Annotated in this window: 50 protein-coding genes and 1 pseudogene (1 of these 51 cut by a window edge); 27 read left to right on the top strand and 24 right to left on the bottom strand. The window is 66.5% G+C overall.

The features are described 5' to 3' along the window. Window positions 1-732: the 5' portion of a TIGR04063 family PEP-CTERM/XrtA system glycosyltransferase gene (locus C7I55_RS15745; RefSeq protein WP_106513973.1), read on the bottom strand. The gene continues 471 nt to the left of window position 1, outside the view; 732 of the gene's 1,203 nt are visible here — the first part of the coding sequence; its start codon is at window positions 730-732; its stop codon lies off the left edge, out of view. 82 nt (window positions 733-814) lie between these two features. Here C7I55_RS15745 and C7I55_RS15740 point away from each other — a divergent pair, with 82 nt between their 5' ends. Next, window positions 815-1,759: a right-handed parallel beta-helix repeat-containing protein gene (locus tag C7I55_RS15740; protein WP_106513972.1), complete on the top strand. Its 945-nt coding sequence runs from the start codon at window positions 815-817 to the stop codon at window positions 1,757-1,759. A gap of 76 nt (window positions 1,760-1,835) precedes the next feature. Here C7I55_RS15740 and C7I55_RS15735 read toward each other — a convergent pair whose 3' ends face one another. Beyond that, a complete protein-coding gene (locus C7I55_RS15735; RefSeq protein ID WP_106513971.1) occupies window positions 1,836-3,584 on the bottom strand; it encodes an asparagine synthase (glutamine-hydrolyzing) in 1,749 nt (582 codons plus the stop codon). 211 nt (window positions 3,585-3,795) lie between these two features. On the opposite strand from C7I55_RS15735, the gene C7I55_RS28520 reads away from it, so the two are divergent. The 5 genes from C7I55_RS28520 to C7I55_RS15715 all read left to right on the top strand — a co-directional run bounded on the left by C7I55_RS28520 (window position 3,796) and on the right by C7I55_RS15715 (window position 9,106). Beyond that, on the top strand, window positions 3,796-3,969 hold the full coding sequence (locus C7I55_RS28520; protein ID WP_199192849.1) for a hypothetical protein: 174 nt from the start codon (window positions 3,796-3,798) through the stop codon (window positions 3,967-3,969). Beyond that, the gene (locus C7I55_RS15730; protein ID WP_106513970.1) at window positions 3,962-5,335 is read left to right on the top strand and encodes a DUF5935 domain-containing protein; all 1,374 of its coding nucleotides are present in this window, start codon (window positions 3,962-3,964) and stop codon (window positions 5,333-5,335) included. The genes C7I55_RS28520 and C7I55_RS15730 overlap by 8 nt, the downstream gene beginning before the upstream one ends. Next, a complete protein-coding gene (locus C7I55_RS15725) occupies window positions 5,332-6,432 on the top strand; it encodes an acyltransferase family protein (protein WP_106513969.1) in 1,101 nt (366 codons plus the stop codon). The genes C7I55_RS15730 and C7I55_RS15725 overlap by 4 nt, the downstream gene beginning before the upstream one ends. Window positions 6,433-6,561: 129 nt before the next feature. After that, the gene (locus tag C7I55_RS15720; RefSeq protein WP_106513968.1) at window positions 6,562-7,662 is read left to right on the top strand and encodes a DNA topoisomerase IB; all 1,101 of its coding nucleotides are present in this window, start codon (window positions 6,562-6,564) and stop codon (window positions 7,660-7,662) included. 226 nt (window positions 7,663-7,888) lie between these two features. Further along, window positions 7,889-9,106, top strand: a complete 1,218-nt coding sequence (locus C7I55_RS15715; protein WP_106513967.1) for a mechanosensitive ion channel family protein — start codon at window positions 7,889-7,891, stop codon at window positions 9,104-9,106. 86 nt (window positions 9,107-9,192) lie between these two features. On the opposite strand, the gene C7I55_RS15710 is transcribed toward C7I55_RS15715, so the two are convergent. Then, window positions 9,193-10,206, bottom strand: coding sequence for an adenosine deaminase (locus C7I55_RS15710; RefSeq protein ID WP_106513966.1), 1,014 nt, complete (start codon window positions 10,204-10,206; stop codon window positions 9,193-9,195). 182 nt (window positions 10,207-10,388) lie between these two features. Here C7I55_RS15710 and C7I55_RS15705 point away from each other — a divergent pair, with 182 nt between their 5' ends. The 4 genes from C7I55_RS15705 to C7I55_RS28195 all read left to right on the top strand — a co-directional run bounded on the left by C7I55_RS15705 (window position 10,389) and on the right by C7I55_RS28195 (window position 15,089). After that, a complete protein-coding gene (locus C7I55_RS15705) occupies window positions 10,389-12,770 on the top strand; it encodes a glycoside hydrolase family 2 TIM barrel-domain containing protein (RefSeq protein ID WP_106513965.1) in 2,382 nt (793 codons plus the stop codon). 244 nt (window positions 12,771-13,014) lie between these two features. Continuing rightward, window positions 13,015-13,464, top strand: coding sequence for a DUF2231 domain-containing protein (locus tag C7I55_RS15700; protein ID WP_106513964.1), 450 nt, complete (start codon window positions 13,015-13,017; stop codon window positions 13,462-13,464). Between the two features lie 11 nt (window positions 13,465-13,475). Continuing rightward, a complete protein-coding gene (locus C7I55_RS15695) occupies window positions 13,476-14,774 on the top strand; it encodes a PQQ-dependent sugar dehydrogenase (RefSeq protein WP_106514300.1) in 1,299 nt (432 codons plus the stop codon). Window positions 14,775-14,921: 147 nt separating this feature from the next. Then, a complete protein-coding gene (locus tag C7I55_RS28195) occupies window positions 14,922-15,089 on the top strand; it encodes a hypothetical protein (RefSeq protein WP_158266445.1) in 168 nt (55 codons plus the stop codon). Between the two features lie 76 nt (window positions 15,090-15,165). On the opposite strand, the gene C7I55_RS15690 is transcribed toward C7I55_RS28195, so the two are convergent. Together C7I55_RS15690 and C7I55_RS15685 are read right to left on the bottom strand one after the other, a co-directional pair. After that, a complete protein-coding gene (locus C7I55_RS15690; RefSeq protein ID WP_106513963.1) occupies window positions 15,166-16,179 on the bottom strand; it encodes a glycosyltransferase family 4 protein in 1,014 nt (337 codons plus the stop codon). Continuing rightward, the gene (locus C7I55_RS15685) at window positions 16,179-17,063 is read right to left on the bottom strand and encodes a UDP-2,3-diacylglucosamine diphosphatase (RefSeq protein WP_106513962.1); all 885 of its coding nucleotides are present in this window, start codon (window positions 17,061-17,063) and stop codon (window positions 16,179-16,181) included. The genes C7I55_RS15690 and C7I55_RS15685 overlap by 1 nt, the downstream gene beginning before the upstream one ends. A gap of 306 nt (window positions 17,064-17,369) precedes the next feature. Here C7I55_RS15685 and C7I55_RS15680 point away from each other — a divergent pair, with 306 nt between their 5' ends. The 3 genes from C7I55_RS15680 to C7I55_RS15670 all read left to right on the top strand — a co-directional run bounded on the left by C7I55_RS15680 (window position 17,370) and on the right by C7I55_RS15670 (window position 21,326). Continuing rightward, window positions 17,370-17,753 (top strand): hypothetical protein, encoded by a 384-nt coding sequence (locus C7I55_RS15680; protein ID WP_106513961.1) that lies wholly within the window; start codon window positions 17,370-17,372, stop codon window positions 17,751-17,753. 202 nt (window positions 17,754-17,955) lie between these two features. Next, on the top strand, window positions 17,956-20,547 hold the full coding sequence (locus tag C7I55_RS15675) for a TonB-dependent receptor (protein ID WP_106513960.1): 2,592 nt from the start codon (window positions 17,956-17,958) through the stop codon (window positions 20,545-20,547). Continuing rightward, complete coding sequence (locus C7I55_RS15670; protein ID WP_106513959.1) at window positions 20,547-21,326, top strand: hypothetical protein; 780 nt, start codon at window positions 20,547-20,549, stop codon at window positions 21,324-21,326. Before C7I55_RS15675 ends, C7I55_RS15670 begins: the two co-directional genes overlap by 1 nt. 139 nt (window positions 21,327-21,465) lie before the next feature. Here the strand turns inward: C7I55_RS15670 and C7I55_RS15665 are convergent, their stop codons facing one another. The 3 genes from C7I55_RS15665 to C7I55_RS15655 all read right to left on the bottom strand — a co-directional run bounded on the left by C7I55_RS15665 (window position 21,466) and on the right by C7I55_RS15655 (window position 25,388). Beyond that, window positions 21,466-23,397 carry a CocE/NonD family hydrolase gene (locus tag C7I55_RS15665; protein ID WP_106513958.1) on the bottom strand — a complete coding sequence of 644 codons (1,932 nt, stop codon included), beginning with the start codon at window positions 23,395-23,397 and terminating at the stop codon, window positions 21,466-21,468. Window positions 23,398-23,702: 305 nt separating this feature from the next. Beyond that, a complete protein-coding gene (locus C7I55_RS15660; RefSeq protein WP_233222238.1) occupies window positions 23,703-24,389 on the bottom strand; it encodes an alpha/beta fold hydrolase in 687 nt (228 codons plus the stop codon). A 48-nt stretch (window positions 24,390-24,437) separates the two neighbouring features. Beyond that, entirely contained in the window at window positions 24,438-25,388 is a 951-nt protein-coding gene (locus tag C7I55_RS15655; RefSeq protein WP_106513956.1) for an NAD-dependent epimerase/dehydratase family protein, read from the bottom strand. Window positions 25,389-25,470: 82 nt separating this feature from the next. Here C7I55_RS15655 and C7I55_RS15650 point away from each other — a divergent pair, with 82 nt between their 5' ends. Together C7I55_RS15650 and C7I55_RS15645 are read left to right on the top strand one after the other, a co-directional pair. After that, window positions 25,471-26,370, top strand: a complete 900-nt coding sequence (locus tag C7I55_RS15650; protein WP_233222237.1) for a LysR family transcriptional regulator — start codon at window positions 25,471-25,473, stop codon at window positions 26,368-26,370. After that, window positions 26,367-27,914, top strand: a complete 1,548-nt coding sequence (locus tag C7I55_RS15645) for a sodium:solute symporter (RefSeq protein ID WP_106513955.1) — start codon at window positions 26,367-26,369, stop codon at window positions 27,912-27,914. The genes C7I55_RS15650 and C7I55_RS15645 overlap by 4 nt, the downstream gene beginning before the upstream one ends. Window positions 27,915-27,916: 2 nt before the next feature. Here C7I55_RS15645 and C7I55_RS15640 read toward each other — a convergent pair whose 3' ends face one another. The 3 genes from C7I55_RS15640 to C7I55_RS15630 all read right to left on the bottom strand — a co-directional run bounded on the left by C7I55_RS15640 (window position 27,917) and on the right by C7I55_RS15630 (window position 29,509). Next, the gene (locus C7I55_RS15640; protein ID WP_106513954.1) at window positions 27,917-28,702 is read right to left on the bottom strand and encodes a DODA-type extradiol aromatic ring-opening family dioxygenase; all 786 of its coding nucleotides are present in this window, start codon (window positions 28,700-28,702) and stop codon (window positions 27,917-27,919) included. A 61-nt stretch (window positions 28,703-28,763) separates the two neighbouring features. Next, window positions 28,764-29,255, bottom strand: a complete 492-nt coding sequence (locus C7I55_RS15635) for a PIN domain-containing protein (RefSeq protein WP_106513953.1) — start codon at window positions 29,253-29,255, stop codon at window positions 28,764-28,766. Beyond that, entirely contained in the window at window positions 29,255-29,509 is a 255-nt protein-coding gene (locus C7I55_RS15630; RefSeq protein WP_106513952.1) for a type II toxin-antitoxin system Phd/YefM family antitoxin, read from the bottom strand. Before C7I55_RS15630 ends, C7I55_RS15635 begins: the two co-directional genes overlap by 1 nt. Window positions 29,510-29,738: 229 nt before the next feature. Between C7I55_RS15630 and C7I55_RS15625 the strand changes: the two genes are divergently transcribed. Continuing rightward, complete coding sequence (locus tag C7I55_RS15625) at window positions 29,739-31,115, top strand: cation:proton antiporter (protein ID WP_106513951.1); 1,377 nt, start codon at window positions 29,739-29,741, stop codon at window positions 31,113-31,115. A 52-nt stretch (window positions 31,116-31,167) separates the two neighbouring features. Here the strand turns inward: C7I55_RS15625 and C7I55_RS15620 are convergent, their stop codons facing one another. Next, window positions 31,168-32,721: a tryptophan halogenase family protein gene (locus tag C7I55_RS15620; protein WP_106513950.1), complete on the bottom strand. Its 1,554-nt coding sequence runs from the start codon at window positions 32,719-32,721 to the stop codon at window positions 31,168-31,170. Between the two features lie 92 nt (window positions 32,722-32,813). Between C7I55_RS15620 and C7I55_RS15615 the strand changes: the two genes are divergently transcribed. Then, window positions 32,814-33,524, top strand: a complete 711-nt coding sequence (locus C7I55_RS15615; RefSeq protein WP_332888427.1) for an HPP family protein — start codon at window positions 32,814-32,816, stop codon at window positions 33,522-33,524. On the opposite strand, the gene C7I55_RS28515 is transcribed toward C7I55_RS15615, so the two are convergent. Then, window positions 33,521-33,688: a hypothetical protein gene (locus C7I55_RS28515; protein ID WP_199192848.1), complete on the bottom strand. Its 168-nt coding sequence runs from the start codon at window positions 33,686-33,688 to the stop codon at window positions 33,521-33,523. The genes C7I55_RS15615 and C7I55_RS28515 overlap by 4 nt on opposite strands. 204 nt (window positions 33,689-33,892) lie before the next feature. Here C7I55_RS28515 and C7I55_RS15610 point away from each other — a divergent pair, with 204 nt between their 5' ends. Then, entirely contained in the window at window positions 33,893-36,271 is a 2,379-nt protein-coding gene (locus tag C7I55_RS15610; RefSeq protein ID WP_106513949.1) for a hybrid sensor histidine kinase/response regulator, read from the top strand. Here C7I55_RS15610 and C7I55_RS15605 read toward each other — a convergent pair whose 3' ends face one another. The 4 genes from C7I55_RS15605 to C7I55_RS15590 are packed head-to-tail and all read right to left on the bottom strand — an operon-like array spanning window position 36,272 to window position 42,627. Beyond that, window positions 36,272-37,744: an efflux transporter outer membrane subunit gene (locus C7I55_RS15605; protein WP_106513948.1), complete on the bottom strand. Its 1,473-nt coding sequence runs from the start codon at window positions 37,742-37,744 to the stop codon at window positions 36,272-36,274. An 11-nt stretch (window positions 37,745-37,755) separates the two neighbouring features. Further along, window positions 37,756-40,929, bottom strand: coding sequence for an efflux RND transporter permease subunit (locus C7I55_RS15600; protein ID WP_106513947.1), 3,174 nt, complete (start codon window positions 40,927-40,929; stop codon window positions 37,756-37,758). 54 nt (window positions 40,930-40,983) lie between these two features. Beyond that, complete coding sequence (locus C7I55_RS15595; protein ID WP_106513946.1) at window positions 40,984-42,252, bottom strand: efflux RND transporter periplasmic adaptor subunit; 1,269 nt, start codon at window positions 42,250-42,252, stop codon at window positions 40,984-40,986. A gap of 12 nt (window positions 42,253-42,264) precedes the next feature. After that, window positions 42,265-42,627 carry a hypothetical protein gene (locus C7I55_RS15590; RefSeq protein ID WP_106513945.1) on the bottom strand — a complete coding sequence of 121 codons (363 nt, stop codon included), beginning with the start codon at window positions 42,625-42,627 and terminating at the stop codon, window positions 42,265-42,267. Between the two features lie 121 nt (window positions 42,628-42,748). Between C7I55_RS15590 and C7I55_RS15585 the strand changes: the two genes are divergently transcribed. After that, complete coding sequence (locus C7I55_RS15585; protein ID WP_106513944.1) at window positions 42,749-43,363, top strand: TetR/AcrR family transcriptional regulator; 615 nt, start codon at window positions 42,749-42,751, stop codon at window positions 43,361-43,363. Window positions 43,364-43,385: 22 nt separating this feature from the next. Here C7I55_RS15585 and C7I55_RS15580 read toward each other — a convergent pair whose 3' ends face one another. From C7I55_RS15580 to C7I55_RS15565, 4 genes are all read right to left on the bottom strand, one after another. Continuing rightward, window positions 43,386-44,438, bottom strand: coding sequence for a methyltransferase domain-containing protein (locus C7I55_RS15580; RefSeq protein WP_106513943.1), 1,053 nt, complete (start codon window positions 44,436-44,438; stop codon window positions 43,386-43,388). Between the two features lie 66 nt (window positions 44,439-44,504). After that, window positions 44,505-44,900, bottom strand: a complete 396-nt coding sequence (locus C7I55_RS15575; protein ID WP_199192847.1) for an SRPBCC domain-containing protein — start codon at window positions 44,898-44,900, stop codon at window positions 44,505-44,507. A 72-nt stretch (window positions 44,901-44,972) separates the two neighbouring features. Further along, entirely contained in the window at window positions 44,973-45,383 is a 411-nt protein-coding gene (locus C7I55_RS15570) for a VOC family protein (protein ID WP_106513942.1), read from the bottom strand. Continuing rightward, window positions 45,380-45,706 carry an ArsR/SmtB family transcription factor gene (locus tag C7I55_RS15565; RefSeq protein WP_106513941.1) on the bottom strand — a complete coding sequence of 109 codons (327 nt, stop codon included), beginning with the start codon at window positions 45,704-45,706 and terminating at the stop codon, window positions 45,380-45,382. The genes C7I55_RS15570 and C7I55_RS15565 overlap by 4 nt, the downstream gene beginning before the upstream one ends. A gap of 116 nt (window positions 45,707-45,822) precedes the next feature. Between C7I55_RS15565 and mscL the strand changes: the two genes are divergently transcribed. From mscL to C7I55_RS15550, 3 genes are all read left to right on the top strand, one after another. Then, on the top strand, window positions 45,823-46,251 hold the full coding sequence (mscL, locus tag C7I55_RS15560) for a large conductance mechanosensitive channel protein MscL (protein WP_106513940.1): 429 nt from the start codon (window positions 45,823-45,825) through the stop codon (window positions 46,249-46,251). A gap of 80 nt (window positions 46,252-46,331) precedes the next feature. Then, a complete protein-coding gene (locus tag C7I55_RS15555) occupies window positions 46,332-46,916 on the top strand; it encodes a nitroreductase family protein (RefSeq protein ID WP_199192846.1) in 585 nt (194 codons plus the stop codon). A gap of 222 nt (window positions 46,917-47,138) precedes the next feature. Continuing rightward, a complete protein-coding gene (locus tag C7I55_RS15550) occupies window positions 47,139-47,690 on the top strand; it encodes a DUF308 domain-containing protein (RefSeq protein ID WP_146151041.1) in 552 nt (183 codons plus the stop codon). Window positions 47,691-47,713: 23 nt separating this feature from the next. Here the strand turns inward: C7I55_RS15550 and C7I55_RS15545 are convergent, their stop codons facing one another. After that, a complete protein-coding gene (locus C7I55_RS15545; protein ID WP_106513937.1) occupies window positions 47,714-48,427 on the bottom strand; it encodes a Bax inhibitor-1/YccA family protein in 714 nt (237 codons plus the stop codon). Window positions 48,428-48,617: 190 nt separating this feature from the next. Continuing rightward, window positions 48,618-51,710 carry a bifunctional proline dehydrogenase/L-glutamate gamma-semialdehyde dehydrogenase PutA gene (gene putA, locus C7I55_RS15540; RefSeq protein WP_106513936.1) on the bottom strand — a complete coding sequence of 1,031 codons (3,093 nt, stop codon included), beginning with the start codon at window positions 51,708-51,710 and terminating at the stop codon, window positions 48,618-48,620. A 101-nt stretch (window positions 51,711-51,811) separates the two neighbouring features. On the opposite strand from putA, the gene C7I55_RS15535 reads away from it, so the two are divergent. The 5 genes from C7I55_RS15535 (at window position 51,812) to C7I55_RS15515 (ending at window position 55,074) form a co-directional block, all read left to right on the top strand. Next, a complete protein-coding gene (locus tag C7I55_RS15535; RefSeq protein WP_106513935.1) occupies window positions 51,812-52,264 on the top strand; it encodes an Lrp/AsnC ligand binding domain-containing protein in 453 nt (150 codons plus the stop codon). Between the two features lie 150 nt (window positions 52,265-52,414). Then, on the top strand, window positions 52,415-52,870 hold the full coding sequence (locus C7I55_RS15530; protein WP_106513934.1) for a MaoC family dehydratase: 456 nt from the start codon (window positions 52,415-52,417) through the stop codon (window positions 52,868-52,870). Then, on the top strand, window positions 52,867-53,418 hold the full coding sequence (locus C7I55_RS15525; protein WP_158266444.1) for a carboxymuconolactone decarboxylase family protein: 552 nt from the start codon (window positions 52,867-52,869) through the stop codon (window positions 53,416-53,418). The genes C7I55_RS15530 and C7I55_RS15525 overlap by 4 nt, the downstream gene beginning before the upstream one ends. Before the next feature lie 2 nt (window positions 53,419-53,420). Then, window positions 53,421-54,602 (top strand): acetyl-CoA C-acyltransferase, encoded by a 1,182-nt coding sequence (locus C7I55_RS15520; protein WP_106513932.1) that lies wholly within the window; start codon window positions 53,421-53,423, stop codon window positions 54,600-54,602. A gap of 220 nt (window positions 54,603-54,822) precedes the next feature. Next, window positions 54,823-55,074, top strand: coding sequence for a hypothetical protein (locus tag C7I55_RS15515; RefSeq protein WP_106513931.1), 252 nt, complete (start codon window positions 54,823-54,825; stop codon window positions 55,072-55,074). Window positions 55,075-55,342: 268 nt separating this feature from the next. Here the strand turns inward: C7I55_RS15515 and C7I55_RS28510 are convergent. After that, window positions 55,343-55,453: pseudogene (locus tag C7I55_RS28510) on the bottom strand (IS630 family transposase); the annotation flags it as partial.

Genomic DNA, 55,453 nt, shown 5'->3' with positions numbered 1-55,453 from the left:
GTCGGGGCGCCTGGCGAGGAGCAAGGGCATCGCCGCGATCAGATCGTCGAGCCCTTCATAATCGTAGAAGGAGCCGATGAAGCCGACCACGTCGGCACCCTTGAGGCCGAGCCGGCGGGCAAGATCGGGATCCGCTGGCACCGGGCTGCCGAACAGGGTCATGTCGACGCCGTTGGGCGAGACGATGATCTTCTCCCGCCCGATCCCGCGCGCGATCAGATCGCGGCGCAGGCCTTCGCAGATCACCGCCACCATGTCGGCACGCCGCGCCGCCAGCGTCTCGAGCGCACGAATCGCGCGATAACGCGGCGAGCCTTCGCGCCCGGTCCCGTTGCCGACTGCGGCATCCTCCCAGAAGGCGCGGATCTCGTAGATCAGCGGCAGGCCGTGCTTGCGCGCGACCGGCTGCGCGGCAAGCGCATTCAGCACCGGCGAATGGACGTGGAGCTGATCGGGCCGCCACTCCCGCACCAGCGCATCCAGCCGCTTCGACAGCGCCCGCACCTCGCGCCACTCGCGCAGCGGCGACGGCGCTGGGGCGGGCGCCGGCGTGCGGTGGAAATCGATCCCCTCGATCGTCTCCAGCGCCGGGCCGTCCTTCGTGTGCCGCGCGCCGGTGAGGCATGCCACCTCGAGCCCGCGTGCAATCTGCGCGGTGACGATCGCCCGGGTCCGGAACGTGTAGCCGCTGTGCATCGGCAGGCTGTGATCGAGGACGTGGAGGATCCGCATGGCCTGATTGTGCCAGCCAAGGCTTAACGGCCCGTCAACCGCATGGGCCTTAGGGTGAGCGCGACCACAGGAGCCCTGCGCGATGACCATCCCTTTCCGCCTTGCCGTCACCGCAATCGTCGCCGCCGCATGTGCCGGACCGGGCGCCGCCCAGTCCGGCGCCGCGCCTTATTCCGTCCAAGAGACTGGCCAGCGGTTCCGCACGCTGCAGGAGGCGGTGTCGGCGATCGGCGACGGCGCCGGCACCATCTACATCGCGCCGGGCCGCTACCGCGACTGCGCCGTCCAGGAAGCCGGCCGTGTCGCCTTCATCGCCGAGCAGCGCGGCACCGCGACGTTCGACGGCGAAATGTGCGAGGGCAAGGCCGCCCTCGTCCTGCGCGGCCGCGAATCGCACGTCGAGGGCCTCGTCTTCCAGAACGCCCGCGTGCCCGACGGCAACGGTGCCGGCATTCGCATGGAGCAAGGCAATCTCACCGTTGCCTGGACCATGTTCCAGAACGGCCAGTGCGGCATCCTTTCCGCCAACGATCCCGGCTCCACGATCCGGATCGACCATTCGACGTTCAGCGGCCTCGGCAAGCATCCCGACGGGACCGGCGCCCATTCGCTCTACATCGGCGAATATGGCGCACTGATCGTCACCAATTCCCGCTTCGAGCGCGGCACCGGCGGCCATTATCTCAAGAGCCGCGCGCCGCGCATCGAGGTCACCGGCACCAGCTTCGACGACAGCCGCGGCAGCGCCACCAATTACGCCATCGATCTCTCCGCCGGCGCCACCGGCCGAATCGCCGGCAACATTTTCGTCAACGGCCGCGGCAAGGAGAATTACTCGACGATGATCGCCGTCGCCGCCGAGGGGGTTCACAACAGTTCGGCGGGACTGGTGGTGGAGAATAACGACGTGTCGCTCGCGCCCGGCGTGACCTACGAAACGGTGTTCGTCGGGAATTGGTCGGACGACAGGCTGACCGTGCGCGGCAATCGACTCGGCAAGGGTGTGAAGGCGGAAGAGGGGCGGTAAGGGCGCACCCAACCAAGGCGCCTTACCTATTTCTCACCCCTCCCTCTCGAGGGAGGGGCTAAAGCAGCGTAAAGCGCTAGCCGACCACCCGGCTCCCCAGCCTTTTCGCCAGATATTCCAGGTTCGCGATCCGCATCAGCATGCCCTGGTCCTGCACCTGCTCGATGCGGAAGAAGCGCCGCATCGCGGGATAATCGAGATCGATCACGCGGCCCAGAAATGCACGGGCCATCAAGCCCGACGCGCCGGCCCAGCCCCGTTGCAGCCGGCGCTGCAGCGCATAGCTGCGCTGCCGCAGCCAGGCCGGTCGGACCCGGGTCGTCCATTCCGACACGCGATGCCGCAGACCCGGCGCCTCGGCGAAATGGTGGCCGTAGGCGGAGGGATAGCGCGCCAGGACCGGATCGATCGCCGTCAGCAGCATTGCTTCGAAGCGCCCCGCATGTTTCAGCGCCATCGGCAAGGTCATAGCGCCGGCGACCACCTGGTGATCGAGGAACGGCATCAGATAGGGGCCGTGTCGCCCTTCCAGGCTGATTTCGCGGCCGAAGAAGGAACGGCAGCGTATCCGGGGATAGATTTGCTCGATCAGCGGCCGAGGCAGCGGCCCCCTGTCCCCGTCGCGGCCGAGGGCGGCGAGGATCTTGTCCTCCACCGCGCGCAGGAAATCACCCTCCTCGAACGCATTGGTGAGATCGCGCCGGTCGTAGCGGGCGAAGAACGTGCGGGCGATGGTCGCGGCACGCGCCGGGCTATCGGGCAGGTAGAAGAAGTTGCGGAAGATCTCGCCGCAGCCGCCCGAGGCCGACAGCGCGCCGCCCGGATGGCGTGCGTCGCGCGCCGCGGCATTCGCGCCGCTCTCGAAGATCTCGCCGTAAACGGGGAGGCCGTCATAATCCTGGAAGTTGCGCTCGACGCGCTCGGGGAAAGCGTCGGGATCCGGTTGCGGCTGCGCCGACTTGTCGACCCACTCGACCGCGAACCCGTCGGCGGCGCCGATCGCCAGCGCGATCTCGACATCGTCACTGCCCTTGCGTCCATAGACATAGACGTGCGGCCGGCTCCCGGCAGCGCGCAGGCTTGCGAGCAGGAGCCGCGAATCGAGGCCGCCCGACAGCGGGCAGCAGACATCGTTGCCGAACGCCGCAACATGGGCGCCCACGATCGCTTCCAGCCTTTCGCGATGGGCGGCGATGCGGTCCCCGATCGGCAGGATCGTCGGCGCATCGGGCAGCGGCTTCGAAAGTGCGTGCGGCGCGGCACCGCCGTCGCCGAGCTCGATCATTGTGCCCGGCCCGACCGTCTTGAGCTCGGCGAACACGGTGTCGTCGCCGACCGGAACGACGTTGAACGCCATCTCGTAGACAGCCTGCGCGTGGAAATGCAGCCGCGGCAGTGCCTCGGCAGCGGCCAGGAACGAGGTCGAGAAGAAGCGGCCGTCGGCGTCGCGGAACAGCTGAAACGCGGCGAAATAGTCGGTGAACAGGAATGTCCGGCCACCGCGCCGGACGAGGGCGACGAACTGCCCGCCAATCCGGCCCCAGTCCAGCCGCGGCAGGTCCATTCCCAGCAACGCCTCGAGCGCCGGTCGGCCGAACGTGCCGTCGCAGCTGAAGGTGCCGGCAATTGCAACGAGATCGTCGCCGCGCTCGAAGACGCTTTCGGGGCCGCCGATGATGTGCGGCGCGTGCAGCAACCGCCACCCGCCGACCGCGCGCTCCACCGGCTCGGCGAAGCCGTGCCGCGCGAACTGCACACGCGCGCCGGCTATCCGCGCCGCTGCGAATCCGGGATCCGATGCATGAACGACGAACAGACCTGCCATGGCCGCTGACCTAGTGCGGAGGTCTTAAAATCTGGCTGAAGCCGTCGCTGCTTCGTTCCTCGCATGGAAAGGGTGCGATCAACGATAGCGCCGGGGAGCGCTCAACAGCCCCCTCCCCTTCCCGAGCTTGCTCGGGGAGATCAACTTTAACGGCCCGTCAACTGAGTTCCCCTACACTCGCCGGCTGACGAGGGATTCGAGAACCGGGCCGATGATCGACAATTTCGTGCTGGGGCTGACCCACGGTCTGATGTTGCTCGCCGCCTGGCGCCTGCTGTCCCGCGCCGATCTGGAAGACGATTCGATCGCGCCGGAGAGTGGGCAGGCGCCCTCCGGCTGGGCGAAGATCGCTCCGCGCCGCAAACCGGACGACCGGCGTGCGTGACATCGGCATCATCCTGTTCCTGGTGGCGCTGCTCGGCCTCGGGGTGCGGCGGCCGTTCCTGTTCACGCTCGCCTACATCTATGTCGACAGCGTCTCGCCGCATCGCATCTCTTATTACCTGCTGAACTCGATACCGCTGTCGATGATCGTCGCGGTGCTGGCGATCGGCGGTTGGGCCCTGCTCGACGACAAGAAGGGCCTTCGGATCACAGTCTTCCAGGGGCTGCTGCTCGCGCTGATCGTCTATGCCGCCTGGACGACCGGCAATGCGGTCGCCCCTTTGCCGGCCCAGGACAAATGGGATTGGGTGTGGAAGAGCCTGCTGTTCGCCGCCTTCCTGCCGCTGGCCGTGCGAACCCGGCTGCGCCTTGAAGCCTCGTTGCTGTTCCTGATCCTGTCAGCGGCGGTGATCATCATTTCCGCAGGCATCAAGACGGTCGCTGGCGGCGGCGGCTATGGCCGGCTGAACCTGCTCGTCGACACCAATACCGGCCTCTACGAAGGCAGTACCATCTCGACCATCGCGATCGCGCTGGTCCCGTTGATCCTCTGGTTCGCCCGCCACGGCACCATCTTCCCGCCGGACAGGCGTGTGAGGCTGTTCTGCGCCGCCTTGGTCTTCGCCTGCCTGCTGATCCCGGTCGGCACCGAGGCGCGCACGGGCCTCGTCTGCATTGCGGTGCTCGCGGTACTCATGCTCCGCGACGTCAAGCGCCGCTTCCTCTACGCCGGTCTGGTCGCGTTCCTTGGCCTGCTCGCGATGCCGCTGCTGCCGCAGAGCTTTCAGGAGCGTATGGGACTGATCCAGGGTCACGCGCAGGACAGCTCGGCTGCCTCGCGGATCGCGGTGTGGCAATGGACACTCGATTTCGCCCGCGAGCATCCGACCGGGGGCGGCTTCGGCGCTTATCATATCAACAAGCTCGAGGTTCAGACCACCCAGCTCGTCGAGGAGGGCGGCGTTCAGCGCGTGGTCGAGCAGAAATTGATCGACGAAGGTCGGGCCTGGCACAGCGCCTATTTCGAGATGCTCGGCGAGCAGGGCTATCCCGGTCTGCTCTGGCTGTTCCTGGTCCATGGCAGCGTGATGCTCCGAATGGAGCTGATCCGTCGCCGCTACCGCAACGCGACCGGCGACAAGGCCTGGATCGCGCCGCTTGCGACCGCACTCCAGCATTTCCAGATTATCTACATGGTGGGCGCCGTGTTCGTGGCGATCGCTCTCACCCCCTTCATCCTGCTGATGCTCGGCGTCCAGACCGGATTTGCCCTGATCGTAGCGCGCCGCGAGCAGGCCGATCGCGGCCTCGGCCGCTGGGCGCGTCCGGCCCCGGCCGCGTCGCGACCCTTGGAGCAACCGGCGTGACCGCCGCGGCGTCGCCGCCAGCCGACTTGCGCGCGCTGACCGGCATTCGCGGGATCGCCGCATGGTTCGTCCTTCTCTACCATGTCCGCCTTTCTGCCGCAAGGTGGCTGCCGGAGACGGTCACGGCGCTTCTCGCTCGCGGCTATCTCGCGGTCGACCTGTTCTTCATGCTGTCGGGATTCGTTCTCTGGCTGAACTACGCCGAGCGGCTGCGCCGCGGCGGGCCCGGGGAGTATCCGCGCTTCATCGCCCGGCGGATTGCGCGGATCTGGCCGCTCCATGCCGCGATGCTGGGCGTCGCAATTGCTTTCGCTCTGCTCCTGCTCGCGCTCGGCAAGCCCGTCAGGGAGTCCTGGGAGACGCTGCCGCTCCACATCCTCCTCATCCACAATTGGGGGTTCACCGATCAGCTCAGCTGGAACGATCCGTCCTGGTCGATCAGTGGCGAATTCGCCGCCTATTTGCTGTTCCCGCTGCTCGCCGCCGCGGTGGACTGGCGGCGCTTCCCGCCCTGGGCCCTGCTGCTGCTCGTTACCGCCCTGGCGGGGGCGCTGCATCATGCGATGACGCTCGGCGGCGCGACCGGGCTCAACCACGACATTCCCCATCTCGGCATCTTCCGGGCCCTGATCGAGTTCGCGATCGGCACCCTGCTCTGTGCCCTGTGGCTGCACTGGCGGGCGGGCAAACGAAGCGCCCTGTCGATCGCGGCAGCCCTCCTCCTCCTCGGCCTGGTTCTGAGCCGCCCTCCGGAGACCCTCGTCGCGCCGCTCCTGCTCGCCGCCCTGCTGCTCGCGATCGCGATCTCGGCGGAGTGGCGCTTCAACCCCCTCGCCGGCCGGGCGATCCACTATCTGGGCCTGATCAGCTACTCGACCTATCTGGTCCACTTCCTGCTGTTCCGCTTCTTCAAGATCGCCTTCGTCGATGAAAGCGGTGCGGTGTCGCCTGCGCTTCTGGCACTGTATCTGCTGCTCACCCTTGCCGCGTCGATCGTCTTGTTCCACGGCCTCGAACGCCCCGCCCAGCGTGCGCTTTGCAATATCTTCGATCGCCGGGCACGACGACCTGCTTCGGTGGCGATCGCGGCCGAATAGATAACGCCGCCTCCGCCAGGGCGCGTCTTGCACGCGCCGAGCGCAGCCTCGTCGCGCCTCAACAAATCCCGTACCGGAACGAAGGCCCCACAGGCGCGCTTATCCTCCTGCTCCCGCAGAGGAAATTGGATGATCCGTTACGTCGAGGACAGCGCCCCCGGGATCACCCGCAAGCGCAAGGGCCGCTATTGGATGTATTTCGCGCCCGACGGCAGCCGGATCACCGATCGCGAGGAAATCGATCGGCTGAATTCGGTCGGCATGCCGCCAGCCTATGAGCGCTGCTGGTTCTGCCCGGATCCCACCGGTCACATCCAGGCGGTCGGCTTCGATGCCAGGGGCCGCAAGCAATATCGCTATCATCCACTGTTCCGGGAGCAGCAGGAGACCAAGAAATATGAGCGCCTCGCGCATTTCGGCGAAGCGCTGCCCAAATTGCGCAAGCGGGTCGAGGAGGATCTCACCGGCAAGGCAACCGCCAAGGAGACGGTACTCGCAGCCGTCGTCCGGCTGATCGATGAGACCCGCATGCGGGTCGGCAACGAGGAATATGCCAAGGACAACAAGAGCTTCGGCGCGACCACCTTGCGCAATCGTCACGCCAAGGTGGACCGGGGCAAGCTCAAGATCAGCTACACCGGCAAGCACGGCATCAAGCGCACGGTGACGATAACCGATCGCAACCTAATGCGCATCGCCAAGAAGACCCAGGATCTACCCGGTCAGAACCTGTTCGAATATGTGACGGACGACGGCAGCGTCTGCGCGGTCACCTCGGGCGACGTCAACGCCTACATCAAGGAGGCGATGGGCGACGATTTCACCGCCAAGGATTTCCGCACCTGGGGAGCGAGCACGATCGCCTTCGAGGAGATGATCCGCCGCATCGACGAAAAGGGCAGCATCAAGCTGAAGAGCGTGATGGAGCCCGTCGCCGAAGCGCTCGGCAACACGCCGGCGATCAGCCGGAAATCCTACGTGCACCCCGCGCTGATCGAAGCCGCCAAGGACGCCGGCGCAATCGGTGAGCGCAAGCTTCCTCGGGCGACGAAGCATCTCAGCGCGGCCGAGCGCGGCCTGATCGAATTCCTCGCGGCAATTCCCGAGGAAGCCGCCAAGGTCGAACAGAAAGTCGCCAGGCGCGCGCGCTCCAAGGGCAAGAGCAAAGCCGCCGCCGAAGCGGAGATCGCCGCCGAGACCGGCAAGAAGGCTGAGGCAGAGGCGGCGTAAGCTGCAGATCTTCGGCCGTCGCGATCGATCCGCCGCCGCCTTGCAATAGAGGCGGCGAGCGGACTCCGTTCAGCACCCGGGGGATGCGACGAACCGGCCAGGTGGTCCGACGAGATCAGGGCCGGTGGCCCCATGATCCGGGGGATCGTTCATTCGAGCGTCATCCTTGCCGCATCAAAGGCGCCGTGCCTAGAGAATGGCGCCTCGAAACCATCACCGGACCCCGATGAGCAATAACAGCATTTCCGTCGCCGACGCCGCGCAGAACCTTTCGGAGAAGACGGGGGCGATCGCCACCCAGGCGCAAGGCTGGATCACCAACAACGGCGTCGATATCCTGATCGCCGCCGCGATCGGCATCGCCATCGCCCTGGCGCTGCTCGGAGTCCGTGCGCTCGGCTGCCGGATGGTCGGGCGGGTCACTCCCGGCGCCGATCCGCGCTGGCCGATCCTGTTCGCCAAGGTGGTTGCGAAGACCAATCTGTTCTTCATCGTCCTGTGCTCGGCGCAATTGGTCGCCGAGCATGCCGAGACGCCGCCCGCCATTCTCCAGGCGATCAATTTCCTGTTCGTGATCGCAGCGACGATCCAGGCGGCGATCTGGGCCCGCGAATTCATTCTCGGCTACATCCAGCACCGCGCCGGTGTCGACGACGAGCACAGCACCCTCTCCTCGGCGATGGGGATCGTTCGCCTGCTCGTCACCGTCGCCCTCTTCGCGGTGGCGATCGTCGTCATCCTCGACAATCTCGGGGTCAACGTCACCGGCCTGATCGCCGGCCTCGGCATCGGCGGTATCGCGATCGGCCTCGCCGCGCAGGGCATCTTCTCGGATCTGTTCGCGGCGCTGTCGATCATCTTCGACCGGCCGTTCCGCCGCGGCGACACGATCACCTTCGGCACCTTCACCGGCACGGTCGAGAAGATCGGGCTCAAGAGCACCCGCATCCGCGCCCTGAACGGCGAACAGGTGGTGGTCTCCAACACCAACCTGCTCAACATGCAGCTGCAGAATTTTGCGCCGCTGCAGCAGCGCCGGGCAGTGATGCTGTTCGGAGTCACCTATCAGATCGCGCCCGACCTCATGGCCCGGATCGGGCAGGAACTGAAGGCGATCGTCGAACGCCAGCCGGACGCCAGCTTCGACCGCTGCCACGCCTTCCAGTTCGGCGCGTCTTCGATCGACTACGAGCTCGTCTTCCATGTTCAAGGATCGGATTTCACCGCCTTCGCCGACGTTCGGCAGGCGGTGATGATCGAGATGATGCGCCGCTTCGCGGAACTCGGTATCGACTTCGCCTACCCCACTCAGGTCAGCTTCACCGCCGCGCCGGACGGCCGGTTGGTGATGCCATACCCGCATGTAAGGATGCTGGCGGAAGGGGAATGCGGAAATGAGGAAGGTGCCGGCAGCGCCGGTGCCAACGGCAGCGATCGAGGCTAAGCCGGCTGCCGCCGGCTTCTGCCGTGCCTGTGTCAGCTCTCTTCCCGATTCGAAGGACGTGAGGCAGGTTGGTGATCACCTGCCGCTCAGCCCTCCGCGGCGTAGGCGTCCACCCGGGCGAGATGCGCCGCGATCTCCTCCTGCGGCAGGAAAGCACCGAGGAAGGAATTGCGCGCCAGCGTCAACAGCGCCTCCCGACCGAGGCCGCGCGCTTCGGCGGCGGCCTGGAAATTGTCGTTCACGTAGCCGCCGAAATATGCGGGGTCGTCCGAGTTGATCGTCACCCGCAGTCCTTCGGCGAGCATGCGGTCGATCGGGTGATCGGCCATGTCACCCACGACGCAGAGCTTCAGATTGGACAGCGGGCAGACGGTCAGGGTCATCTGCTCCCGGGCCAGGCGCGCAACCAAAGACGGATCCTCGAGAGAGCGGTTGCCGTGATCGAGCCGGTCGATCTTGAGCACGTCGAGGGCTTGGCGGACATAGTCCGGCGGCCCTTCCTCGCCGGCATGGGCGACGCGCTTCAGGCCCAATGCGGCGGCGGCCTCGAATACGCGGGCGAACTTTTCGGGCGGATGGCCCATCTCGGAGCTGTCGAGCCCGACCGCCTCGATCCGGTGGAGCCACGGCTCGGCCATCCTCAGAGTCGCAAACGCCGCCTCCTCGTCGAGGTGACGCAGGAAGCAGAGGATCAGCCGTGACGTGATGCCGTAACGGGCGTGCGCGTCGTCCATTCCGGCGGTGAGACCGCGCATGACGATGTCGAAGCCGATGCCCCGATCGGTGTGGGTCTGCGGATCGAAGAAGATTTCGGCATGGGCGACATTGTCGGCGGCGGCACGGTCGAAATAGGCGGAGGCGAGATCGCGGAAATCTTCCTCGGTGCGCAGAACGTCGGCACCCTGATAATAGATGTCGAGGAAGTCCTGCAGGTTCGAGAAGCTGTAGGCAGCCCGGACCGCTTCCACGCTGTCATAGGGAATTGCGACCTGGTTCCTCTTGGCCAGCGCGAACATCAGTTCGGGCTCCAGGCTCCCTTCGATGTGCATGTGGAGCTCGGCCTTGGGCAGGCGGGCGATGAACGCGGCAAGATCGGTCATGCCGCGAGCCTAAAGCATCGCGGCAAGGCCGCGCTACCGCTTTCGCGCCCGAAGGGGCGAGTTGAACGCACGACGACCCCGCTCAGTCCGCGCGGACTCCGTCCAACGAAGATCGGAGAGGCATTTACATTGTGGGATGATGTTCTACAAGTTGGGACAAAGCAGAGCCGGGAGAGCAGAGCATGCTGGCACGACGTGCGGTGATGGTCCTTGCAGCCTTGATCGGCGCTGGCGCGCAGGCAGCGGCGCGCGACGTGGTCGAGCTCGACGGAGGCTGGCGCTTCTTTCAGGGCGATCCGGAGCGGGCCGAGGCGGTCGACTTCGATGCCTCGGGATGGTCCCGGGTCAGCATTCCGCACGATTGGCAGATTGCCGGCCCGATCCGCGAGGATGCGGCAGCCGGGGGGGCGGGCGGCTATTTCCCGACTGGGATCGCCTGGTACCGCCGCGACCTCGACGTCCGCCCCGCACCCGGGCGACGCTGGTTCGTCGAGCTGGACGGGGTGATGGAGCGCGGCGGCGTGTGGGTGAACGGCCATCATGTCGGCTATCGACCCTATGGCTATGTGAGCGCCCGTTACGAGATCACGCAATTGCTGAAGGCCGAAGGACGCAACGTGCTGGCGGTGCGGGCCGATACGTCGCACGCGCCCTCTTCGCGCTGGTATGCCGGCGGCGGCCTCTATCGGAAGGTGCGGCTGATCTCGACCGGCGCGGCCACCATCCCGCTCGGCGGCGTCTTCGTCACCACGCCCGAGATAAGCGCCGACGCCGCGACCGTGCGGATCGAAACCGAGGTCGAGCATGCGCGGGGAACACCTGCCGCACCGGTCCGCCTCGAAGCGATTTTGATCGGGCCGAACGGCCGGGAGGCGGCACGAACCACCTCGGAGCCGGTCGCCCTCGCCGAGGGGCGCACAGCCACCCTCCGCACCGAGGTGAAGATCGCGCGTCCGCGGCTTTGGGACCTCGATCGTCCCGATCTCTACCGCGCCCGTCTGCGCGTGCTCGGCGCCGACGGCGCGGCACTCGACAGTCAGGAGGTGCCGTTTGGCGTCCGCAAGGCGGAGTTCCGCGCCGACAGCGGCTTCTGGCTCAACGGCCGCAACGTGAAGCTGAAGGGCGTGGCGGTGCACGAAGATGGCGGCGCCGTGGGCATGGCGGTGCCGCTCGCCGTGTGGCGCCAGCGGCTGACCCGGCTGAAGGCGATGGGCGTCAATGCCATCCGCACCGCCCACAATCCGCCCGCACCGGGCTTCCTCGATCTCACCGACGAACTCGGGCTGGTGGTGATGGACGAAGCGTTCGACCAGTGGAACGTCGCCAAGAACCCGGGCGACTACCACCTCTTCTTCGGCGACTGGCACGTCCAGGACGCCCACGACATCGTCGCGCGCGACCGCAATCATCCGAGCATCGTCCTGTGGAGCGCCGGCAACGAAATCCACGACACCGCCTTCCCGGTCCAGGCCAAGGCCGCGCTCAAGAGCCTGCTCGACGTCATCCACCGCACCGATCCGAGCCGGCCGGTCACCCAGGGCCTGTTCCGCCCCAATGTGACCGGCGACTATGCGAACGGGCTTGCCGACATGCTCGATGTCGTCGGCCAGAATTATCGCGAGACCGAACTCATCCAGGCCCACAAGGACGATCCGACGCGGATCATCGTCGGAACCGAGAACAGCCACGCCCGAACCTCCTGGCTCGCGGTGCGCGACTTCAAACCCTATTCGGGCATGTTCCTGTGGACCGGTGTCGACTATCTCGGCGAAGCCGATCGCCGCGGCTGGCCGAACATCGACAATCCTGCCGGCCTGCTCGACCGCACCGGGGCGCCCCGCATCCGCGGCCTCGAACGCGAGAGCTGGTGGTCGGAGACGCCCGTGATCCACGTCGTCCGCAACGCCGCGCCCGAAGCGCCGCCCGCTCCGAACGACGGTGCCGGACCGACCTTGCCTATGCCGGTGACCGTCGCCGTCGCGACCCCGGCAGCGCGGCCGCAGATCTTCGCCGACTGGACACCCTCGGACCTTTCGCCTCACCCGGAGACGATCGAGGTCTACAGCAACTGCCCGTCGGTCCGTGTCACCCTCAACGGCCGCGATCTCGGCATCCAGACCTTGCCCGCCGACGCCGCCCCCCGGCGCTGGCCGGTGACGTTCGCCCCGGGAACGGTAACCGCCAGCTGCATCGGCAGCAAAGCGAAGGCAACGCTGCGGACTGCGGGCGCTCCGGCGCGCGTGGTGCTGGAGCCCGAGACCAAGCAGGTCGGCTCCGATTTCGACGATCTCGCCTTTGTCCGCGCCAGGATCGCCGATGCCAAGGGCGTGACGGTGCCGGGCTCTGCGCTGCTGCTCACCTTCAGCGTCGAGGGCGCGGGCCGCCTGGTTGCGGTCGACAATGCCTCCAGCGTCGATCACACACCGTTCACTTCGCCGACCCGTGCGGCGCTGGACGGCAATGCGGTGGCGCTGGTGCGCGGCGCGGGCGCGGGGCAGATGCGAATCCGGGTCGAGGCACCAGGGCTCAAGGGGGACGTGGTCGAGCTCGAAAGCCGGCCCTGAGGCCTTTCTGGCTCCACGCCCAGGCCCAACTCCGCTCGGGCTGAGTTCCTCGCAGGCGGCTCTTCGACAAACACGCCATTGAAGGAGAAGGCTTCGACCGCTCAGCCCGAGCGGGCGCAACAGAGCCGGCGAAGACGTCCCTACTGCCGTCCACCCGCTTTGTACCGTAGCGGGCGCGGGACGGAACAATGGCGGCGGCTTCGGGTAATAGATGCGCCTTCGAAATCAAAATGAGTCCGCCCGAATGGACAACCCGCCTCCCCAGTCGACCGCCCGCCTGTTCGGCCATCCGCTTCACCCGATGCTGATCCCGTTCCCGATGGTATGCTTCATCGGCGCGCTCGCCACCGACATTGCCTATTGGCGAACCGCGACCTTGTTCTGGATCAACATGGGAAGCTGGCTGCTGGCGGCCGGGCTGCTGTTCGGAGTGCTCGCCGCCGCGACCGGAATGATCGATTATGCCGCGAACAAGCGGATTCGCGCGCTCCGCCCGGCGACCCCGCACATGCTGATCAACGTTACCGTGATGGTGCTCGAGACAATCAATGTCTTCGTCCACAATCGCGACGGCTGGACCGCGGTGGTGCCGACCGGGTTGATCCTTTCGACGGTCTCGGTGCTGCTGCTCGGGGTCAGCGCCTGGCTGGGCGGCTCACTCGTCTACAAGCATGGCGTCGGAGTACGGCCGTGAAGCGCCTTTTGATGGCCGGTTCGGCCCTCCTCGCGCTCGCCGGTTGCGGCGAGCAGACGATCGATCCACAAAGCCAGCTCGGACCCAATCCGCAGCTGCCCGAGCCGCGCCAGGCGCTGCTGCCGGCGATGCGCATCGCCGAAGTTGTCGGCTGGAAGCAGGGCGAAACGCCCACCGTCGCCGGCGGCCTCGCAATCCGCCAGGTGGCAACCGGCCTCTCCAATCCGCGCAACGTGCTGGGGCTTCCCAACGGCGACATCCTCGTCGTCGAATCCCGCAAGGAGGGCGCCGAGCCGGTGACCCGGCCGAAGAGCATCATCGTCGGCCTGGTCATGTCGAAGGCGCATGGCGACAAGGGCAAGCCGCCGCCGAGCAATCGCGTTACCCTGCTGCGGGACACTGATGGTGACGGCACGCCCGAGCTCAAGACGATTTTGCTGGAAGGGCTGAACGCGCCCTTTGGCATCGTCTTCGCCGACAATGCGCTTTACGTCGCCAACACCGACGCGATCGTCCGCTACCCGTTCACGCCCGGCCAGACCCGGATCACCGCTCCCGGTCAGGTGCTCACCGAGCTGCCAGCCGGTGAGATCAACCATCATTGGACGAAGAGCCTGACAGCCAGCGCGGACGGATCTCTGCTCTATGTCGGCATCGGATCGAACAGCAATGCGATGGAGAATGGTGCCGACGCCGAGCAGGACAGGGCGATGATCTGGGAGGTCGATCGGGCAACCGGCCGCCACCGTGTCTATGCCACCGGCCTGCGCAATCCCAATGGCCTGACCGTCTATCCGGGCTCCAACACCTTGTGGGCGGTGATCAACGAGCGCGACGAGCTCGGCCCCGATCTGGTGCCCGATTACCTGACGTCGGTGCGGCCGGGCGCCTTTTACGGCTGGCCCTATTCGTATTACGGCAGCCATCTCGATCCGCGCGTGAAGCCGCAACGCCCGGATCTCGTCGCGCGCGCCGTGTCGCCGGATTATTCGCTCGGCTCGCACGTCGCGCCGCTCGGCCTCGCCTTCGGCGCAGGAGGCAGCCTCGGCGACACGTTCCGCGGCGGGGCCTTCGTCGGCGAGCACGGCAGCTGGAACCGCGATCATTATGCCGGCTACAAGGTGGTGTTCGTCCCCTTCCAGGCCGGACGCCCGGCCGGCAAGCCGCAGGATGTCGTGACCGGTTTCCTGAACGCCGACGGACAGGCGCGCGGCCGTCCGGTGGGCCTTGCGCTCGACCGGACTGGCGCCCTGCTGATCGCGGACGATGTCGGGAACAGCGTGTGGCGGGTGACTGCGTCGGGGCGGTAGAGCTGGCGTTTGCTAAGGAGAGGGCCACGACGGCTCAACTCGAACGGGATCTTGGCAGGCGCTGGATGCTCATCGCGGCAGCCTCGTGTCGTGAAAGCGCAACATCGGGGATGTAAACCGGCGTGACGGCAGCCGGAGTAGCGCTCGATGCGTCCCAAGGACATCACAGCAGGCATATTCGAGATTGCGATGCTGACGATGACGCTGCTGCTGTTCATCATCTTCGCCGTCGCCGCCATCGGTTTCGGGCGCCTGCGTCCGGGCGAGACCATCGTTGCGCCGGCCGTCGAAACGAAGCTGCGCTCACGGCCGTGAACAGCGTGCGGGCCGCCTGAGGCGCCCCGAAGCTTGGCGCTCCTCAGGAAAAGCTGAGTCTGGCACGCGCCACCGGTTACCGCGCGAAGGTCAACGGCTCCAATGCGTCGAGGAACTGGGCGGCGCTCGCCTCCCAGCTGAAGCCTCGGCCATATGCGGCGCAGGTCGCGCGATCGCGGCCGACGGCCGCGGCAATCGCCGCGTCGAGGTCCTCGCGCAACGCTCCGACACTTTCGACGACGATGTCGGCCGGGCCGGGCACCGGAAAAGCGGCCACGGGTGTGCCGCAGGCGAGCGCTTCGATCATCACCAGCCCGAACGTGTCGGTGCGGCTCGGAAAGACGAGAACGTCGGCCGCGGCATAGGCGGAGGCGAGTTCGGCGCCGTGCAGCGCGCCGAGGAACGCGACCTCCGGATGGCGGCGTTTGAGCACACGCAGCTGCGGACCATCGCCGACCACGATCTTGCTTCCAGGATGCCGCGCCCGGAGGAAGACTTCGATATTCTTCTCGACCGCGACGCGGCCGACATGAAGGAGGATTGGTCCGGGCAGCCGCGCCATCCGCGGATGCGGAGGCGCATCCGGATGGAAGCAGGCCAGATCGACGCCGCGGCTCCACAAGCGGGTGCGGGCTAGTCCCTGCGCATTGAGTTGCGCCGCGACCGTCGCCGTCGACACCAGGATTGCGGAGGACGGCCGGTGGAAGCGGCGAATGTAGGGCCAGAAGGATCCCGCCGGCAGGCGGGTTCGGCGGGCGAGATAATCCGGGAACTGGGTATGATAGGCGGTGGTGAACGGGAAGCCGCGTCGAAGGCACCAGCGCCGCGCGGCAAGGCCGAGTGGCCCCTCGGTGGCGATGTGAATCGCATCCGGCGCGAATGCCTCAAGCCGGGCTCCCACTACGGACGGCCGCACGATCGCCAATCTGATTTCCTTGTAGCTCGGACACGGCACCGATCGGAACAGATCGGGCGAGATCAGGGCGACCACGTGCCCGGCGGCTTCCAGCACCCGTCGGGTCGCCTGCAGAGTGCGGACGACTCCGTTGATTTGCGGCGTCCATGCGTCGGTGACGATCAGGATCCGCATCAGGCGGCGGCCTTCAGCCCCGGTTCCTGGATGCGGGCAGCGATCTCGTCGGCCCAGTGGAGAATCTCCATGCGTCCGTCATCATGCTCGACAAGCGCGGTGCAGCTCTCCACCCAATCGCCGTCATTGTAATAGGTGATACCGCCGAATTCGCGCGTTTCGGCGGTGTGGATGTGGCCGCAGACGACGCCGTCGACCTGCTGGACCGCGGCGGCATGGGCAACCGTCTCCTCAAACCGCGAGATGAAGGCGACAGCGTCCTTGACCTTGTGCTTGGCGTGCTTCGACAGCGACCAGTAAGGCAGGTCGAAACGCCGGCGCACCGCGTTCACGACGACGTTCATCTTCAACAGGAAGGTGTAGGCAGCGTCGCCTAGGAAGGCGAGCCAGCGGTGCGCCATCACGACGGCATCGAACTCGTCGCCGTGAAGCACCAGCAGGCGGCGCCCGTCGGCTGTGACATGGACGGCGCGGCGGCGGATCTGCACGCCGCCGAAGCTGGTGCCGGCGAACTGGCGGAACATCTGGTCGTGATTGCCGGGCACGTAGATCACCTCGGTGCCGCGCTTCGCCCGCTTCATCACCCGGCGGACGATCGCATTGTGCCGCTCGGGCCAGTAGAAGCGCTTCTTCAGCCGCCAGCCGTCGATGATGTCGCCGACCAGATAGAGCTTGTCGCTGTCGACATGGTCGAGGAAGTCGATCAGCAGCCGGTCGTTGCAGCCGCGGGTGCCGAGATGGACATCGGAGATCCAGATCGTGCGATAGCGCCGCCGCGGCGCACCGGAGGGGCCGACATGCTTGTCGACCTTGGACAGACGCTTGCGAACCTCCTCCGTTCGCACCGGCCGCACCAATGGATCGTCACGATCACGAGGCTGCATCTGAAATCCCCTCTGCGCGTCGACGCCCTTATCGGGGGAAATTATGACAAATCGAATCGCAGCGACGCGGACGCCGAGGCGGGACGCAGGCGCCGCAGCGATTCGGGCCATCCAGCGCCGCTCGTCACCCGGACGGCTGCGAAAAGTGCGATTGCGTACCGTAGAGTCACCGGGTTGTCTCTGGCGGAGACGGCTTCCCACCGCGTCAAGAGTACAAAGGGTTGATTTTCGCGGCCAAATCACCAATTGGGACTTGCCGTGCACCTCCTCCTCGCACGGTGCGTCCCCAACAGCCGATAGGCAGACATGGCCATTCTTACTTGCCCGCCCGATTTCGCGGATCACGCCCCTGTTAAGACCAACCGGCAACTTGCCGAAAAATATGGGGTCGGCGAAAAAACCATCACGCGATGGCGCAAGGAGACCGGCTGTACCGCCACGATCCGCCCGTTCGCCAGCGCCGCGCTTCCCAAGCAGCACGTGCCGTCGATCAGCCCTGGCGTCGCCAGCGAGGCTGCGCAGTTCCTGCGCAAGACCTATCGCCCGGTCTATCACCGGATCATCGAGGGCAAGGAATTCCGCGGCCAGTATGTTGTCGGAACCCAGGTCCTGACCGAGGAAGAGGTCGTAAGCCTCGCCGAGGAAAAGGGCTTCCAGCGCTACAACCGCCTGTTCGACATCGCCAGCTGAGCGCGGTACGCCGGTGGGACCCGTCCCGCCGGCATGCCCCTTGCTGAAATGTCCGATCTGCCTGCCCGGTGCGGTTCTCCGCCCCGGGCAGCGCCCGTTCGTACGGCGTCTCCGCGGGTCCGTCATCGATCCTTCACGCCGCCGTCGCAGCAGCGTCATCCGCCCTCGCTAGGTCCCTCCCGAACGGACGCGGGGACCCAATATGCGGATCGAATTTCTTGTCGGCACAGCCCTCGCGGCGCTCGGCGCGGCGCCGGCATTCGCACAGGTTGAAGAGATCGCGCCGGCCTCCGAGGACGCGATCGTCGTCACCGGCCAGCGAGCCCAGCTCGAGCGCTCGATCGCATTCAAGCGGGACGCACTCGGTATCACCGATGTCGCCGCAGCCGATGAGATCGGCCAATTGCCGGACCGCAACGTCGCCGAAGTGATCGAGCGGCTGCCCGGGGTCGGCGTGCAATATGATCAGGGCGAAGGCCGCTATGTGGCTGTGCGCGGTGTTCCCTCGGACCTCAATTCCTACACGGTCAACGGCTTCGAGATCGGCAATCCCGACGGCAACACGCGGCGCCTGCCGCTCGACGTGATTTCCGGACAGCTGCTCAACCGGGTCGAGGTCTCGAAGCTCAAGACCGCCGACCAGGAAGGCCAGGGCATCGGCGCAACGATCAACCTCGTCACGCAGACCGCGTTCGATTTCCGCGAGCCCTTCTCGATCCAGGCCAACGTCCAGGCGGGCTATCAGGAGCTCAACGACAAGGTGCCGGTCCGTGGCGATGTCAGCGTCGGCGGCCGATTCGGCGTCGACCAGCAATTCGGGCTTCTGCTCGGCGGCAGCTATTCCAGGCGCGACTTCCAGAGCTTCGGCCTCTATCCCGACGACTGGGCGCTGGTCGCAGGCGCCGCCCGCGATGGGCTGCCGATCAACCTCAAATATACCGATTACCGGCTGGAGCGGGAGCGGATCGGCGCGACCGGATCGTTCGACTGGCGGCCGAGCGACGATCACCAATTCCACATCCGCGGCATCTACAGCCGCTTCACCGAAGACGAGTATCGGCAGCGCTACCGGCTCGATTTCGCCGATGGCGGCCAAGCGCTGATCGACAGCGGCGCGTTGGTGCTGGCGCCGAACGGCCTTGCCGGCACCTCCACCGCGACGGCCCAGCGATCGGACCTGCGGCTCGAATATAAGGAGAAGTCGGTGCTCGCCGGGATGATTGGCGGTACAAGCCGGTTCGGCGACTGGACGATCGACTATGGCGCGGCCCGCATCCACAACGAAGTGATCGAGCCGAACCAGCTCTGGCAGTTCCGCAACGTCAGCCCGGTCGGCCCGGTCGATTTCGACTTCAGCGAGAAGATGTTCACCGCGATGCCTCGGACGGCAGTCGGAGCATCCAACCTCCAGTTCCGCCAGTATAGCGAGCAGGACGAGCGCGGCGAGGAGGACATCTGGGCCTTCCGCCTCGACGCCAGGCGCGAGCTCGGCCTGGGGCGCGACAGCTTCGTCCGGTTCGGCGCCAAATACCGGACCACCGACAAGAGTTTCGACGTCGCCAACGAGATCTACAATCGCGGATCGGCGGCAAATCGCTTCACCCTTGCCGGTGCGGGCCTCGCGGGCCCCGCCGCGGAAGTGCGCGTCGGCAACGGCAGGACATATCTGATCGATCCGACCATCGATGCCGACCTGATCCGCGCTTACACCGAGGGCAAGCTCGGATCGGCGCTGTTCGTCCGCGATGCCGCGACCAGCCTGGTCAATGCGACCGTCTCCGATCTTGATCTGAGCGAGGACGTGCTCGCGGGGTACGCGGTGGCGAACCTCGATTTCGGGACGGTAGCGGTGACCGCAGGCGTGCGGGTCGAGCATACAAAGCTCGACATCGCCGGCTTCCAGCTTGCCGGCGCCGCAAGCGTGCTGCCGGTCGCCCAGAAGAACGACTATACCAACGTGCTGCCGAGCCTCATCGTGCGGATCACGCCGGCCAACGACGTGATCGTCCGCGCCGGCTACAGCCGCAGCCTCGGCCGGCCGAGCTATGCCAGCCTCTCGCCCGGCGGCCAGATCACGCCCGAGGGCGACGAGGCGGACGTGTCGCTCGGCAATCCAGCGCTCCGCCCCTATGTCGCGGACTCGCTCGATCTCGTCGGCGAATATTATTTCGCGCAAGGCGCCCTGCTCAGCCTCGGAGCATTCGCCAAGTTCATCAAGAACCCGATCTTCAGCGCCACCTCCCAGATCGGGAATGGCAGCATCGGCGGCGCCGACTATGTCCGGATCAGCGTCACCCAGCCGCAAAATGGCGAGAGCGCCGACATCGTCGGCCTGGAAGCCGCCTATCAGCAGCAATTCACGTTCCTGCCTGGCCTTCTCTCCGGCCTCGGCGTCAATCTCAACCTGACGCTGATCGACTCCACCCTGCGCATTCCGGCCGCCGGCGAGGGCACCGGCCGCACGACCGGCTTCCCTGAACAATCCGATCTGCTGTGGGGCGCGCAGCTCTTCTACCAGAAAGGACCGGTCGAAGCCTCGCTCGCCTATCATCATACCGGACGGGCGCTGATCGCGGCCGATGCGGATCCGCTTGTCGATCAGTATAATGACGATCTCCGCCGCCTCGACGCCAAAGCGAGCTTCGCCGTGACCGATCGCATCACCCTGTTCGTGGAAGGCCAGAACCTCACCGACGAGCCGACCCGCCAGTATCAGGGCGGCCGGCGCGACTGGGTGATCCAGAACGAACGCTACGGCCGCACCTTCTGGGCCGGCATCTCGGCGCATTTCTGATGCTGGCAATGTTCACCGCGCTGCTGCTGGCGCCCGCGATGTTGCCGCCGGCGCAGGAAGTATCGCGGATCGCGGCCGAGGAGGCACGCCAGGGCGTCGCCGCGGATGCGCGCCATGTCTATGCCATCGCCAATTCCGAGATCGGCAAATATGATCGGCGCACCGGCAAGCGCGTCGCCCAGTGGCGCGGCGATCCAGCCCAGTTCATCCACATGAACAGCTGCACGATCGCGGCAAGGGCACTGGTGTGCGCCGCGTCCAACTATCCCGACGTGCCGATGGCGAGCTCGGTCGAATGGTTCGATCTCGCCAGCCTCGAACATGTCCGCAGCCGCAGTCTCGGCCCGGGCCGCGGCTCGCTCACCTGGCTGGAATGGCATGACGGCAGCTGGTGGGCGTGCTTCGCCAATTACGGCAACAAGGGCGCCGACACGGGCCGCGACCATCGCGCGACCACCCTCGTTCGCTTCGACCGGCATTTCGTCGAACAGGGCGCCTGGCTGTTCCCGAAAAGCGTGCTGGAACGGTTCGCCCCCTATAGTTCATCGGGCGGGGCATGGGGCAAGGACGGCCTGCTCTACGTCACCGGCCACGATCGCCCCGAAATATACGTCCTGCGGCTGCCCGAGGCGGGCTCTCGGCTCGAACATGTCGCGACGATCCCGATCCCGACGCCAGGCCAGGCGATCCAGTGGGATCGGTCGGATCCGACCCTGCTGTGGTCGCTGGACCGCGGCCGCAAGGAATTGGTAGCAAGCCGCGTCGACGGTCGAGAGTGAGGGTCGGACATCCACGACACCGTTCGGGCTGAGCGTGTCGAAGCCTTCTCCTTGATCTTGGGCAAGGAGGGAGAAGGACTGGGCTTCGACAGGCTCGGCGAACGGGCGTCGGCGCCAGGATGACCGATGCCCTACCCTCCTACTTCACCATCGCCGCGCTCTGATCGACGGGGACCACCGGCAGCCAGATCGCGCTTGCCGCGCTGCCGCCCCGTGCGAGGGTGATCGTCGCCTTGCGGTAGTCCTCCTGTTTGGCGAGGAAGATGTTTGGCACATAGCTTTGCGGGCTGCGGTCGTAGACCGGGAACAGGGTCGACTGCACCTGGATCATGATCCGGTGGCCGGGCTGGAAGACATGGTTCACCGTCGGGAGCCGGAAGCGATAGCGCTGGACCTTGCCGGCCGGGATCGGGCTCGGTTTCTCGAAGCTGTCGCGATAGCGCCCGCGGAAGATGTCGAGGCTGATCGGCAGCTGGTATCCGCCCATCTTCGGGTCGGTCGCGACCTCGTCCGGATAGACGTCGATCACCTTGACGACGAAATCGCCGTCGGTGCCGCTGGTCTTGGCGAACAACTCCGCGATCGGCGCCCCGGAGACTCGGACCGGCGCGGTCAGCACCTCGGTCTGGTAGGTCATCACGTCGGGGCGGCCGTCGGCGAAGCGCTGGTCGGCGACCAGATATTCGCCCCAGCGCCCGTCTCCGAAATTCACCGGCCGCGGCAGATGCGGAACCGGCTTGGCCGGATCGGAGACGTAGCTGTCCTCGCCCGCTTTGGCCTTGTCGAAGCCGAGGGCGCCGTCCGCCTGAAGGTAGATCGGCTTGAGCGGCGCCTGACATCCCTGCTCGCAGGCGAGCGGCCAGGTGCTCAGGCGATCCCACTTGTTCTCGCCGGTATTGTAGATCGTCGCCGCCGGCATCGGCGCGGGCGGACCGTCCTTCAGATACTGGTTGAAGAAGGGCAGCACCATCTGCTCGCGAAACTGGGCAGCGGTATCGCCTTCCCATTGAAACACCCCGAGGGAGCGGCCGTCGCGATTGACCTGGCTGTGCCGCCACGGGCCCATGACGAGGAAGTTGTTGCCGGTCTTGCCCTTGGCCTTGAGGGCCTCCCAGGTGATGATCGCGCCGTACATGTCCTCCTGATCCCAGAGGCCCTGCTCCCACAGGGTCGGCACGTCGGAGGGATTGGCGGCGACCAGCTTGTCGAGCGCCTGACCCTGCCAGAAGGCGTCGTAGGACGGATGGTCGACCATGCGCTGCCAAAAGGGCAGCTGATCGTAGCCGGACTTTTTCGCCCAGGCACCGGCCGAGCCGATCCGGCGGAAATTGTCGTAATCGTCATAACCGCCCGTCGGCGGTGCCTTGCCTTCACCCTTGTAGCCGGTCTGCGCGCCAAGCCAGGCGATGTTGGCGAGCCGGAAGGCGCCGTAATGGAACCAGTCGTCGCCCATCCAGCCGTCGATCATCGGGCTTTCCGGTGCGGCGACCTTGAGAGCCGGATGCGGCTTGAGCAGCGCGTTCACTACCGTGAACCCCTCGTAGGAGGAGCCGATCATGCCGACGCGGCCGTTCGACTCCGGCAAATTGGCCTTGTTGACCAGCCACTCGATCGTGTCCCAGGCGTCGGTGACATGATCCACCTCCGTCGTGTTGAGGGGCCCGATCACCGGCCGAGTGACGACATAGTCACCCTCCGAGCCATATTTGCCCCGGATATCCTGATAGACCCGGATGTAGCCCGCCTTGACGAACATCTCGTCGGCCAGCGGCAGGGTGGAGAGGATGCTGGGACTGTCCATCCGCTTGGCGCGGCCTGCGGCATTGTAGGGCGTGCGGGTGAGCACGATCGGCGCGCCGGTGAGCCCCTTGGGGAAGACGATGACAGTGAATAACTTCGTCCCGTCGCGCATCGGGATCATCACTTCGCGCTTCACATAATCGCGATTCTCGGTCGGCGGCGTAAACTTGGCGGGGATATCCCCGCCCACCGGAGCCGAGCCGGCGTCCTGCGCGGAAGCGGTTGCGGTGGTGAGCGCAAGGGAGGCAAGCAGGACCAGCTTCAAAGTCATCGGGGGCTCCGCAAGAGAGGATGCGGCAGCCTAGGCGGGGTGGGTTGCGCCGCGCAACCTGGAGGCCGCCGGAGCTCCACCAATCCAGCGCATACCCCCAGCTTTCCAGACTCTCCCAGTTGCATCACGTCGTGCTGATGCGGCGTCGCCTGGGAGGCGCAGATGGCCTTTTGGATGGGGTTCCTGGTCGGCGCAGCGGTAGTCTCGTCGGTTTTGCCCGCTTGCTGTCCCACCGCAGCCGCAAAGGGGGCTGAGCAAATATCGGAGCAGGGTGTCGAAGACGTGTTCCGCTGACGCGCGAAAGCTCAGCGAAGGAGCCATGCGCGCAGCAAAGCGCTTGTTTCCTCCGGTGCTTCAAGCGCGGGCAAATGGCCGCATTGGGTGAACAGGTGGAAGGTCGACCCCGCAATCGCAGCGTGAATTTCGCGAGAGTGACCGGGCGGCGTCAGCAGATCGGCGTCGCCGACGGCAACGATCGTCGGCACGCGGATCGCCGGCAGCCCGGGACGGCTGTCCGGCCGATCGAGGATTGCCTGCTGCTGGCGGAGGAAGGCTTCGCCGCCGACGCGCTTGGCCATCGCCTTCACCCTCTCACCGATTTCGGTGCCGATCCGGCTCGGGTGGATGAGCTGCGGCAGCAGGCATGACGTGACCCCCGCGAACCGCCCGAGCTTCAGCGATTCGATGCCGCGCCGCCGTGCTTCGATGCGCGCCGGATCGTCCGCCGCCGCGCTGGTCGAGAACAAGGCCCGCCGCTTGACCCGCTCCGGCGCCTGGCGCAGGATCTCGAAGGCGACGTAGCCGCCCATCGACAGGCCGGCGAGCGAGAAGACCGGCGGCGCGGCGGCGAGAACCCGGGCGGCCATCGCCTCGATGCTGTCGTCCAGAGCAAGATCCGGGACGATCGCCGCAGCGACATCGGCAAGGTCGCGGACCTGCGCGCGCCACAAGGTCGCATCGCACAGCAGGCCCGGAAGCAGGATCAGGGGCACCAGCATCGCGCCACGAGAGCATCGGCGCAGCGCAGGCGCAAGCGGCGATCAGGCGGGGCGCACGTCCAATCCTGCCAACGTCGCTCGCACCGCGTCGGCGAGCGGGGTCCGCGGCTCGGCGCCGAGCGCCTGGATCAGCGCCGTGTTGTCGAGACGAACCGGATGCTCCCAGTATGCGCGCATCTCGATGAGTTCGCGCATCGTCTCGTTGAACGGGGCCGCGAGCCGAAGCAGCAACCATGGGAATGGCTTCACGCGGAGGTCCGGTCGGCCGAGCGCAGCGGCGATGGTTCCCACCATCCTGGTGCCGTCCGGATCCCAGTGGCCCTCAAGATGGAAGCGCGCAAAGGCCGGAAGCGTCGCCTCGATCGCGGCGATCCGAGCGAATGTCTCGGCGACGTCCGGAAGATAGGCCCAGGCATGACCGATGCCGCGGCGGCCGGGATAGCCGATTGCACGTGCCGGCCGGCCCGGCGTCACCAGCGCCTGCGAGAACCAGCTGTTGCCGGCATCGGCACCGAAAAAGTCACCGGCGCGCAGGATCGCCGAGCGCACCCCATCGGCCGCCGCAAGCTCCAGTCGCCGCTCCAGCGAGACCCGGATCGCCCCCTTGCGCGTGGCAGGGTGCTGCGGCGACTCCGGCCGGAGCACCGGCCAGGCGTCGGGCCCGTAATTGTAGATCGTTCCCGGCAGCAGGATGCGGGCGCCCGAAGCACGCGCAGCGGCGATCGTGTTGTCGATCATCGGCAGGACCAGCCTTGCCCAGCCGCGATAGCCTGGCGGGTTGACGGCATGGACGATGATCTGTGCCCCATCGGCGGCGCGAACGATCGAGGCACCCTCCATCGCATCGCCTTCGATCCAATCGAATGCCGCATCCGTGCCTGCGCGGCGGGCAAGGGCGCGCACCCGCCAGCCGTGGCGGGCCAGTGCACGCGCGGTTTCGCTGCCGATGCCCCCGCGGGCGCCCACGACCAGAGCCACTTTCGATTCGTCCATGTCCGTTCTCCTTCTGAAGGAGAGATGGACGCCGACGACCATGATGAAAATTGCCATGGAGTGCCAGGCAGCCTAACACAGAATGATGAGCGCGAACGGAAGCACGGATTGGGAGCTGCATCGTAACTTCCTCGCCGTGCTGCGCACCGGCAGTCTCAGCGCCGCCGCGCGCAGCCTCGGCCTCGTCCATCCCACCGTGCGGCGCCGGATCGAGGAGCTCGAGGCGCAGCTCGGCACCGCTCTATTCACCCGCGCGCCAAGCGGCTTGATTCCGACCGCGACGGCATTGCGCCTGCGCAGCCATGCCGAAGCGATGGAGCTCGCCGCCGCCGCCTTTGCCCGCGCGGCAGCCGACGACCAGGCGATCGCCGGGCCGGTGCGAGTCACCGCGAGCGAGGTGATCAGTGTCGAGGTGTTGCCATCAATTCTCGCCTCCCTCCGCACTGCGCATCCGGCGCTCGCGCTCGAGCTCTCCGCCAGCAACCGCAATGAGGATCTGCTTCGGCTGGAGGCCGACATCGCCATCCGGATGGTTCCGCCGAGCCAAGGAGCGCTCGTCGCCCGGCAGATCGGCACGATCGCGCTTGGCCTGTTCGCCCGCCATAACCTGGTGCGAGACTTGCCCGAAAGCTTCGAGGCGGTGGTGGCGCGCGGCCTGATCGGCGTCGAGCAGGACAATGCCGTGGTGCGCGCGATGCGCACGGCCGGGCTCCCGATCCGGCTTCAGGACTTCGCCGTGCGCAGCGACAGCGATCTCGTCCAGCTCGCGGCCATTCGGGCTGGGCTCGGCATCGGGATCTGCCAGGTTCGACTGGGCGAGCGCGATCCGGCTCTGGTGCGAATCCTGCCGGACCTGTTCGACTTCGCGCTGGATTGCTGGGTCGTGATGCACGAGGATCTGCGATCGGTGGCGCGCGTCCGCATCGTTTTCGACCGGCTCGTAGCCGGGCTGCTCGCTTACGTTCGAGGGGATTCGATGTGACCGGCGGCTTCACCGCGCTCGATTGGTCGATCGTCGGCGGCTACGTGCTGCTGCTCGCCCTCGCCGGCCTGCTCTCGACCCGCCGGCAACGCGACGCCGACGACTATTTCCTGGCCGGGCACAGGGTTCCGATCTGGCTGGTGGCGGTGTCCGTGCTCTCGACCACGCAATCGGCAGCGACCTTCCTCGGCGCCCCCGATTATTCCTACCGCGGCGACTACACCTATCTGGCCAGTTATGCGGGGCCGCTGCTTGCCGCCTGGCTTATCTCGCGCTGGCTGATCCCGCGCCTCTACGCGCTCCGCGTCACCACCGTCTACGAACTGCTGCGCCACCGCTTCGATGCCAAAGCGATGCGGGCGGCGGCCGGCATGTATCTGATCGGCCGTATCCTTGCGAGCGGCGCCCGCCTGTATCTGGCTGCGATCGCCGTCGCGATGATCATTTTCGGCGAGGTCGATGCCGGCAATATCTTCCTCGCGTCGCTGGCGCTGGTCGTCGTCGGTCTTGCCTTCACCTTCCTGGGCGGGCTCGAATCGATCGTCTGGACCGATCTCGTCCAGGTCCTGCTCTACACCGGTGCCGCGCTCGTCGTTCTGGCGCTGCTGCGGACTGCGATCCCGGCCAGCAATGCCGAGATCCTCGCCGCCCTGACAACGTCCGCGGAGGGCGGCAGCAAGCTTCGACTGATCGACTGGTCGCTCGATGCGAGCGCGCCCTTTTCGGTGGTCGCGACCCTCACCGGCATCACCCTGCTGTTCTTCGCGAGCATGGGGCTCGACCAGGACACCACCCAGCGTCTACTCGCCTGCCGCGACGCCCGCGAGGGCAGTCGCGCCCTGTATCTGTCGGTGCTGTCGGCAATCCCGGTGGTGCTGCTGTTCATGGCGATCGGTTCGCTGCTCTACATATTCTATGGCCGCCCCGATCTGATGGGGCGCAGCGCGGTCGCCGCCGGCGAGTTCGAAGGCGAGACCATCACCATCTTCATGCACTATATCCTGACCGAACTGCCTGCGGGCGTGCGCGGCTTCGTTGCCGTCGGCATCCTTGCCGCCGCAGCGGTCAATTCGGGCCTGATCTCGATGGCATCGGTGCTGATCGAGGATTTCTACCGGCCCTGGATCACGAGGAGGCAGGACTTGCCGGCCTCGCATTTCGTGGCAGCCGGCCGGCTCGGGATGGTCGCGCTCGGGTTCGCTCTGCTCGGGATGTCCGTGCTCTGCTATCATTGGCAGCATTATTCCGACACGCCGCTGCTGACCTTCGCGCTGGCCGTGATGTCGTTCGCCTATTCCGGCCTGCTCGGCGTGTTCTTCACCGCCTTGTTCACCCGGCGCGGATCTTCGGCCTCGGTCGTGGCAGCGCTGATCACCGGCTTCGTGACGATCCTGCTGATGCAGCCTTATGTGGTGGACGTGATCGGACTCCCGGCGGGCTGGAAGGCACTCGCCTTTCCGTACCAGCTCTGTCTCGGCACTGCGGTCGCGTTCGCGACCTGTTGCGCGGCAAGGGGCATCAACCGGGAACTCGGACCCTCTTGAGCTCAGTCGAAGCGGAAGCCACTGATCGCCGTCTCGAGAACCCGTTCGCCATAGACGCGGGCACCGGGACGCTCGGAGGTTCCTGCCGCGACCATCAGCGGAAGCAGATGCTCCTCCCGCGGGTGGGACAGGCGCCCGGCCGGCGCCTCGGCCCAGGCAGCGAGCGCCGCGGCACGAGCGTCGCCGGGCAGGGCCACGGCGCCGGCGAGCCAGGCATCGAACGCTTCGGAAGCCGCCGTGAAGCGCGGATCGCCGTAAGCCCGCATGTTGTGGAAGCTCATGCCGGACCCGAGAATCAGCACCCCTTCGTCGCGCAACGCCGCAAGCGCCCGCCCGGCCTGGATGTGTAGCGTCGGATCGAGGCGGCGATCTACCGACATTTCGACCATCGGAATGGAGGCCTGAGGGAAGGCGACCATCATCGGCACGAACACGCCGTGATCGAGCCCGCGCTGCGAATCCACGGTCGCCTCAAGGCCGGCCGAGCGCAACAGACCGGCCGCCCGGGCGGCGAATTCCGGCGCACCGGGGACGTCGTAGCGTAGTGCGTAGGTATGCGGCGGGAAGCCGTGATAATCGTAGATCAGGCCCGGCTGCGCGGCGCCGGTGAAGGCAAAGCCCTCCGTCTCCCAATGGCCCGACACGACGATGATCGCGGTTGGCAGAGCCGGCAAGGTCTGCGGCAGAGCCCGCAGGAATTCGGCCATGCCGGTCCATTGCCCCGAGGGATCGTCCATGAAGAAGCATGGGCCGCCGCCATGCGGGATGAAGAAGGCGCTCTGGGTCATTCCTGCTATTTAGGGATGCACGCCAGGGTAAGGAACGGGCGTCGCCGATCGCACCGGAGGGTCAGGTTCGGACGAAAAGATTCTTGAGCCAGAGCGGTCCGGCGCGCCCAGCCTCCTGCCAATCGGCATCATCCTCGAACGCATCGGGCTCGTAGTTCAGGGGATCGAGGAGTTTCACGCGGCTGCCCTTGAAGACCGCGGCCCGACCGGTGACGAGGGTCAGGCCATGTTCCAGAGCCGTCGCGGCGATGAGGGCATCGCGATCGTCGGCAAGCGCCAGCGGCGCGCGGCGCCGCGCCACCGCAGCGTCGACGGCGAGTATTCTGCCGGCGAACGCGGGCACGAGCTGAGTGTCGATCCACGCCCGCAGGGCCGCGCCCGAATGCTTGTCGGTCCGCATCAGCCGCACCACCGCGGACTGGAACTCCAGCAACGTGACCGCGGAGACGAACAGCTGCGCCCGGTCGATGCCGGCCGCCCAGGTTGCGAGGCCGGTGCCCGCTGCCTTTGCGCGTCGCAACTCGGCGACGATTTCGGTGTCGAGCAAATACATTAGCGGCGCGGCGCCCGGCGTGGCCAGCCGCCCGCCGCATGCCCCGGATCGGCGAGCGGAAGTTCGGGAGGGTCGGTCATCGCAAGCAGATCGACGATCGACTCTGCATGGCCGGAAAGACGCCGATAGGCATCGATGCTGAGCAGCACATGGGTCGGGCGGCCGCGGTCGGTGATGAACACCGGCGCGAGCCGCGAATCACGCTTGGCCCGGCTGACATCCTGGTTGAATTCGCGGCTGCTCAGCACCTTCATCCGCCACTCCGATCGCCTTGCCGCGCGCCCCCTATGCGACGAACGGATGTAGGTACCTACCTACAATGTAGCGGTCTCGCAACAGATTGCCCTCACCATTTCGAAAACTGGCACCGCCCCTCGCAATGCGGTCATTTTCGAGTTGCGCGGACCGGCCTGGAAAGGCTGCTTCGTGCGCGACGCCGCGCAACGGCTGGTGCACATCAGGATTCCTTGGGAGGGGGACCGAATGATTTCCGACTATCTCGACATGCTCGGCGATGCCGTGGGCGACATCCTCAATCCGCATGGCCCAGCCGTCGCCGCGGCGTCGACCAGTTACGCTCCGGGCGACTTCAGCATCCACTTCTTCCTGCAGCTCGCCGTCATACTGGTCGCCTGCCGGGTCGTCGGCTGGCTCGGCAAGACGCTGCTCGGCCAACCCCAGGTGGTCGGCGAGATGATCGCCGGCGTCGTGCTCGGGCCATCGCTGCTCGGCCTGTTCTTTCCCGATCTGCAGGCTGCGATCTTCCCGAAGGAAACTCGCAACGTACTCTACACGGGGGCACAGCTCGGAGTCGGCCTTTACATGTTCCTGGTCGGCATCACGCTCGAAATCGACCATTTCAAGTCGAAGGCGCGCAGCGCGTTCGGCGTGTCGCTGGCGGGGATCGTGGTGCCGTTCCTGGTCGCCGCCGCGATTACGCCATTCCTGCTCAAGGTCCCCGGCCTGTTCGCGCCCGGTATCGCGCCGAGCAGTGCGACCCTGTTCATGGGCGCCTGCATTGCGCTGACCGCCTTTCCGATGCTGGCCCGGATCATCAACGAACGGGGCTTAGCGCGAACATCGCTCGGCACCCTTTCGCTGACCGCCGGGGCGTTCGACGATGCGGTATCCTGGTGCGTGCTTGCGGTCGTGCTCGCGACCTTTGGTGCCGGCCCGGGTGTCGCGGTGCTCGCGATCGTCGGCGGCGTCGGCTACGCCGCCTTCTTGATGCTGTTCGGCCGCAAGCTGCTCGCGCCGCTCGGTCGGGTAGTGGAGCGCACCGGTGAGATGAGCATGACCGTGCTCGCAATCACGATGACATTGTTCTGCCTGTCCGCCTTCTTCATGGACGCGATCGGCATTCACGCCATCTTCGGTGGCTTCATCCTCGGTGCCGTGATGCCGCGCGGCCTGTTCGCCGAGGAACTCAAGAAGAAGGTGGAGCCGCTCGCCGTCGTGCTGTTGCTGCCGATGTTCTTCACCTATTCGGGGCTCAACACCCGGATGGACATGGTCAACAGTGGAGAATTGCTGCTGATCGCGCTCGGCATCCTCGCCGCCTCGATCTTCGCAAAATTCGGCGCCTGCTATGCCGCGGCCCGCATCGCCGGCGAAGACAATCGCACGGCCCTTGGGATCGGCGCGCTGATGAACTCCCGCGGCCTGATGGAACTGATCATCATCAATATCGGCCTGCAGAAAGGCATCATCGGGCCGACCTTGTTCTCGATGCTGGTGCTGATGGCGATCGTCACCACCGTGATGGCCAGCCCGTTGTTCGAACTGGTCTATGGCAAGCAGGCGCGGGCATCGGGCGAACTGGACTCGCTCGATGCAAAGCTTGCGCCCAAACCTGCCTAGATCCCCAGGACGGATCCGTGCGGAGATGGGCAGCGAACGTCGACGTCGGACTTCAGAGCGCGAACGCCCGCTCCGGCTCCTCGTTGATCTGGTCGATCAGCGCGCGGTGGGACGGGAGGTCCTGGGTGGCGCGCTCGCCGAAGCTGCGGATGCGGGCGAAGATCCGGTCGGCGGCGCGGACGTTCGGGAAATCGCCGCGACCCGGCGACAGATCGGTCCGAAAGCCCATGCCGTAGAGGATGTACTGGTAGTTGAAAAAGGCGAAGCTCTCGAGATCGAGGATGAAATCGAACCGGCCGGGCGGACGATATCGCCATTGCTCGAGTAGCTCGCGCAGGCGCTCGGGGATCGAGGCTTCGTCGCGATTGTCGCGCCAGAACGGCTCGTCGCGCTGGCTGAGGCAGTAATGGAGCTTCAGGAAATTGATGATGTTGTCGTAGCGCGCGGCGATCAGCTGGTTGAACCGCCGGGCGGGTGCGTCGATCGGCCCGCTGTGGGGGAACAGCTCGGCGATCATCGTGATCGCCGCCTCGATCAGCACGACCCCGGTCGATTCCAGCGGCTCGAGGAAGCCGCCGGCGAGCCCCACCGCGACGCAATTTCCCACCCATTGCCGCTCGCGATAGCCCGGATCGAATGCGATCCGGCGAAACGGCAGATCGTCGGCCGCGGCACCCACATAGGCGCGGAGGATCTCGGCGGCGCGATCGTCGGAAAGGTGGTCGCTCGAATAGACGCAGCCGATTCCGCGCGCGCCGCGAAGGCCGATGTCCCACGTCCAGCCGGCCTCATGCGCCGTTGCGATCGTGTAGCTCTCCAGCGGCGTCGCGGTGCTTGCATAGGGGATCTTGCAGGTCAGAGCACGATTGGTGAACAGGATCGAGCGGATCGACTTCAGCGGTTCGCCCAGCGCGCGGCCGATCAGCTCGGCACGGAATCCGGTGCAATCGACATAGAGATCGGCTTCGAGGGGACCATGCTCGCGGGTGAGGACCCGCGCGATGCCGCGCTCGCCATCCGTCTCGACGCCTTCGAGCAGGTCTTCGATGTGGCGTACGCCGAGCTCGGCGGCGCGCCCGGCGAGCACGCGAGCAAGGCTCGCGGCGTCGAAATGGTAGGCGTAGTTGAGCGGCCCGGAAAAGTCGCTTTCGTCCGGGCGCTTCGGCGCACGCTTCGCCTCCGCAACCCGGTTCTGGATCGTCATGGCTTCCGCGAACGGGGGACGCGTAAGCTCGTCCTGCAGCAGCCAGTAGGGAACCAGCTCGGCGCCTTCGGCATAGAAAGGCGCTTCGAACGGATGAAAGAAATGATGGTGATCGTCGCCGTCGGGCGTGCGGGCCCAGTCGGTGAATCGTATCCCCTGCTTGAATGTCGCGGAGGTTTCTCGGATGAAGCGCGCCTCCTCGATCCCGAGGAACTTCAGCGTGTTCCGGATCGTGGGAAAGGTGCCTTCGCCGACCCCGATGATCCCGATCTCCGCCGATTCGAGCAGAGTGATTTCGACGTGCTTATTGTCCGGCAGACCCAGCGACCGCGCGAGATAGGCCGCAGCCAGCCAGCCCGCTGTGCCGCCGCCGACGATCAGGATCCTGCGTTTGCTGTCCATCGCTCCGGCATATCGCAGCCGATCCGGCGCGAACAGCCCGTGTCGCCTGGGTGCGGATCCGCCATGCCTATCCTGAGCGCACATCCCGCCTGATGTCCTTGCGCCTTCGCTCGATGCGGCTTTTCGTGCCGCTCCTCGCCGGTGCGCGCTGGTCGGATCGCCTGACCGCCTGCCTCGGTGCGCTGCTCGGCATCGCCGCGACCGCCGCCGCCTCGAGCCTGGCGCCGCATCCCGGCAGCTTCCCGTTCCTCGTGGCGCCGATGGGTGCCTCGGCGGTATTGCTGTTCGCGGTGCCGTCGTCGCCGATGGCGCAGCCGTGGCCGATCGTCGGCGGCAGCATCGTCTCGGCGCTCGTTGGAGTCACCATCGCCCGCCTGATCCCCGATCCGCAGCTGGCGCTCGGGCTTGGCGTCTCGCTCGCCATCCTGGCAATGTCGGCGCTGCGCTGCCTCCATCCACCCGGCGGCGCCTGCGCAATCCTTCCGATCCTCGCCGGCGGGAGCCCGGCCGCGACCGATTATGGTTTCGTCCTGCTTCCGGTCGGCCTCAATGCCCTGCTGCTGGTCGCGACGGGCCTGCTCTTCCACCGCTTCTCGGGCCATTCCTATCCGCACCGGCCGGTGCCGGTCGCCGGACACACGGTGATCGCGACCGCCAACGGCATTCTTCCCGAAGACGTCGACCGCGCACTGGAGGAGCTTGGGGAAACCTTCGACGTCGCCCGAGAGGATCTCGATCTGTTGTTTCGCGTCGCCGAGAAGCATGCGCTCGACCGCGCGCCCGGGTCCGGGCCTCGCGCCTAATCCTGCTGATTGGCGCGCTGCTCCGCCTCGTCGATCGCCGCGAGCAGATCTTCGAATTCGGAGACGTCGGTTAGCGGAATGGCGCGGCGAAATCCCGCCCCGAGCATCTCAAGATCGCGCTGCGTCAACAATCCTACGGCGACGATCTTGTCGGGGTTGGCCATTCGATGCTCCATTTATCGTCCGGCCCGTCAACGCGGGCACTCCGTCATTCGTGCCATTCGTTTCACGCGCGAATTACCCCGACGACGCCACGGCCCGCCGACACCCGCAGGAAAAGATGGAAATTCCGGGCGGAACGCCCTGCTCTCGCCTGCAAGGCCGATCCTCGCTAAGGGGATCGCCGGAACGCCATCGGGGGAGTGCGGATGAAGGAGGCCAATCAGATGATATCGGCGTCCTTCATGGACAGCAGCCACTTCCACAGCTTTGCCGAGGCCTTGCCGGTGATCTGCTGGGTGGCCGAGCGCGACGGACGGGTGCGCTGGATCAACGGCCGCTGGCGCGAGCAGACCGGCGAGGAGCCGCACGACCTCGAATCCCATCGGCCGCTGGTCGACGCGGTGCGAGAGCATGGGACGAAAAACGTCGCTTTTGCAGTCACCGCGGACTTGCACCATGCCGGTGGCGGCCTCCGCGCCTTTCTCGTGTCGGCGCGTCCGGTGCGTGGCGCGGACGGGGCGATCGCTTACTGGATTGGCACTGCGATCGAAGCCGGAGACGGCCTCGACCGCACCCAGGCGTTCCTCCTCCGCCTGGGTGATGCGATCCGTGACGAGTTCGACCCGGAGACCATCCTCACCATTGTTTCCGATCAGATCGGTGCCGAACTCCACGCCGACCGAATTGTCTTCGCGACGATCGATTGGGATGCCGGGCTGATGCGGGTTGGTCGTGATTGGCGTGCCGACGGGCCGGTTCTGTCCGCGCACGACTATCCGATGACGGACTTCCCGGACGATTATCTGCGGGCGCATGGGCGCGGCGAGCCGCTCGTCTCGTTCGACGTCGGCACCGACGAAGACGTCTCCCCGGCCATGCGCGCCCGGTTCCACGACGTCGGCGTGCAGGCGTTCGCAAGCGTGCCGCTGGTCAAGGGCGGCGTCCTGCGAGCGATCATGTCCGCCCAGCAATTCAGGCCGCGGCGCTGGACCGCGGCCGAGCTCCGCCTGCTCGACGAGGTGGCAGAACGGACCTGGGCGACCCTGGAGCGCGCCCATGCGGATGCCGCACTTCGCGAGAGCGAACATCTCTTCCGCACCGTCACCGAAGCGCATCCGGTCCCCGTCGTCATTGCCCAGAATGGCGGCGTCATCCTCGGCAATCCGGCCTTCTACGAGATGATGGGCGTTCCCGAAGGCGACGAACGGGCGGTCGATCCGATCCGCTGGACCAAGGATGCGGAAGCGTTTGCCGAGTTTCTGGAATTCGTGCGGACGCATCCGAAGCACGACAATTACGAGGCCGAGTTCCTGCGCGACGGGGCACGCTTTCCGGTGTCGATGAACTGGCGGCGGATCACCTACAAGGGCGCTCCGGCGGTGATCGCGTCGATCGTCGACCTGACGGAGCGCAAGCGCGCCGAGGAAGAGCTCGCCCGCTCCCGAGACGCGCTGCACCAGGCGGAGAAGCTCACCGCCTTGGGCAGCCTCCTTGCCGGAGTCAGCCATGAGCTCAACAATCCGCTGACCATCGTTACCGCGCAAAGCGCGTTGCTGGAGGAACTGGCCGAGGGCACCGAGTTCGCGACCCGGGCCGAGAAGGTGCGCCGGGCCGCCGAACGCTGCTCCCGGATCGTCCAGACCTTCCTCGCCATGGCGCGCCAGAAGGCGCCCGAACGGCGCAGCGTCGAAGCTCGCGAGATCGTCGAGGCGGCACTCGATCTCACCGAATATTCGCTTCGCACGGCCGGCATCGAAGTCACCTGCGAGATCGTTCCCGATCTGCGGCCGCTCCATGCCGATCCCGATCAACTCCACCAGGTCCTGGTCAATCTGATCGTCAACGCGCAGCAGGCACTTCAGGAGCAGAGCGGCGCCCGCCGCCTCGCCGTCCGGGTGGGGCCGTCAGGAGACGGCAGCAAGGTCTGCATCGAGGTTGAGGATAACGGGCCGGGCGTGCCGGACGAGATCCGCCGACGGGTGTTCGAGCCGTTCTTCACCACCAAGCCGCAAGGCAGCGGCACCGGTGTGGGCCTCAGCTTCTCGCTCGGTCTGGTCGAGGCGCATGGCGGCAAGCTCGAGCTGATCGAGACGGATGGCGGCGGCGCCTGCTTCCGGCTGACGCTGGAAGTCGCCGGAATCGTCGAGGCGCCGCTGCGGCAGGCGGAACGGCTGATCCCGGAGGTCACCCACCGCGGCACCGTGCTCGTCGTCGACGACGAGGCGGATGTCGCCGAAGTCCTCGGCCTGTTCGCCGAACGCGCCGGCTACACGGTCGAGATCGCCGCGAGCGGTTGGGACGCAAAGGCGCGGCTGGAAGAAGCGGACTTCGACGTGATCGTATCCGATCTGCGAATGCCGGGTCTCGACGGACCCGCCCTGTTCGACTGGATCGCGTCCGAAAAGCCGCATTTGCTGCCACGCATCGGGTTCGTCACCGGCGACACGCTGAGCGAGGCGGCGGCCCGCTTCGTCGAGCGCTGCGGGCGACCGATCATCGAGAAGCCGTTCAGCGGCGAGAGCGTTCGCAAATTGCTGGCCGAGCTGGTGCCGAAATCCGTCTCGGCGAGACCGCCGATCGCCTGATCAGCGGCTCGCCGCCAAGGTGCCGCCGTTCGGCGGCGTCGCTCCCTGCCGGACCGCCGCGACGCTCTGATCCGCCGACCAGCCGCCGCCCAGCGCCCGAAACAGATCGATCTGCGCACTCGCGATGCGGGCTTCGGAAAGCGCGAGATCGGCTTCGGCTTCGGTGAGGGTGCGCTCGGCATCGAGCACCGACAGGGAATCGGACCGGCCAGCGCGTAACCGGGCACGCTCGATCTCGGCCGCACGATTGGCCGCGTCGCGGGCGGAGGCCAGCGCCTCCCGACGGTCGATGGCGTTGCGGTAGGCCGACAGGGCGGTCTCGGTCTCGCGCAGCGCCTCGAGCACCGCACCGTCGAAGCGCGCGAGGGCCGCATCGGCAGAGGCCTCGGAGGCCCGGATGCGGGCACGCACCGCTTCCTGGTTCGGAAACGACCAATTGATCAGCGGGCCGAGCAGGAAGCGGAAGGCGCCGCCGGTGAACAGATCGCCGATCGAGGTCGCGGTGGCGCCGATCGAGCCGCCAAGGGTGATGTTGGGATAGAGATCGGCGGTGGCGACGCCGATCCGTGCCGTTTCCGCGGCCAGCCTGCGCTCGGCCTCGCGCACGTCCGGCCGTCTGGCGATAAGCCCTGCCCCATCCCCGACCGGAATCGCGCGATCGAGCTCGAGGATGGTCCGGCGCGCGCCCGCACTCGGGGACAAGGAGGCGGGCGCGCGACCGGTGAGCGCGGCGAGGCGGAACAAGGCCGCGTCGCGCTCAGCTCGAAGCGTCGGCAATTCGGCACGCTGCTGGTCGCGCAGAGAGGTAACGCGAACCACGTCGAGCCGCGTGCCAAAGCCGGCTTCGAACCTTCGTTGAGTGACACCGAGCGTACGATCGATCAGCGCCAGGCTGCGCTCGGCAACGTCGAGCCGCTCCGCGGCGGCGGCCGCATCGGCATAAGCACGGGTCGTCTCCGCCGCGACCGTCAGCTGGACGGCGTGGCGGATCTCGGCGGTGGCGGCGACGTCGGCACGGGCTGCTTCGATCGACCGGCGGACCCGGCCGGCAAGATCGACCTCGTAGGAGACGTCGAGCCCGCCGTCGAAGCTCCAATCCTCACGATCGGTGCCCGGTAGGACCTGATTTTCGGAGACACGGCCATAGCCGGCGCCCGCGCCGACATTGGTTTGCGGCAGGCGCTGAGAGCGTGTTTCACGAAGCAGGGCCCGGGCGCGATCGAGATTGGCCGCCGCAACCCGCAGATCGGTGTTGGCCCGGAACGCGTCGGCGATCAGGCCGTCGAGCACCGGATCCTGGTAGAGGCGCCACCAATCCCCCTCGGGGGCCTCCAGGGTGAAGGCCGGATGATTCGCGCCGAGCAGAGGCGCGGTCGCAGCGGACTGCACTTCGGGACGCACATAGTCCGGGCCGGCGGTGCAGCCGGCGAGCGCCAGCAGGCTCGCCATCAGAGGGATTTTGAAACGGGACATGGTCTGGTTCCTCATTCGGCCGGCTGCAGTACGGGGGCGGCGTCCGGGCGCCGGCGGCGCCAGGGCAGGCGCGCGCGCAGCGTGCGGCAGGCGACATAGAAGGTCGGCGTGAAGACGAGGCCGAAGAAGGTCACCCCGATCATGCCGAAGAAGACGGCGGTACCGAGCGCCTGGCGATGCTCTGCCCCCGCGCCGGTTGCGGTGACCAGCGGGACCACTCCGAGAATGAACGCGAAGCTGGTCATCAGGATCGGCCGAAGCCGCATCTGCGACGCCTCGATCGCGGCATCGATCGCGCTTGCCCCGGCCTCCTCGGCCTGCTTCGCGAATTCCACGATCAGGATCGCGTTCTTCGCCGCCAGGCCGATCAGCACGATGAGGCCGATCTGGGTCAGGATGTTGTTGTCCATCCCCCTCAAGTTGACGCCCGCCATCGCGGCCAGCAGCGTCATCGGCACGATCAGGATTACCGACAGCGGCAGCATCAGGCTTTCGAACTGGGCAGCAAGCACCAGGAAGACGAACACCACCGCCAGTCCGAAAACGAGCGCGGCGACATTGCCGGCGGCCTTCTGCTGGAAAGCGAGATCGGTCCATTCGCCGCGGAAGCCTGCCGGCAGATCCTGCGCCAGCCGCTCCATCGTCTTCATCGACTGACCGGTCGAGTAGCCCGGTGCGGTCTCGCCATCGACTTCGACCGCGCGGAAGAGGTTGAACCGTACGACGCGATAAGGCCCGGTGCGATCCTCGAACGTCGCGACGGCGCCCACCGGCACCATCCGCCCGGAGTCAGAACGCGTCTTCAATTGCCCAATGTCGGACAGATCGTCGCGCGCCCGGTTCTCGGCCTGAGCAGTGACCCGGAAGGTGCGGCCGAGCAGGTTGAAGTCGTTGACGTAAGCGGAGCCGAGATAGACTTGCAGCGCCTCCCAGACACGCGACGGCGGCACGCCCATCATGTCGGCTTTCACCCGGTCGACGTCGGCATAGATTCGGGGCGTGGCGGTGTTGAACAGGGTGTAGATCTGCGTGAGCCCCTCCGCCTGGTTGGCGGCACCGATCAGCCCGCCCGCGGCCTTTTCCAGCGCCTGGTAGCTCTGGCCTTCACGCGCCTGCACCATCATCCGATAGCCGCCGCCATTGCCGATCCCTTGGATGACCGGCGGGCCGATGACCAGCACCATCGCTTCGTTGATGTCGGCGACAGCGGCACGCATGTCGGCCTGGATCGCGGCCTCGCTGCGGCCCCTCTTGGCGCGATCGCCATAGGGATCGAAGGTGACGTAGGCCGCGGCGGCGTTCGGCGCCTGCGTGTTGGACGCGCCGTCGAAGCCGGCGAACATCACCGCCTCAGCAATACCGTCCACCTTGAGCAGGCGCTCGGTGACCTTCTTCAGCACCTTGTCGGTGCGTTCGATCGACGAACCCGGCGGAAGCTGGACCACGGCAAGCGCATAATTCTGGTCCTGCGCCGGAATGAAACCGCCCGGCGTCATCGAGAACAGGGCGACGGTCGCGGCAATCAGCACACCATAGGTGACGAGCACGCGTCCGCTGCGCCTCAGCAGGGCCGCCGTGGTCTTGCCGTACCAGCCGCTCAATCGATCGAAGGCGCGGTTGAACCGCTCGCCGGCCATGTGCGGATAACGACGCCAGCCGGTGACCACCAGGTCGTGCGTCTTGGGCTTCAGCAGCAAGGCGGCGAGTGCCGGCGACAAGGTCAGCGACAGCAGAAGCGAGATCAGGGTCGCCGTCGAAATGCTGACCGCGAACTGGCGGTAGAATTCGCCGGAGATGCCGGTGAGGAACATCGTCGGCACGAACACGGCGCAGAGCACGAGTACGATGGCGACGAGCGCAACCGCGACCTCGTCCATCGAGCGATGGGCCGCTTCGCGGGGGCTGAGCCCCTTTTCAAGGTTTCGTTCGACATTCTCGACCACGACGATCGCGTCGTCGACGACGATGCCGATCGCCAGCACCATGCCGAACATCGACAGGGTGTTGAGCGAATAGCCGAAGGCCGCGAGCACGGCGAAGGTGCCGACCAGCGAGACCGGAATGGCGATCACCGGGATGATCGCCGCCCGCCAGCTTTGCAGGAAGACGAGGATGACAATGACGACGAGAACGATCGCCTCGAGCACCGTCATCTGGACCGCGCTGATCGATTCACTGATGAATTCGGTTGGATTCCAGACGATCCGATATTCCATCCCCTTGGGGAAATCCTTGGCGGCGTCCGCCAGCTGTGCCTTCACGCCTTCCGCGGCGGCGAGCGCGTTGGTGCCCGGACGCTGGGTGATGCCGAGGATGATCGAATCGGTGTTGGAGAGATAGGCGTTGACCCCATAATCCTCCGCGCCGAGCTCGACCCGGCCGACGTCCGAAAGACGGGTTACCGCGCCGTCGGCGCTGCGTTTGACGATGATCCGCGCGAATTCGTCGGGCGCGGTGAAGCGGCCCTGGGTCTCGACGTTGAGCTGATAGGCGGAGCCGGTATCGAACGGCGGCTGGCCGACCGCTCCGGCGGCGACCTGCACGTTCTGGGCCCGGAGCGCACCGACGATCTCGCCGGCGGTGAGGCCGAGTGCGGAGGCGCGCGCCGGATCGATCCACACCCGCATCGCATAATCACGGGCGCCGAACACCTGGACGTCGCCGATGCCGTCCACGCGCGTCAGCCGATCACGGACCTGGGTGAGCACGTAGTTCGAGACATAAGCGCGGTCGAGCGAGTTGTCCGGCGAAAGGACGTTGACCGCCATCAGCCACGAGGGCGAGGATTTGCGGACGACGACACCCTGCCGTCGGACTTCCTCCGGCAGACGCGGCTGCGCCAGCGCGACCCGATTCTGCACAAGCACCTGCGCCGAATCGAGATCGGTGCCGAGCTTGAACGTCACGGTGATCGTCACCCGGCCGTCGCCCGTCGACTGGCTGGACAGATACAGCATGTCGTCGACGCCGTTGATCTCCTGCTCGATCGGCGCTGCCACCGTGTCGGCGACGGTTTCTGCCGACGCACCGGGATAGTTGGCGCTGACCGTGACGGTCGGTGGGACGACGTCGGGATATTGGGAGATCGGCAGCCCGAAGTAGGCGAACGCGCCGACGATGGTGATCAACACCGCAATGACGGCGGCAAAGATCGGGCGCTGGATGAAGACGTGGCTCAGTCTCATCGTCTGGTCTTTCGAAAATGGGGCCGGCCGCGCGTCAGTGCGCGGCCGGACGGATCAGTTTGCGATCGTCGCCTGGGACGGCGGCGGCGCGAGATCGGGCAATGGGGCAGGCGTAGGCGCGGCATCGGCGAGCTTGGCCTGGCGCACGTTCACCTTCGCACCCGGCTGCGCCATCTGCACGCCATCGATCACCACCACGTCGGCTGGAGTCAGGCCGGAACGGATCGTCCGGAGCGTGCCGACGCGGGCGCCGACGCTCACCGGCCGCGCTTCGACCACGCCGCCCTTGCCGACGACGAGCACGATCTTGCGCGCCTGATCGGTCATGACGGCAGCGTCCGGCACCAGCAGGGCGTCGCGGCGCACACCGGACGCGAGCCGCATGTTGCCGAACATTCCCGGGGTCAGAAAATGCGTCGGATTGGCGACGATCGCGCGGCTGCGCATCGTTCCCGAATCGGCGGCGATGCGGTTGTCGTTGAAGTCGACCCTGCCCTTCCAGCGATAATCGGATTCGTCCTGAAGTCGGATTTCGACTGCGGGTGCCGAACCGGCCTCGCGATTGCGCTGCGAGCGGAGGTACAGTCCCTCGGATCCGTCGAACACGAAATGGATCGGATCGAGCGCGTTGATCGTCGTCAGCAAGGTCTCGTTGGCGGCGATCAGGGTGCCGCCGTGGACGCGGCGATCGGAGATGCGGCCGCCGATCGGCGCCCGGATGCGGGTGAAATCGACGTCGAGCGCACGCTGCTGGACGACGGCATCGAGCGCGGCGACCTGTGCCTGGGCCGAGGCGACCGCGGCGCGACGGGTATCGACCTCCTCACGCGAGATCGCTTCCTCGTCGACCAGCGCACTCGCGCGGGCGAACTCGGCCCGCGCCAGTGCAAGCGCCGTGCGGGCAGCGTTGGCCCGCGCGCGCGCCTCGTTGAGCGCGGCGACGAACGGTCGGTCGTCGATCGTGAAGAGGAGCTGGCCCTGGCGGACGATCTCGCCGTCGCGGAAATGAACGGCCTGGAGTTGGCCGGTCACCCGCGGCTTGATCTCGACCCAGCGGCTCGCCTCGAAGCGGCCGGAATAATCGTCCCACTCGACGATGCTGCGCTGGATCGGCCGGGCCGCGCCGACCGTCGGAATCGGCGGCGGGCCGGCTTGCGCCTTGTCAGCGCCGAACACCGTCCAGGCGCCATAAGCGAGCAGGCCGATGAGCAGCAAGGCGACGCCGATGCGGAGCCGCGCCGAGGTGCGGGAGCGATCGTCGACGGGGACATCCGGCGGGGTCGGCGTGGCGACCCCCGGCCCGGTGGATGGAGAAAGATACATAAGGATGCTCCGTCAGCGTGCGGAGGAAAGGGATGCGGCGACGGCGCGCACCTGAACGGGCGAGAAGCCCGCCGACAGGAAGCGCTCGACGTCGCCGGGCGGCGGCATGCCGTCAGCCAGCCGCACGCGCACTGCGAAGCGGCGCAGCGCCTCGAGCTGCGGATTGGCGAGCGGCCTGGCGTCGGCCAGATCGAGCAGTCGGCCGAGAAGCGCCACGATCAGCCGCGGCAGGCGAAGCCAGCGCTCGGCCTCACGGCGGCCGAGCGCGATCACTTCGCGCTCGATCGGACCGAAAAGCGGCGACTCGGCCACCCATTCCGTAACGTCAGACCGAGTCGCAAGGCCGACCGATTCGGCAAAGTTGCGATTAGCCATTGATTTCCTCCCTGAAATCAGCCACATACCGGAGCGAAGAATGTTACTGACCGGTACGTCCTTACGTGTTACGTACCGTTCAGTAACATTTCGTCAAGGCCTGTTCGGGAATAATTCTGCGATGGTGGCAAAGAATCAGACGGTGGATTGCGGATCGAGCTGCGGCGGACCGCGCAAGAATGCGGCCGCGCGCATCTTCGATACGGCGCGCGAGCTCTTCTATCGCCGTGGCATCCGCGCGGTCGGCGTGGACGAGATCGTCTGCAGCGCCGGCGTCACCAAGCCGAGCCTTTACCGCAGCTATGCCTCAAAGGACGATCTCGTCGCCGCCTGCCTGACCTCCTATGCCGACGAATCCCGGACGACCATCGACGCTAAGCTGGAGGCTGCGGGCCCCGAGCCGCTCGGCAGATTATACGCGTTGATCGATCATTATGCCGGGCAGACCAGCGATCCCGATTTCCGCGGCTGTCCGATGACCAACACGGCGGTGGAATTCCCCGAGGCGGATAATCCCGGCCGCAGCATCGCCGAGACCTGCAAGTCGGAAGTGCGCGACCGGATCCTCGATCTCGCGCGCCAGATCGACACCAAGGAACCGGAATCGCTGACCGACGGCCTGCTCCTGCTGATCGAGGGCGCGTACAGCACCCATCATATCTTCGGGTCTCAGGGCCCCTCGGGCTGCCTGCGCAAATCCGCCGGTCGGCTGATCGAATCCTATCTGAAGCGCTGAGCGCTCCGCTCCGACCGCCTTCTCAGCAGCAAGCGCTTCCGCCAACGGCAGCCGCATCGGCACTGTCGAACGGCAACGCGGTTCCGCACCCCGCGAACACGCCGAAATGGCGGCTGAAATCGCCGAAAAACTCGAAATGCTCGGCGAAGCGGGTTTCCGCGATCATCCGCCAGCTGTTGCCGCACACCGGGAAGATCCGGCCGGTCTCGATGACATGATGCTTGTCGAGCGTGACGCTGCGCTCGGCCCCGGCGATGGTGCCGCGATAACGCACCGCCTGACCGTAATCCTCGCATTGCGGCTCGAGACCGTCGAGCTTGAACAGGCGGTAGGTGGCCGAGAAGAAGCTTATGCCGTCGAGCTTCGCCGAAATCTCCCGGTCGGTGATCGCCAGCGGCCGATCAGAGACGAGCCGCGGATCCCCGAAGCCGCTTGCCTTGGCGAGCGCGACGAAATCGCCCCAGTAGAGCGCGCCGGCGAGGCACTCGCCGTGCAGCACCGGATCGGCGAGCAGCGCCGGCGGCACGCGCCGATCGGCATAGACGTCCGAGAAATAGAGCTCACCGCCCGGTTTCAGCAGCCGGTGGGCGGCACGGAACACCGCACCCTTGTCGGCGACCAGGTTGATCACGCAGTTCGACACGATCAGATCGAAGCTCGCCTCATCGAGCGGCAGTTCGTCGAGACGCTCGATGTCGCCCTCTAAAAAGGCGACGTTGGAGGTGCCATAGCCGAAGCGCTCGCGATGCCAGTCGAGATGGCGCCGCGCGACTTGGAGCTGCTCCGCGGTCGCGTCCACCCCGACGACCCTGCCGCTCTCACCGACGAGTTGCGCCAGCAAATAGGCGTCCTGGCCCGATCCGGAGCCGAGATCGAGCACCGAGAGGCCGCGGATCGCGTCCGGCACCACCAGACCGCAGCCATAATAGCGCCGTTTCACCTCCTCATGGACGTTGGCGAGCGCCGCCCGGACGGTGGGCGGCGGCGCCTCCGTCGTGCAGCAGGCATCGGTGCGCAGGTCCGCGGAGCCGGTGAGGGTCTGGCCGTAATAGGAACGGCTATTCTCGAGATTCATGCGCGGCTCCTGGTCGGGACACGGAGTCCTACAGCATTCGGAGTGTCGAGGAGCAAGCCGGAACGCCTATCGAAGCGCTGCCTGCACGGTCTTTTCCAGGTGCCGGTGCAGGGCCCAGAAGTCGTCGACCCCCCTGCCCGCAATCCTGGCTTCGAGCACGGCGAGGTGCGCCATCCAGCCACCGCCGAAATCGGCCATGCCGGCAGGGCCGGAGATGCCGCTGTGGACCAAGACGAGGCGGGTGCGGCCGCCGAGGTCGGACAGTTCGAAGGTCGCCACCCCTTCCGCGCCGCCATCCCAGCTGAAGGCGAGCAGGTGTGGAGGCTCGTAGCGGAGGACCTTCTCGCGGGCGGCGGCGCCTTTCCACTGCGCATAGCGCTCCGGGTAGGGAACCTCCTCGTCGAAGAGGTTGTCGTGATCGAAGACGAGCTCGACGTCGCCGTCCTGCTCGGGCGCGGCCACTGCCACACCGTTTCGACCGGCGCTTCGAGAACACGTTCCATGCGCAGCGTGTCGGGTGCGACCTGTTCGAAGTCAGCCATGTCGTGCCTCCTTGGGCGTTTCGTAGAGCATGATGAAATTGCCGCAGCTGTCGTCGAACGTCGCCATCTTGGGCATCGCCGCATCGCCGGACGTAGCAGGTCCCTTGAAGACCACCCCGGCGGCAGTGAGCCGCGCATATTCCGAATCGAGATCGTCGACCTGAAAGGCGGTGAGCGGAATGCCGTTCTCCTTCAGAGCGGCCTGAAAGTCCTTCACGAAGGGAAAGGCGTTCGGCTCGAGGGAAATGCGGGCGCCGTCCGGTTCCAGCGGAGAGGCAAGCGTGATCCAGCGCGCACCGCCCGCCGGAACATTCTCCTTCTCGATGAATCCGAGCACGTCCCGATAGAAGGACAGTGCGTGGTCCTGGTCTCCCACGATGATGCTCAGCAAAGTCACTCTCATGAGGCACCCCTTCCAGCGTTGATCAGCATCTCGAGGCGGTCGAGGCGGTCGCTCCAGAGCTGCGCCCACTGACCGAGCCACGCATTGGCTTCCGCGAGCGGCCCCGCCTCGATCCGGCAGAGCTGGAGCCGGCCGGCCTTGCGCCGGGAGACGAGGCCCGCCGCCTCGAGCACCTTCACGTGCTTGGATGCGCCCGCAAAGCTCATCGCGAACGGCTCAGCAAGAGCGCCGACCGATCGCTCGCCGAGCGCGAGCTCCGCGAGCATTGCCCGCCGCGTCGGATCGGCGAGCGCGTGGAAGGTCGCGTCGAGTCGTTCAACCATATGGTTAAATATGCGCCATTCTCCCGGGTGTGGTCAAGCGTCATGCTTGCGGTTGCGCGTCCGCCTCCTGCCGACGATGATGGGTTCGCGGAACCAGATCGTACGGAGGGACAAGAATGTCGGGATTTCGGGATTTCATCGCGCGCGGCAACGTGCTCGATCTCGCGGTGGCGGTGATCATCGGCGCAGCGTTCGGAACGATCGTCACCTCGCTGACCAACGACCTGCTGATGCCGGCGATCGGCGCGATCATCGGCGGCCTCGATTTCTCCAATTACTTCCTGCGCATCGGCGCGATCCCTGCCGGCTTCACCGGCGATCCGACCAGCTATGCGGCGCTCAAGACCGCCGGGGTGGCGGTGATCGGCTACGGCAGCTTCGTCACCGCCGTCGTCAACTTCCTGATTCTCGCTTTCATCATCTACCAGATCGTCCGAATGGCGAAGCGGCTGAACGGGCCGAAAGCCGATCCGGCACCGCCGCTTCCGTCCGACGAATTGGTGGTGCTGCGCGAGATACGCGACGCCCTTCGCGAACGCCCCTGAACCGGAAAGAATCGCACCAGCCCGTTTGTTCTTCGGCGTGCTCCGCCTGGAGCATGTCCAAGCTTGGCCGATGAGGAATGATGATCGAGCGCGAGCCAACCTTCCCGATCGATCCCCTGTTTCTCGAACGCTGGTCGCCGCGGGCATTCGACGGAGCCGAAATCCCGCACGACGCTCTGATGGCGATGTTCGAAGCGGCCCGATGGGCGCCGTCCGCGTTCAACGCCCAACCCTGGCGCTTCCTCTACGCGCGGCGTGGCGACGAGCATTGGCCGCGCTTCCTCGATCTGCTGATTCCGTGGAATCAGGCATGGGCGAAGGGCGCCGCCGCCCTGGTGTTCATGCTGTCGGACACGCTGACGGAGACCGAGTGGGGCGGCACGCAAATCTCCCACAGCCACAGTTTCGATGCCGGCGCGGCCTGGGCCTGCCTGGCGCTGCAGGCAGCGAAGCTCGGCTACCAGGCGCATGGGATGAGCGGCATCGAGCTCGATCGCGCGCGGGCCGACCTTGACGTGCCGGAACGGTTCAGGATCGAAGCGGCGGCCGCGATCGGCAGGCCCGGAGATCCTGCGACCCTGCCCGAGTCATTGCGTGCGCGGGAGGCGCCGAGCAACCGCCGGGCGCTGGAAGAAATCGTCTTCCACGGCCGCTTCCCCGGGTGAAGCATCCACCGCGGACTTGTGCGCCGCGATGTTCTGGTCAACCATGAGGTGCCAGTCACCCGCGAAGTCCTGCTCACCCACGAGGGTTCGCGGAGGAAACGGAAGATTCGGCACCCCTATTCAGCCGCCGACGAGAAGGCACGCAGGGACTAAGGCGCCGCCGGCGATCGAGGCGGTGGCTGCCAGCTGATACACAGAGGGACTTTCACTTGGAGGTGCCGCGTGGCCGGTGATACAGGAAGAACGCTTCTCATCCTCACTGCGGGGGCTGCGATCATGCTGCTCGGGCTTGCCGCGCTTGCCTTCCCCGTCGTCGCGCGCCTTCCGGCCGGCGCCTTCGTCGGCTGGCTGCTGCTTGCGGCGGGGCTGCTCGAACTCGCAGCAGCCTTTGTATTTGCCGGCACCGGCCGGACCGGCGCGGGCGCTGCGGCGGCAGCGACGACGATCGCCGGTGCGCTGTTCCTCGCCAACCCCTCGATCAAGCTCGTTCCCGGAGTGTGGATCGTCACGATCTGGCTGGCGCTGCGTGGCGCGATCCTGCTCGTCACCGGCTTCAGGACTCGCGGCGAAGTGCGGCCGCTCGGACTTTATGCCGGCGCCTGCGATCTGCTGCTCGCTTTGGCCTTGCTGCTCGGAATGCCGGTCTCGGCGATCGTGCTGCTGCTGTTCGGGCCGTCGCCGGAGATGAGGGCCGGCTTCGCGGTCGTGCTGACCGCAAGCTTTTTCGTCACCGGCGCCTCCCTGATCGCGATCGCGCGCAGCCGGCTGCGCTGAGCCGGCTGCGCCTGACGATCGCCCTACTCGTCGCGCTGGCCGAAGAAGGTCAGCAGCAGTTGGAAGAGATTGACGAAGTTCAGGTAGAGCGAGAGTGCGCCCATGATCCCGAGCTTCTCGGCATGCGGGGTCCCGGCATATGCGACGTACATCGATTTCGCCTGCTGCGTGTCCCAGGCGGTGAGGCCGGTGAAGACCAGCACGCCGGCAATCGACACCGCCATCTGCAGTGCGCTCGAGCCGATGAAGACGTTGACCAGGCTGGCAATGACGACGCCGATCAGACCCATGAACAGGAAGGTCGACCATTTGGTCAGATCGCGCTTGGTCGTGTAGCCCCACAGACTGACGCTGAGGAACATGCCGGCGGCGATGAAGAAGGTCCGTGCGATGCTGGCGCCGGTGAAGACGAGGAAGATGCTTGCCAGCGACACGCCCATTACGGCCGCGAAGGCGAAGAAGGCCATGCGCGCCGAGCCGACCGACATCCGCTCCATTCGGAACGACAGGAAGAAAACGAACGCCAGCGGCGCGAACATCGCTACCCACTTGAGCGGTGTTCCGAAGATCGCCTGAACCAGCGCCGGCGTGCTCGCGATCCCGAACGCGACGAGGCCGGTGATGACCAGGCCTACGCCCATATTGTTGTAGATGGCCAGCATGTGCCGGCGCAGGCCGGCGTCGAAAGCCGCGCCGGAGACGGGCGTCGGCCGATATTGTGCGGAAGGTGTATTCATCGCGTCACTCCCATCGAAAACTCGTTCGATCGAGCATGCTGCGATGGGAGGAGGGAAACGCCACCTGAACCAGCATCGAGCTTGCTCGATGCGGTCCGACATCACGATCGCCTGAAGGGGCGACCGCCAGAGGGGCCCGGTCCGCAGCTCCTATCTACGATATTTTCGACGCGGTTCAAGACCTTGCCGCTCAAAGCCCGACATCCTCCAGGCTGAGCAGGGTGGCGTTGCCGCCGGCACTGGTCGTGTCGGTGCTGGTCACCCGCTCCGCGCAGAAGCGCGGCAGGTAATGGGGTCCGCCGGCTTTGGGGCCGGTGCCGGACAGGCCTTCGCCCCCGAACGGCTGCGAGCCGACGATTGCGCCGATCATCGAGCGGTTGACGTAGAGATTGCCCGCCGTCGCGAGATCCTCGACCGTCTCTGCGGCCCGCGCAATGCGGCTGTGGAGACCCATGGTGAGGCCGAAGCCGGAGCGGTTGACCCGCTCCACCGTTTCGGCGAGCTGGCCGGCTTTCCAGGTGGTGACGTGCAGCAAGGGACCGAACCACTCCTTGCGGACGTCCTCGATACGGTCGACCTTGATCAAAGTGGGCGGCACGAACAGCCCCTGACCGGGCACCTCGACACTCTTCACCCATCGGGCGCGGGTCGCCTCGCGGTGGCCCATCAGCCGTTCGTAGGCGCCTTGGTCGATCACCGGGCCGACGTCGGTCCGCGGATCGGCGGGATCGCCGATGACCAAAGTGTCCATCGCTCCGGCAAGCATTTCGAGCGTGCGCTCGGCAATCTCCTCCTGGAGCAGGAGCATGCGCAGCGCCGAGCAGCGCTGGCCGGCCGAGCGGAAGGCCGAGGTCACGACATCGACCACCACCTGCTCGGGCAGAGCGGTGGAATCGACGATCATCGCGTTGATTCCGCCGGTCTCGGCGATGAACGGCACGATCGGCCGTTCCTCGTCGTCGAGCAGCGAGCGGGCGATGCGCTTCGCCGTCGCAGTCGAGCCGGTGAAGGCGATCCCCGCGATGCGGCTGTCCTCGACGAGAGCCGCGCCCATGTCAGGCCCCCCGGCGGCGAGCACCAGCACGTCCTCGGGGATGCCGGCGCCGTGGGCAAGGCCGACCGCGAAGGCGGCGATCTCGGGAGTCTGCGGTGCCGGCTTGGCGACGACCGCGTTGCCGGTGACGAGCGCTGCGCTGACCTGGCCGAGGAAGATGGCGAGCGGGAAGTTCCACGGTGCGATGCACACCCAGACGCCCCGGCCCTTCATGCGCAGCACGTTCTTTTCGCCGGTCGGCCCGGGCAGCTCGATCGGCTGCAGGCCGGTGCGCGCCTGCTGTGCGTAGTAACGGCAGAAATCCACCGCCTCGCGCACTTCGGCGAGCGCATCGGGGATCGTCTTCTTCGCCTCCTGCACGCAGATCCGCATCAACGCATCGCGCTCCTGCTCGAGCAGATCGGCGAGACGGTCGAGACAGTGGGCACGATGATCGATCCCGGCAGCATCCCACGCCGGGAAGGCGGAAAGCGCCCGGGAGACATGCGCCTTGGCTTCGGTTGCGCAGTCCGCCCAATTCTCGCCCGCGGAGGTGATTGCCTTCCTCTCCCCTTCAGGGGGGAGGGTCGGGGAGAGCGGGAGTCTGTCCGAAGCCGCGCCGCCCTGCGGGACGTCCCCTCTCCCGGTGACTCCCCTGAAGGGGAGAGGCGCCACGGCCTCCGCAACGCGCTTGAGCTCGACGCGATCGGCGAGGTCGATGCCCTGGCTGTTGCCGCGGGTCGGCTGGAACAGGTCGGTGGGAAGTGGAATGCCGGGATGTCGGCTGCCGCCGACCGCGGCGATCTTGGCGACCGGATCGGCGAGGATGTCGGCATCGCTCAACCGCTCGTCGGCGAGCTGATGGACGAAGCTCGAATTGGCGCCATTTTCCAGCAGCCGGCGAACGAGATAGGCGAGCAGATCGCGGTGGCCGCCGACCGGCGCATAGATGCGGGTGTGATAACCCTGCTCGCGGACGAGCTGCTCGTAGAGTCCCTCGCCCATGCCGTGCAGGCGCTGAAATTCGAAGTCGCGGCTCTCGCCCGCCCATTCGAGGATGGTGGCGACGGTCAGCGCATTGTGGGTCGCGAAGGCCGGGTAGACGTTCTTGGCCGCCAGCATGTCGCGCGCGCAGGCGAGATAGGACACGTCGGTCGAGGCCTTGCGGGTGAAGAGCGGGTAATCGGCCAGACCCTGCTCCTGTGTGCGCTTGATTTCGCTGTCCCAATAGGCGCCCTTGACCAGGCGCACGGCGATGCGGCGGCCGGTGGCGGCGCCGACCGCGTCGGCCCAGGCGAGCACCGGGCGGCAGCGCTTGCCATAGGCCTGCACCGCCATGCCGAGCCCATCCCACCCCTTGAGCGAAGGCAGACCGGCCACCGTCTCGATGATGTCGAGGCTCATCTCGAGCCGCTCGCTCTCCTCGGCATCGATGGTGAAGGCGATGCCGAATTCCTTGGCGAGCACGGCCAGCGCCTCGACCTGCTCGATCAGCGACGAAACCGAGCTTTCATAATGGGCGACTTCGTAGCGCGGATGGAGCGCCGACAATTTGACCGAGATGGAATGGCCGCGGCCGGCGACCTTGCCAACGGCGCGGATCGCCTGGTCGTAGGACACGAAATAGCGCCGGGCATCCTCGAAGGTCCGGGCGGATTCGCCGAGCATGTCGAAGCTTGCCGTGAAGCCCCGATTCTCCTTCTTGTCCATGCGGCCGATCGCTTCCTCGATCGTCCGGCCCATCACGAAAATTTCACCCATCAGCCGCATCGCGGCGCCGACCGCCTGGCGGACGAACGGCTCGCCGGCACGGGAGAACAGGCGCTTGAGCGCACTCGCCTGCTCGCTCTCGCCGACCAGGGCGCGGCCGATGACCAGACCCCATGTCGCCGAATTGACCAGCTTGGAGTGCGATTTGCCGGCATGGGCGCGCCAATCGGCGTTGCCGAGCTTGTCGGCGATCAACGAATCGGCGGTCTCCGGATCGGGGACGCGCAGGAACGCCTCGGCGAGCGACAGCAAGGCAACCCCCTCGGAGGTGTTGAGGCGATATTCCTGCAGGAACTGGTTGACCCAGCCCGACGATTGCGCCGCCCGCAACTCGGCGAGGATTCCGAGCGCGCGGGATTCCACCCGGCGCCGTGCCTCGGGCGTGAGGGCGGCATCGCGCAACAGCGGGATCAGGATTTCGGGTTCGGCGGCCCGGTGAAGGCGGCGAATGGCATCGCGGTGGCTCGGAGTCGTCAGCATGCCGCAGGAATAGCTTGTTCGCGGCCGAAAATCTGACGTAATTTGACCCATGCGCGCGAGAGAACCCGAAGATCCTTCGGTTTGGCGCTCGAAAGACGAATATGCTGTCCGAAAGTGACAAGAAGATCCTCCGCATCCTTCAGCAGGAAGGGCGGATCACCAACCATGAGCTCGCCGCGCGCTGCGGCATGTCGCCCTCCGCCTGCCTCGAGCGTCTGCGGCGGCTGCGCGAGCGCGGCTACATTCTCGGTTATGCCGCCCTGCTCAATCCCGAGAAGCTGGGCCAACCTCTTCTGATCTTCATCGAAGTGACGCTCGACCGGACTACCGGCGATGTCTTTCGCGAATTCGCCGAGGCAGTCCGCGGCCGGCCCGAGATCGTCGAATGCCACATGGTCGCGGGCGGTTTCGATTACCTTCTCAAGCTGCGAATGCCCGACATGACCAGCTACCGCACCTTTCTTACCCATCTCGCCGAGATGCCGGGGGTGCGGGAGACGCGCAGCTATCCGGTGATCGAAGAGGTGAAGAGTGGGGTCGCGCTGCCGCTGTAACGAAAAAAAGTCGCGGCACCGATGGCAGCATGCCGTAACGTCGCCCCGGGCCGCCTTCTTCGCGGCGGAATCGGAAGGGTTGAGTCCGCCCTCCCGGCGGTTCTACGACGCAATCCACCGCGGAACGGCGCGGCCGAGGAGAGTGCGGATATGCCGCTTGCGACGATGGACCAGATCCGGGCGAGGGTGGGTGAGGAGATCGGCATCTCGCCCTGGATCCCGGTCGATCAGAACGCGATCGACGCCTTCGCCGACGTTACCGGCGACCATCAGTTCATCCACACCGATCCCGACGCCGCGGCCAAGACCCCGTTCGGGGGCACCGTCGCCCACGGTTTCCTGACCCTGTCGCTGCTGAGCCAGATGGCGGCCGGGGTCATGCTGGTGCCAAGCGGCCTCAAGATGGCGGTCAATTACGGCTTCGAGCGGGTGCGCTTCATTGCGCCGGTCCGCTCGGGGCGGAAGGTGCGCGGGCGGTTCGTCCTCACCGCAGCCGAGGAGAAACGGCCGGGCCAGTGGCAGTTCGTCCACGCAGTGACGGTCGAGATCGAAGGCGAGGTCAAGCCGGCGCTGACCGCCGAATGGATCGGGCAGGTCTTCGTGTGAGCAGGATCAAGCCCCTCGAAGCGCCCTTCCCGGATTGGTTCGCGGAGGCGATGGCGAAGGTCATGCCCCCCGGCGTGCCGCCACTGGCCTTGTTCAGGAGCATCGCGACATCCGAGCGCGCCTGGACCAAGTTCAGCGCCGGCTCGCTGCTCGACAAGGGCCCGCTTTCGCTCCGTCAGCGCGAGGTCGTTATCGATCGGACGACGGCGCGGTGCGGGTGCGACTATGAATGGGGAATTCATGCGGCGCTGTTCGCACGCCGCGCAGACCTCAGCGAAGCGCAGCTCGCGGACAGCGCAGCCGAGAGCATCGATCCGGGCCTGTGGGCCGACGACGAGATCGTCCTGCTGGCGACGACCGACGCATTGCTCGATCGCAAGCGGCTGGAGGATGCCGAATTCGACCGCTTGCGCGCGCATTTCTCCGACTCCCAGATCCTCGAGATCGTCCAGCTCGTCGCTTTCTATCACGGCGTATCGCTGATCTGCGGAACGCTCGCGCTTGCGCCCGAACCGGGCACGCCCACTTTGCCTTTCAAAGGAGTTTGACCATGGCCACTCGCGAAGCCGTCATCGTTTCGACCGCCCGGACGCCGATCGGCAAGGCCTATCGCGGCGCGTTCAATGCCACGCCGTCGCCGACCCTTGCAGCGCACGCCATCCGGGCGGCCGTGGAACGCGCGAGGATCGACCCGGCGGAGGTCGACGATTGCATCATCGGAGCGGCGATGCAGCAGGGCGTGCAGACCACGATCGGCCGCACCGCCGCGCTGCGTGCAGGCCTTCCCGTCACCGTCTCGGGCATGTCGATCGATCGGCAATGCTCGTCGGGTCTGATGTCGATCGCGACGGCGGCGAAGCAGATCATCGTCGACCGAATGGACATCGCGGTCGCCGGCGGGGTGGAATCGATCTCGCTCGTGCAGACTCCGGAGATGCGGCTCGGTTCCGACCCCGAATTGTTGTCGATGCACAATGGCGTCTACATGCCGATGATCCAGACCGCCGAAGTGGTCGGCAAGCGCTACACCGTCAGCCGCGACCGCCAGGACGAATATGCGCTCCGCTCGCAGCAGCGCACCGCCGCGGCGCAGGCGGCCGGCAGGTTCGACGACGAGATCATCCCAGTCACCGCCACGATGAAGGTCACCAACAAGGAAAGCGGTGAGACCTCGATGCAGGAGGTCACCCTCGCCAAGGACGAGGGCAATCGGCCGCAAACCACGATCGAAGATCTGAAGAAGCTGCACGCCGTGATGGGACCGGAAGGCGCGATCACCGCCGGCAACGCCTCGCAGCTTTCGGACGGCGCGTCGGCCTCGGTGCTGATGGAAGCCTCGGTCGCCGCCGCGCGGGGGCTGACGCCGCTCGGCCGCTATGTCGGCATGGCCGTCGCCGGCACCGATCCGGACGAGATGGGCATCGGCCCGGTCTTCGCCGTGCCCAAGCTGCTCGGGCGGTTCGGGCTTGGCGTCGACGATATCGGGCTATGGGAACTGAACGAGGCGTTCGCGGTCCAGGTGCTCTACTGCCAGGATCGGCTCGGCATCCCCGACGATCGGCTCAACGTCAACGGCGGCTCGATCTCGATCGGCCACCCCTACGGCATGTCGGGTGCGCGGATGACCGGTCATGCGCTGATCGAAGGCAAGCGCCGGGGCGTGCAGTGGGTGGTGGTGACGATGTGCGTCGGCGGCGGCATGGGCGCCGCCGGCCTGTTCGAAGTGCTGTAACTCCGGACGAGGCGCCGGGGCCGAAGCACCGCCCGTGAGGCTGCGGTCGGGGCGCCGGGCACGCCCTGGGGCCTGCTGGTGGTGCTCGCCCTGTGGGCGGCTGCCGCCTGGCTGGGATGGCGGCTCCGGCTGAGGCTCGCCGCCTGAACTTCTCTTCGCACGCTTGGAAACCCGCCGCCGCCTCCTCCGTTATCAAGGCGAAACGAAGGAGGTTGCACTAATGCCCGTATCGAACACGTCCATCGTCGAGCGGATCGCGCGGGTGATTGCCGGGCGGGTGGTGAGCATCAATGCCGAAGGCGCCGACCCCTCGGCCGGCCCGCGGGTCGACGAGATCTGGCGAGATTATGTCGACGACGCCCTGTCCGTGTTGCGGACGTTGCGCGAGCCGGACCAGATCATGGCCGACGCGGGCAATGTGGAGACCTGGGAACGAATGGTGCTCGCCGCGCTGGAGGCCGAGACCGCCTGATCCGTCCGCGCCGCGTCGACGACGCGCGGCGCCCCGCAAGAAACAAGAGGCCGCCCGGTTGCCCGGACGGCCTCTCCATTGTCAGCCGGTTGCGGCCGTAATCCTTAGGCGCGAGCCTCCGCGGAGGCCGCGCTCACCAGATCAGCCGCGTTCGGCATGTGACAATGAGACATCAGACCACCTCCTTTCAGTTGTTGAACACTGATCGAGAAGATGGGACGGAAAAGTAGGTTTTCAAGTAGGATCAGTCGGTTAGAGCATGATCATCTTAGACTGAAGCATATCCGCTGTTTGCGAGGTAGTTTGCGCATTCGACGGGGTCGAAGCAGTCGAGGAGGGTTCCGATGCGCTTCCAGCAGGCTTCGACGGTGCGCTCCTC

It is taken from the genome of Allosphingosinicella deserti, from assembly GCF_003012735.1.
In the GTDB taxonomy this organism is placed as follows: domain Bacteria; phylum Pseudomonadota; class Alphaproteobacteria; order Sphingomonadales; family Sphingomonadaceae; genus Allosphingosinicella; species Allosphingosinicella deserti.
Note: the sequence above shows the minus strand (reverse complement) of the source record. Positions and strands in the feature narration are given on the sequence as shown.

What these genes read in the sequence shown, in the direction of transcription:
- C7I55_RS15695 (WP_106514300.1), top strand. Translation starts at nt 13,476, where the DNA reads ATGGCCGGTTCGGCCCTCCTCGCGCTCGCCGGTTGCGGCGAGCAGACG.
- C7I55_RS15735 (WP_106513971.1), bottom strand. Translation starts at nt 3,584, where the DNA reads ATGGCAGGTCTGTTCGTCGTTCATGCATCGGATCCCGGATTCGCAGCG.
- C7I55_RS15595 (WP_106513946.1), bottom strand. Translation starts at nt 42,252, where the DNA reads ATGTATCTTTCTCCATCCACCGGGCCGGGGGTCGCCACGCCGACCCCG.
- C7I55_RS15675 (WP_106513960.1), top strand. Translation starts at nt 17,956, where the DNA reads ATGCGGATCGAATTTCTTGTCGGCACAGCCCTCGCGGCGCTCGGCGCG.
- C7I55_RS15600 (WP_106513947.1), bottom strand. Translation starts at nt 40,929, where the DNA reads ATGAGACTGAGCCACGTCTTCATCCAGCGCCCGATCTTTGCCGCCGTC.
- C7I55_RS15520 (WP_106513932.1), top strand. Translation starts at nt 53,421, where the DNA reads ATGGCCACTCGCGAAGCCGTCATCGTTTCGACCGCCCGGACGCCGATC.
- C7I55_RS15650 (WP_233222237.1), top strand. Translation starts at nt 25,471, where the DNA reads ATGATGAGCGCGAACGGAAGCACGGATTGGGAGCTGCATCGTAACTTC.
- C7I55_RS15585 (WP_106513944.1), top strand. Translation starts at nt 42,749, where the DNA reads ATGGTGGCAAAGAATCAGACGGTGGATTGCGGATCGAGCTGCGGCGGA.
- C7I55_RS15535 (WP_106513935.1), top strand. Translation starts at nt 51,812, where the DNA reads ATGCTGTCCGAAAGTGACAAGAAGATCCTCCGCATCCTTCAGCAGGAA.
- C7I55_RS28515 (WP_199192848.1), bottom strand. Translation starts at nt 33,688, where the DNA reads ATGGCCAACCCCGACAAGATCGTCGCCGTAGGATTGTTGACGCAGCGC.
- C7I55_RS28520 (WP_199192849.1), top strand. Translation starts at nt 3,796, where the DNA reads ATGATCGACAATTTCGTGCTGGGGCTGACCCACGGTCTGATGTTGCTC.
- C7I55_RS15630 (WP_106513952.1), bottom strand. Translation starts at nt 29,509, where the DNA reads ATGAAGGTGCTGAGCAGCCGCGAATTCAACCAGGATGTCAGCCGGGCC.
- C7I55_RS15530 (WP_106513934.1), top strand. Translation starts at nt 52,415, where the DNA reads ATGCCGCTTGCGACGATGGACCAGATCCGGGCGAGGGTGGGTGAGGAG.
- C7I55_RS15590 (WP_106513945.1), bottom strand. Translation starts at nt 42,627, where the DNA reads ATGGCTAATCGCAACTTTGCCGAATCGGTCGGCCTTGCGACTCGGTCT.
- C7I55_RS15625 (WP_106513951.1), top strand. Translation starts at nt 29,739, where the DNA reads ATGATTTCCGACTATCTCGACATGCTCGGCGATGCCGTGGGCGACATC.
- C7I55_RS15700 (WP_106513964.1), top strand. Translation starts at nt 13,015, where the DNA reads ATGGACAACCCGCCTCCCCAGTCGACCGCCCGCCTGTTCGGCCATCCG.
- C7I55_RS15670 (WP_106513959.1), top strand. Translation starts at nt 20,547, where the DNA reads ATGCTGGCAATGTTCACCGCGCTGCTGCTGGCGCCCGCGATGTTGCCG.
- C7I55_RS15665 (WP_106513958.1), bottom strand. Translation starts at nt 23,397, where the DNA reads ATGACTTTGAAGCTGGTCCTGCTTGCCTCCCTTGCGCTCACCACCGCA.
- C7I55_RS15680 (WP_106513961.1), top strand. Translation starts at nt 17,370, where the DNA reads ATGGCCATTCTTACTTGCCCGCCCGATTTCGCGGATCACGCCCCTGTT.
- C7I55_RS28195 (WP_158266445.1), top strand. Translation starts at nt 14,922, where the DNA reads ATGCGTCCCAAGGACATCACAGCAGGCATATTCGAGATTGCGATGCTG.
- C7I55_RS15570 (WP_106513942.1), bottom strand. Translation starts at nt 45,383, where the DNA reads ATGAGAGTGACTTTGCTGAGCATCATCGTGGGAGACCAGGACCACGCA.
- C7I55_RS15720 (WP_106513968.1), top strand. Translation starts at nt 6,562, where the DNA reads ATGATCCGTTACGTCGAGGACAGCGCCCCCGGGATCACCCGCAAGCGC.
- C7I55_RS15635 (WP_106513953.1), bottom strand. Translation starts at nt 29,255, where the DNA reads ATGTATTTGCTCGACACCGAAATCGTCGCCGAGTTGCGACGCGCAAAG.
- C7I55_RS15605 (WP_106513948.1), bottom strand. Translation starts at nt 37,744, where the DNA reads ATGTCCCGTTTCAAAATCCCTCTGATGGCGAGCCTGCTGGCGCTCGCC.
- mscL (WP_106513940.1), top strand. Translation starts at nt 45,823, where the DNA reads ATGTCGGGATTTCGGGATTTCATCGCGCGCGGCAACGTGCTCGATCTC.
- C7I55_RS15690 (WP_106513963.1), bottom strand. Translation starts at nt 16,179, where the DNA reads ATGCGGATCCTGATCGTCACCGACGCATGGACGCCGCAAATCAACGGA.
- C7I55_RS15580 (WP_106513943.1), bottom strand. Translation starts at nt 44,438, where the DNA reads ATGAATCTCGAGAATAGCCGTTCCTATTACGGCCAGACCCTCACCGGC.
- C7I55_RS15615 (WP_332888427.1), top strand. Translation starts at nt 32,814, where the DNA reads ATGTCCTTGCGCCTTCGCTCGATGCGGCTTTTCGTGCCGCTCCTCGCC.
- C7I55_RS15515 (WP_106513931.1), top strand. Translation starts at nt 54,823, where the DNA reads ATGCCCGTATCGAACACGTCCATCGTCGAGCGGATCGCGCGGGTGATT.
- C7I55_RS15705 (WP_106513965.1), top strand. Translation starts at nt 10,389, where the DNA reads ATGCTGGCACGACGTGCGGTGATGGTCCTTGCAGCCTTGATCGGCGCT.
- C7I55_RS15640 (WP_106513954.1), bottom strand. Translation starts at nt 28,702, where the DNA reads ATGACCCAGAGCGCCTTCTTCATCCCGCATGGCGGCGGCCCATGCTTC.
- C7I55_RS15565 (WP_106513941.1), bottom strand. Translation starts at nt 45,706, where the DNA reads ATGGTTGAACGACTCGACGCGACCTTCCACGCGCTCGCCGATCCGACG.
- C7I55_RS15555 (WP_199192846.1), top strand. Translation starts at nt 46,332, where the DNA reads ATGATCGAGCGCGAGCCAACCTTCCCGATCGATCCCCTGTTTCTCGAA.
- C7I55_RS15715 (WP_106513967.1), top strand. Translation starts at nt 7,889, where the DNA reads ATGAGCAATAACAGCATTTCCGTCGCCGACGCCGCGCAGAACCTTTCG.
- C7I55_RS15655 (WP_106513956.1), bottom strand. Translation starts at nt 25,388, where the DNA reads ATGGACGAATCGAAAGTGGCTCTGGTCGTGGGCGCCCGCGGGGGCATC.
- C7I55_RS15685 (WP_106513962.1), bottom strand. Translation starts at nt 17,063, where the DNA reads ATGCAGCCTCGTGATCGTGACGATCCATTGGTGCGGCCGGTGCGAACG.
- C7I55_RS15545 (WP_106513937.1), bottom strand. Translation starts at nt 48,427, where the DNA reads ATGAATACACCTTCCGCACAATATCGGCCGACGCCCGTCTCCGGCGCG.
- putA (WP_106513936.1), bottom strand. Translation starts at nt 51,710, where the DNA reads ATGCTGACGACTCCGAGCCACCGCGATGCCATTCGCCGCCTTCACCGG.
- C7I55_RS15620 (WP_106513950.1), bottom strand. Translation starts at nt 32,721, where the DNA reads ATGGACAGCAAACGCAGGATCCTGATCGTCGGCGGCGGCACAGCGGGC.
- C7I55_RS15740 (WP_106513972.1), top strand. Translation starts at nt 815, where the DNA reads ATGACCATCCCTTTCCGCCTTGCCGTCACCGCAATCGTCGCCGCCGCA.
- C7I55_RS15710 (WP_106513966.1), bottom strand. Translation starts at nt 10,206, where the DNA reads ATGACCGATCTTGCCGCGTTCATCGCCCGCCTGCCCAAGGCCGAGCTC.
- C7I55_RS15610 (WP_106513949.1), top strand. Translation starts at nt 33,893, where the DNA reads ATGAAGGAGGCCAATCAGATGATATCGGCGTCCTTCATGGACAGCAGC.